The sequence below is a fragment of the Neobacillus niacini genome, from assembly GCF_023715785.1.
In the GTDB taxonomy this organism is placed as follows: domain Bacteria; phylum Bacillota; class Bacilli; order Bacillales; family Cytobacillaceae; genus Neobacillus; species Neobacillus niacini_E.
Genome location: NZ_JAMBOX010000021.1, coordinates 1 through 56,758, shown reverse-complemented (window position 1 = coordinate 56,758; position 56,758 = coordinate 1). Strand labels below are relative to the sequence as shown.

The window sequence follows — 56,758 nt, the reverse complement described above, 5'->3', positions numbered from 1 at the left end:
CACAAGGTTAAATGTACCATAACCAAGCATTGCAATAGCTAGGAGAGCAGTGAATTGCGTTGCACTTAAGTTCGGCAGCAGATATAAAGCTACATACACAAGACCTGCCACTAAAATACTTACAGATACCAATTCTTTTTTACCAAATTTTTTCACTAATTTATGAATGAATGGTGCCATTACAAATACAGCTGCAGATTGTATTAGACCGACAAAACTTAAAGCTTTAGCGGTTCCAAAGTAATCTTTAAACAAGTAAACGTTCACCGCACCAATCAACATCAGGTTTACCATGAAAATTAGCGAAGCGGCAAGGAAGAAAATTAATGGTTTGTTTTTGACAAGACCTTTGAGTGTTGCGCCTTTTTTAACTTTAGACTTAGCTTTTTCATTCACAATAATGCGCTCAGTAGTCATTCTATAACAAGCAATGTAACATGCAATGGCTAATAGTCCAAAAATAAGTGCTGCCATGAAAAAGCGACTTGGAACTGCTTTGTTGTCTACAAACAGAATGATAGGTCCGACAACATTAATGACTAATCCTGCCAACTGTGACCCGACTGTTCTCCAAGAAGATAAGGCAGTACGCTCTACAGGATCAGCTGACATAACAGACGCCATTGATCCGTAAGGGATGTTAACCGTACTATATAATGTTCCCCAAACAATATAGGTTACGTAAGCATAAGCTAAATAAAACCCATGTGACATTCCTGGAATATAGGCAAACATTAAAACACCAGTTATGACAAGTGGAAAGGACATTCTCAAAATCCACGGTCTGAATTTCCCGTTTTTCCCAGTCTTCCTAGTATCAATAAAACGGCCCCATGCCATATCAGCAAACGCATCCCATAAACGTGCAACCACAAACAGCAGGCCAACAGCTTTAGGATCCAAATGCAGAACATCTGTATAAAATACCATTAAGAATGCTAATACAAGCATAAAGAAGAAATCGTTACCAAAATCACCAAACAAATAACCAAACTTGTCTCTCGTACCAAACGGACGTTTGTTTTCCATTTTTTTCACCCCAAAAGTTAGAATCATGATGTGTTAAAGCGATTTCATTTTGCTGAATAAATTTACTAAACAAAGAAAATAGGGCATCTCAATCTGTACTTATACCCAAATCCTACCCTGCTTGTTCGATCTCTCTTTGTTAAAATTCCCAACAAGAAAATAAATAAAAGTAATCATTTCAAATTCAGATCGACCAGGCTCTCTATAACAAGATGGATATAAGATTTGTTCCCCCCTTTTCTTCGATATACTAGTATACTAGCATGCAAAAAACGAGTTTGCAACAGGAAATTGTAACCGTTAACAAATTCGACGTTTTTTTTTCTAAAATAACTTCCAAGTGTATTTTCCACTTGATTTTTTAATAAAATCTTTTTATAATTGTTTGTTTTTTAAAAAAGTAACCCCCAACCACATAGGCTGAGGGCTAATTGATTAGATACGAGTGTCAATAAAGCCACAGAATGCATCGACAGGGCTATCGCCTTTAAACTCGGAATGTCCCATTAATTTGTCGACAAGCAGCTCTAGCGTTTGCTTCTTGCTGTCATACGTATTGATGTACGTTTTTACCTGCGGTACGTCTGCAAGATGGTACGGGTATTGAACGGATACAAAAATAGTCGGCACTTCATGGATGTAGAATGGAATATCCGGCGTCCCTTTACTTGCGGGCCAAACGATTCTTTGTACGGTTCCCGGATTCACATTAGCAATATTAATGATTAGATCATAATGATCGGTCAAATCCGTAATTGGCCGCTTTTGTGCATATACATTGGCAATCGCTGCGAATCTTTCTTCCTCTGGAAGTTTCATGATTCTCTCTTCCGTCGATTCCCAAACGGTTACTTCGAACCCTTTGGCTTCCAACAGTTCTTTCATCATATCAACAGCTTTTTCTTTACTGCCAATCAATGCGCCGAATCCGCCTTGTACACCTTTAACATCAACCAATAACACACGTTTGAATTTTTCAGGGGTGACCGGCCAGATGTCTTGTTTGTCCTTTACTAAAGTAATCGCGTGATCAGCCACTTCTTTGAACAATGCTTTGTTTTCCGGAAGGCCAATTTTTGCCAGAGCTGCTTCTTTTGGCGGCAGGATTTCTGTTTTTTCCTTTTTATGAAGACCCAGCATCGCTTTTAGGCCTAAGATACGCTCCAGCGCTTCTTCCAGGCGGTCATCCGAAATGATTCCTTTTTTATAGCCTTCCATCATATAACCGAAGTCCTCATCGGGATCATTGAAGAATAAGAATAGATCACATCCCGCAGCAATGGATGTTGGCAGGAGTTCGCTTCTCTTCATGGCACCTGTCAGCCCCAGCATGTGGCTGGCATCTGTTACAACTACTCCATTAAAACCTAATTTTCCGCGTAATAAATCGGTTGTGATTTCTTTAGAAAGTGTTGCTGGCAATAGCTCTTCGTCTTTAACGCCTGGGTTAAAGTGACGTTGATAGGAAGGCAAATGAATATGACCTGCCATGATCGATGGCAGTCCTGCATCAATTAAGCCTTGATATACTTTGCCGAATGTCTTGTCCCATTCTTCGGTTGATAGGCTGTTTACGCTGAAGGATAGATGCTGGTCGCGCTCATCAACACCATCCCCAGGCCAGTGTTTTGCAGCCGGAGCAATCCCGCTTTCTTGGATTCCTTTCATGTATGCGAGACTCATTTCAAGAACCAAATCTGGGTCAGAGCCAAATGAACGACTAGAAATGATTGGGTTGCGCCAATTGTAGTTAATGTCAACAATTGGGGCAAAGCTCCAGTTACAGCCAATGGCCGATGCTTCCACACCGGAAACACGTCCCATTTCATACGCCCATTTTGCGTCCTTTGTTGCACCAATTTTTACTTCTACTCCAACCTCAGTACCATCCGTACAAGCACCGTTTCCGCCCGCTTCGGTATTGGCAGCGATCAGCAATGGAATTTTGCTGTTTTCTTGAAGGATTTTGTTTTGGTCATATACTTCTTCGGCTTTTCCCGGATTATAGCGAACAGCACCAATATGATAGTTGTTTACCATATCTGTTAAGTATTCTTCTGTACGGCTTGAGCCCATATTAACGAACAATTGGCCAATCTTCTCTTCGGTTGACATGGATTCAATTGTATCCTGAACCCATTTAATGTCCTCATCGGTAAGGTTATATGGTTTTGCTTTTAAATCTACCTTTTTTGACATATGTATCCTCCTTAGTAAGGTAATTCATCTATAAAAGGATTTCATCTTCTTAAAAAATACTCAGCATTACTATATAGTCTCGAAAATGAAAGCCCTTTATTACAATCTTACACAAATATTTCTTTGTTGTATACTAGTATGCAATCATTATTCTTTACAATTTTGAAACGAATTCAATTGAATAGTGCTAGGTTACCATCATTGCTATGATTGTATTCCGTATCGTGGGTCACTCTACAGATTTAATTTGTACATTCGCGGGCAAAAGGTTGAAAGGTAATTTTGAACATAAAAAAGACCCCCAAGCATAATGCTTGAGAGCCTTTGAAACGTTGATAATTAACGTTTTGAGAACTGAGGTGCACGACGAGCGCCTTTAAGACCGTATTTCTTACGTTCTTTCATACGTGGGTCACGAGTTAACAGACCTGCGCGCTTTAATGTTGGACGATATTCAGGGTCCACTTGAAGTAATGCGCGGGCAACACCGTGACGGATTGCGCCTGCTTGACCAGTGTAGCCACCGCCGCTTACGTTTACAAGAACATCATAGCTGCCAACTGTTTCAGTAGCTACTAATGGTTGTCTTACAACAACACGTAAAGCTTCGAATGGGATATACTCATTAATGTCACGATCGTTAATAGTGATTTTACCTGTACCTGGAACTAAGCGCACACGTGCGACAGAGCTCTTACGACGACCAGTACCAATATATTGAACTTGTGCCAAGTTAATTCCCTCCCTTTAATTAACCGCGAAGTTCGTAAACTTCAGGTTGTTGTGCTTGGTGCGGATGTTCTGCGCCAGCGTATACGTGTAATTTTTTGAAGATTTGACGGCCAAGAGAATTCTTTGGAAGCATGCCTTTAACAGCAAGCTCGATCATTTTCTCAGCATAGTTAGTACGCATTTCAAGAGCCGTTCTTTGTTTTAAACCGCCTGGGTGCATAGTGTGACGGTAGTAGATTTTGTCGTTTAATTTGTTACCAGTTAAAGTAACTTTAGAAGCATTGACGATGATTACGTGATCACCAGTGTCAACATGTGGTGTAAATGTTGGTTTGTTTTTACCACGTAGGATTGATGCAACTTCAGAAGCAAGACGTCCAAGAGTTTTGCCTTCTGCATCAACTACGTACCACTTACGCTCGATATTGTTGGCATTTGCCATAAACGTTGTACGCATGAGGTTCCCTCCTAATTAATTCCATTCAGATTATTGTTTTCTCGCACTATCAAAGCTTTCAAGCAATCGATTCTGTTCCGGGAACCGATGTTTCAGCATAACGTGCGCTTCAAGTTCGAAAATCATATATTTTCAATCACGATGAAGACTTTCCGGGGCTTTATCGTGGGATTAAAAACACACACATATAATATAATAAATAGTTGAGGTGCAATTGTCAAGAAAATGTTACACCAGGATGGGTTGTTTATATAAAATTGTTCTGAATCGTATGAATGGCACCAGTATTTCTATAAATTAGGTGATGGTTCTACAAGATCAGGAAAAAATTCTACAAAATTTAAATAGAATTCTACAAATTTACAATCAATATTCCTGGTTAAATTAAAAATTGGTAATTTCAAGGTTCTTTTTATTAAATATAGATTGTCAAAATAACCGATTTCTAATATATCCGCGCAGAATCATGATATATCTGCGATGATTCTCCATATATCTGCGATAAATCGAATATATCTGCGATAATCGGGGATATATCTGCGGTTAACTAAATATATCTGCGTTGCCCTAATTATTGCCAATAATCGAGAGTTTCAATAGCCCTGATATCCCTCTCAAAACCAAATCATAAGGTTACCATTTAGTAAAATACTTCCCAAAGATACAGCCCATGGGCCGGGGCGGTTTTTCCGGCAACGCGTCGGTCCTTTGCCTCGAGGATTCCCTGCATCTCCTCAGGGGCACGATCACCGGTGCCTACCTCAAGCAAGGTCCCGACTAGAATCCGTACCATGTTGTATAGGAAGCCGTTGCCGACAAAACGGATTGTCAGCAAGTCGCCATCCTGCAGAAACTCGATTTCCTTAATGGTCCGCACCTTATCAACTACCTCAGTCTTAGCGGCACAAAAGCTGGTGAAATCATAAGTTCCCAGCAGGTGGCCACTAGCCTCCCGCATCGCCCCCAGATTTAATGGAAACGGAAAACGATACGCATAGTTACGCAAAAACGGATCACGTACCCCCGATAACAAAAGCTGATACCGATATTCCTTCCCAACCGCGTTAAACCGCGCATGAAAGGAGTGGTCCACTTTTTCAACCGAAAGCACCGAAATATCCTGCGACAACAATGAATTGAGCGCCACCGGCCACCTCTCTGCGGGGATCGCCAGTGGTGAATCAAAATGAATCACCTGACCTCGGGCATGGACACCGGCATCCGTCCGGCCAGAACCAACGACCTTAACCGGCGTACCTTTATGAATTTTTTCCAACACGGCCTCTAGCTCTGCTTGGACGGTCCTTCCGTTTGGCTGAACCTGATAACCAGAAAAGCCGCTACCATCATAGGCGATAATGCCTTTGTATCTTTGCATCGCCAACAATCTCCATTATGCACGTAATAAAATCAGCAGCACCGTTAACAGTGCCAGAGCCACAAGCTGCAGCGTATCAACCATTCTCCAGCTTAACTGGCGATATTTTGTTCTGCCTTCGCCGCCGCGGTATCCTCTTGCTTCCATCGCCACCGCAAGCTCTTCAGCACGCTTAAACGAACTTACAAACAAAGGAATCAGCAACGGGATGACCGCCTTGATTCGTTCTTTAACTGGTCCACTCGCAAATTCCACGCCACGAGCAATTTGCGCCTTCATGATCTTATCCGTTTCCTGCATCAACGTTGGAATAAACCGCAAGGAAATCGACATCATCAGCGCCATTTCATGAACCGGGAACTTCACCTTTTTTAAAGGATTCAGCAACGTTTCCAATCCATCAGTTATCTCAATCGGAGTGGTTGTGAGCGTCAGCAGTGAGGTCATAAGGATCAGGAAGAAGAATCGCAAAGAAATAAACAGCCCCATCCGGATGCCTTCCTCATAGATCTTCACCGGTCCCCATGACCATACGAGTGCTCCCTCTTTAGTAAAGAACAACTGCAATAAAAACGTAAACAGCACAAGCCACAATATCGGCTTTAGGCCGCCAAATAAAAACTTGAAAGGCACCCGAGACATTCCAAGCATGATAAAAGTATAAATACCGATAAGTGCATAGGTAAACCAATTATTGGCCAGAAAAATAATACAAACAAATAAGAAAATAATAATCAGCTTGGCGCGTGGGTCCATCCGGTGCATCACCGATTCTGCCGGTACATAACGGCCGAAAATCATTTTTTCCATCATGTGCGGACACCTCCGCCTAGCCGCTTTGTTACCGCTGCTGTTAGTTCATCAATTGATAAATAGATTTTACCCAAGTTAAGGCCGGTCTTTTCCTCCAGCTTTAATTGGAATCGAACAACCTCTGGAACATCGAGACCCATTTGCACCAAATCCTCCGGTGCCGAGAAGATCTCTTCCGGTGTACCTCGTTTGGCAACACGCCCCTGTTGCATTATCACGATTTGATCAGCATATCTTGCGGCATCCTCCATACTATGGGTAACGAGGATGGTCGAAAGATTTCTTTCCTTATGAAGATTATAGAACATGTCCATGATTTCTTTCCGGCCGCGCGGGTCCAGTCCGGCAGTCGGTTCATCCAACACGATCACATCCGGGTTCATCGCCAAAACACCGGCTATGGCGATACGGCGCATTTGCCCGCCTGACAGGTCAAACGGCGATTTCTCCAAGATTTCTTCACCCAAGCCAACTTGCTTTAACGCAACCCGGGCCCGCTCTTTTGCGGCATTCTCGGAAACACCAAAGTTCATCGGTCCGAAAATGATATCCTTTTCGACTGTTTCCTCAAATAACTGATGCTCCGGGAATTGAAATACAATACCCACCCGCTGCCGGATGGCCCGAAGGTTTTTATTTTTCTCATTCGCCTTTACTTCGCGGTCGCCAATTTTGACACTTCCTAGTGTCGGCTGCAGGAGAGCGTTCAAATGCTGCAGCACAGTCGATTTACCCGAACCGGTATGACCAATCAAAGCCAGGTAAGTACCGGATGGAATATCAATCGTGACGTCCTGAATCGCCAGCCGTTCAAATGGCGTACCCGCCTGGTAACGGTATTCTACATTCGAGAGTGAGATGTCCATAGCTCTGTCACCAACTCTTCTTCGGTTAAAAAATGCTTAGATAATTGAAATCCTTGCTGCCGGAACGCTTTGCTCATTTTGACCGAGAACGGGATATCGAGCCCCAGCTTCACAAGCTCTTCATCCATTGAAAAGATCTCCTCTGGTGTTCCTTCCCGGTAAACCTCTCCTCTGTTCATCACGATGATTCGGTCCGCCTTGGCAGCCTCGTCCAAATCATGGGTAATCGAGATGACGGTTAATGATTTTTCATTTTTCAGGGTTCGGACTGTTTCTAAAACTTCCTCTCTGCCACGGGGGTCAAGCATCGATGTTGCTTCATCGAGGATAATAATGGATGGCCGCAGCGCCAATACGCCGGCAATCGCAACCCGCTGCTTTTGTCCTCCAGACAGATGGTGGGGCTCTTGATATAGAAATTGATCCATCTTCACCTTTTTCAAGGCATCCTGGACCCGTTCAACCATTTCTTCGCGCGGAATCCCCATATTTTCTAAACCAAAAGCCACATCATCCTGCACGGTGGTTCCGACAAATTGATTATCGGGATTTTGAAACACCATACCGAGCCTTTTGCGCACGTCCCAAACTGTTTCTTCATTTAACTGGAGCCCGCAAACGGAGATTTCTCCTTCACTTGGAAACTGCAAGCCATTTAACAGCTTGGCCGTCGTTGATTTCCCGGAGCCATTATGCCCGACAATCGCCAGCCATTCTCCTTCGTAAACATCAAACGTAACAGATTTGAGCGCATACTGCTCCTCACTGTCATATTGAAACGAAACGTCTTTAAGCGACACAACCGACTTCTTCATCCTGCTTCCCCCTCGCCTCAACTCTTCTCTTCTATACTCTATAATATAAAACCGCTATATACAAAAAAAGCCTGCACCTCATCCCCGGGCAGGAACGATTTCGACTGCCGCAAGCGGAATGGGAGGAGGTGCATGAGCTAGACGAGTCGTAATAAGAAAAGGAATTAACCATTTTCTTTCCGGGAAAGCTATGTTCACTTTCAAAAATAGGCTCCTAAGAAAGGAGTTACGCTCATCGTAACACTCGTTTTGGCTTGGTTCGTATCTATTCGAATGTATATAAACAAAAAGGGCAGAGAACTAGTTTGTTCTAAACCTGTCCAGTACCCTTATTGTCTGTGAAAAATATTAAACTAACTCGATGATTACCATTGGTGCACCATCGCCGCGGCGTGGTCCAAGCTTCATAATACGAGTATATCCGCCTTGACGCTCTGCATAGCGTGGAGCGATATCAGCGAAAAGTTTTTGAAGTGCATCTTGGCCAGTTTCAGCATTAGCTACTTCATTACGAACGAAAGAAGCTGCTTGACGGCGAGCGTGTAAGTCACCGCGCTTTCCAAGAGTGATCATCTTCTCAACAGTAGAGCGAAGTTCTTTCGCACGAGTTTCTGTTGTTTCGATGCGCTCGTTGATGATTAAATCTGTTGTTAAATCGCGAAGCATAGCTTTACGCTGTGCACTTGTACGTCCTAACTTTCTGTATGCCATGAAGGGTTCCCTCCTTTTTGAAGTCATTCAACGGAATGGTGTCAATTGTAAGGGCTAGTCGTCCTTACGTAAGCCCAATCCAAGCTCTTCTAGTTTAGCCTTCACTTCTTCAAGTGATTTACGGCCCAAATTGCGCACTTTCATCATATCTTCTTCAGTTTTGTTAGCCAATTCCTGAACAGTATTGATACCGGCACGCTTTAAGCAGTTATAAGAACGAACAGAAAGATCCAGTTCTTCAATTGTCATTTCTAGAACTTTTTCTTTTTGATCCTCTTCTTTTTCAATCATGATCTCAGCATTCTGTGCTTCATCGGTCAACCCAACGAAAATATTCAGATGCTCAGTTAAAATTTTTGAACCAAGAGCGATTGCTTCTTTTGGCCCAGTGCTTCCATCTGTCCAAACATCAAGCGTTAGCTTGTCATAGTTTGTCATCTGACCAACACGAGTATTTTCTACTTGATAAGATACACGTAAAACCGGAGTGTAAATGGAATCAATCGGAATCACACCAATTGGCTGATCTTCACGTTTATTTTGGTCAGCCGGAGTGTAGCCGCGTCCGCGACGAGCCGTCAACCGCATGTGAAGATGTCCATTTGCCGCCAATGTTGCAATGTGAAGGTCTGGGTTTAAAATCTCGACATCACTGTCATGCGTGATATTCCCAGCTTTGATGGGCCCTTCGCCTTGAACATCAATTTCAAGTGTTTTCTCTTCATCAGAGTAGATTTTTAAAGCTAATTTTTTAATGTTTAAAATGATGGATGTTACATCCTCTACGACGCCTTCAATTGTTGAGAACTCATGTAGTACCCCATCAATTTGAATCGAAGTAACAGCGGCACCTGGGAGTGAAGATAAAAGGATACGACGTAAGGAGTTACCCAAAGTGGTACCATATCCACGCTCTAGTGGCTCTACGACGAACTTCCCGTATTTGGCATCATCGTTGATCTCAATCGTTTCGATTTTTGGTTTTTCTATTTCGATCATCAAATAACCCTCCTTCAAAACGTCGAAACCTCGATTAGTGTTTGGCTAATCGAAATTCCCCCATGTTTACGTTCCCGTTTTGTGCACAACAACTGGAATAAATCTTCTGTAAAAGGCAATAAATTCATATCATATCCCATTATGGACATCTGATACAAATTTTATACAGAAAAATTAAACGCGACGACGTTTTGGCGGACGGCACCCGTTATGTGGAACAGGAGTAACGTCTTTGATAGCAGTAACTTCAAGACCAGCAGCTTGAAGCGCACGGATAGCAGCTTCACGACCTGCACCAGGTCCTTTAACAGTTACTTCCAAAGTTTTCATGCCATGTTCCATTGATGTCTTTGCAGCAGTTTCGGCAGCCATTTGAGCCGCGAATGGAGTAGATTTACGAGAACCTTTGAATCCAAGCGCACCGGCACTAGACCAAGAAACCGCGTTTCCATGAACATCAGTGATCGTTACAATCGTATTGTTAAAAGTGGAACGGATATGAGCGATACCTGCTTCAATATTCTTTTTAACACGACGTTTACGTGTATTAGTTTTACGAGCCATTTATATGAACCTCCTTTGCCGATTACTTCTTCTTGTTCGCAACTGTCTTACGAGGACCTTTGCGGGTACGAGCGTTGTTTTTCGTATTTTGTCCACGAACAGGTAAACCACGACGATGACGTAAACCGCGGTAGCAGCCGATTTCCATCAAACGTTTAATGTTTAGGGAAACCTCACGACGAAGGTCACCTTCAACCTTTAATCTGTCGATGATATCACGGATTTTGTTTAATTCGTCTTCAGTCAAGTCGCGTACACGAGTATCTTCAGAAACGCCAGCTTCTGCCAATACTTTTTGTGCAGTCTTTTTACCAATACCAAAAATGTAAGTTAAAGAGATAACTACACGCTTTTCACGTGGAATATCTACACCAGCAATACGTGCCATTTAAAATGTGCACCTCCCTTATTATTAGCCTTGTTTTTGTTTATGTTTAGGGTTTTCACAGATAACCATAACTTTACCGCGTCTACGGATGACTTTGCACTTTTCGCAGATCGGTTTAACAGATGGTCTTACTTTCATGATCCTAACCTCCTTGGTAATACGGAGTGCTTCAGTTATTTAAAGCGGTAGGTAATTCTTCCGCGTGTCAAGTCATATGGAGAAAGCTCTACAGTTACTTTGTCTCCAGGAAGAATCCGGATGAAATGCATGCGGATTTTACCGGAAACATGAGCCAGCACCGTATGACCATTTTCCAATTCTACCTTAAACATCGCATTCGGCAAAGTTTCAATGACTTTACCTTCAATTTCAATAACATCATCTTTGGCCACGGGTCTCGTCTCCCTTCTCTTTTTAAAAATTGCGTTCGTCAAAACCAGTAATGTAAAGCGGCTTTTGTAATTACACAGTGTCAACCTTACAATTCTAACATAAAGACCAACCGCTGTCCTCTAGTAATGTTTACTAAACCAATCGGCAGCAGAAAAAGTACTTTATCTCATGTAAGTCTTGCCCCAAACCGTGTACTGCATACTTGTGTATGCTAGAAAAACCATTGTGCTTACATACTTTTCAATCTTATTGGAGATATTCGAGAGTCGCTTGCCCGGTAAGTCCTAAGGGCTTCGCAGAGATGATCATTCAGCTTAAACCCCCAAGCAGTTCTTGAATATCAGTAAACACCTTGTGAATATCCTGCTGACCATCGATCGTGCGCAAATAACCCTTTGTTTCATAAAAAGTCAATAATGGCTCTTGTTGTTTGATGTTGACGTCCAAACGATTTTGCACCGTTTCGGCATTATCATCCGCACGCTGATATAACTCCCCGCCGCAACGGTCGCATACGCCTTCTTTTGCCGGCGGATTAAACACGAGATGATAAGTTGAACCGCAATCTTTGCAGATCCGGCGTCCTGTCAAACGCTCCATTAAGATACTTTTGTCCACGTTTATATTAATCACATAGTCAATTTTCTTGTTTAACTCAACTAATAGATTTTCTAACGCTTCCGCTTGAGGTACGGTTCTTGGAAAGCCATCCAGCAAGAAGCCTTTTTGGCAATCATCTTTGCCAAGACGTTCACGGACAATTCCGATTGTAACCTCATCGGGTACAAGCTCGCCTTTATCCATGAAGGACTTTGCCTTCAAACCCAGTTCAGTACCTTCCTTCATCGCTGCACGGAACATATCTCCAGTAGAAATATGAGGGATGCCGTATTGCTCGACAATTTTTTCAGCCTGGGTGCCCTTGCCGGCTCCCGGTAGCCCCATTAATACTAAGTTCACACGTATTCCCCCTCGTGCTATGTGTAGGTTTTGGGGCCCGATGAGGGTCCCGCTAAACCTATTATTTTATAAATCCTTTATAATGACGTTTAACTAATTGGGCTTCAAGCTGCTTATACGTTTCTAGCGCAACACCGACAACAATGAGCAAGCTTGTTCCGCCAATTTGCGCCGATTGCGGCAGGTTCGCAATTTTAATAAATAAAACTGGAAGTACAGCAATCACAGAAAGGAAAATAGCACCGACAAATGTTAAACGATATAAGACGCGTGTTAAATATTCTTGCGTGCTCTTACCAGGACGAATTCCCGGAATATAGCCGCTTTGCTTTTGTAAGTTTTCCGCTGCTTGTTCAGGGTTAACTTGAATAAAGGCATAAAAATATGTGAACGCGATTATCAATGCTGCATAAAGAATCATCCCAATTGGATGAGAATAGTCAAATACTCTCATAATCCAAGCCGTAACATCATTCGTTGGGAAGAATGAAGCGACCGTTCTTGGTGTAACTATAAATGAAACAGCAAAGATAACAGGGATAACGCCGGCTGCGTTAACCTTTAACGGCATGTGTGTCGACTGTCCGCCGACAGGGTTACGACCGACTGCCATTCGCTTTGCATATTGAATTGGAATCTTACGTGTTGCTTGCTGGATGAAGATAACCCCAACAATAATTGCGAGAATCGCTAGTGCAATTAAGATGACTGTAACGATGTTTAGGAATAGCTTATCGCCTGCATTTTCAAACTGTTGAACAAACATTTGATTCATTACAGTTGGAATGCCGGCAACGATACCAGCAAAGATGATGATGGAAATACCATTTCCCACACCTTTAGCTGTAATCTGCTCACCTAACCACATCAAAAACGCAGTACCTCCTGTTAACACCACCGCAATTAACAAATAAGTGCCGATTCCTGGATTTAAAATTAACTGTCCATTAGACATGTTGTTAAATCCATAAGACATACCCAATGCTTGGATAAAGCCTAGCACAATCGTAAAATATCGGGTAAACTGAGCCAGCTTGCGACGGCCTGATTCCCCTTGCTTCGACCATTCAGTGAATTTCGGGACAACGTCCATTTGCAGCAACTGAATGATAATAGAAGCCGTGATGTAAGGCATGATCCCCATGGCAAAGATGGAGAATTGCTTTAACGCTCCACCGCCGAATGTATTTAGGACTCCAAACACACTCAGCTTATCTTGCGCCGCAAGAGCCTCTGCATTTACACTTGGAACCGGTATAAAGGTACCGATCCGAAAAACTACTAACATTAAAAGGGTGAATATGATCTTTCGACGTATATCACCCACGCGCATAAAATTGGAGATTGTCTGGAACATTAGATCACCTCAGTGGTTCCACCAGCAGCTTCGATCGCTTCCTTAGCAGCAGAGGAGAATTTGTGAGCTTTAACAGTCAGCTTTTTCTCTACGTTCCCTTTAGCAAGAATTTTGATTCCTGCTTTTTCGTTACTTACTACGCCTGTTTCGATAAGAAGTTCTGGAGTAACTTCTGTACCTTCCTCAAAGCGGTTTAAAGCATCAAGATTTACAACTGCATATTCCTTGCGGTTAATGTTTGTAAATCCACGCTTTGGCAAACGACGGAATAAAGGCGTTTGACCACCTTCAAAACCTACGCGTACACCGCCGCCTGAACGGGCTTTTTGACCTTTATGACCTTTACCCGCAGTTTTACCTTGGCCGGATCCGATACCGCGGCCTAAGCGCTTGCGCTCATGACGAGACCCTTCAGCAGGTTTTAACTCATGAAGTTTCATATTGGCACCTCCTTATGAAAGAAAACAATCGATTATTGTTCTTTTACTGTTACAAGGTGAGCAACTTTATTAATCATACCGCGAATAGCAGCGTTGTCTTGATGCTCAACTGTTTGATTCATTTTTCGTAAACCTAGCGCTTTAACTGTTTCGCGTTGGTCCTCTGGACGACCGATCACGCTACGGCTGAGGGTAACTAAAAGTTTATTCGCCATTTGATTTCCCTCCTTATCCTAACAGTTCTTCTACTGATTTCCCACGTAATTTCGCTACGTCTTCAGCACGTTTTAATTGTTTTAGACCTTCTACAGTGGCGCGTACCATGTTAATTGGAGTGTTTGTTCCCAAGGATTTAGAAAGGATATCCTGAACGCCAGCCAATTCAAGTACGGCACGAACTGGACCACCAGCGATAACTCCAGTACCTTCAGAAGCAGGCTTTAACAGAATTTCGCCAGCGCCAAAGCGGCCAATTACCTCGTGAGGAACGGTTGTTCCAACCATCGGTACTTCGACCAAGTTTTTCTTTGCATCTTCGACAGCTTTGCGGATTGCATCAGGTACTTCTTGTGCTTTACCGGTTCCAAAGCCAACATGACCGTTTTTATCTCCGACTACAACAAGAGCAGAGAAACGGAAACGACGTCCGCCTTTAACTACCTTCGCAACACGGTTAACCGTAACTACGCGTTCTTCTAGTTCAAGTTTGTTTGGATCAATGCGACGCATTATTTTATGTCCCTCCTTTGTCTATTAAAATTGTAAGCCGTTTTCGCGGGCTGCATCCGCTAATGCTTGAATACGGCCATGGTATAAGTAACCTCCACGGTCAAAAACAACATTAGTGATACCTTTTTCTACCGCACGTTTAGCGACTAATTCGCCAACCTTTTGAGCAGCTTCAACATTGCTGGTTGACTCAAGGTTTAGTTCTTTATCTAATGTAGAAGCACTTGCTATAGTAACTCCTAATACGTCATCGATTACCTGAGCATAAATATGCTGGTTAGAACGAAACACGTTTAGACGTGGACGAGCAGAGGTACCGCTAAGCTTCGCACGAACACGACCATGTCTTTTCTTGCGAGTAGCGTTTTTGTCTTGCTTCGTAATCATTTACGTCACTCCTTTCGTTTACTTATGCGGCATTACTTACCTGTTTTACCTTCTTTACGACGAACAAATTCGCCTTCGTAACGAATCCCTTTGCCTTTATACGGCTCCGGAGGACGAACTTGGCGGATGTTGGCAGCTAATTCACCAACGCGTTCTTTGTCAATACCTCTAACAGTAATTTTTGTGTTAGCAGGCACTTCAATTTCAAGTCCGGTTTCAGGTTCAAATTCTACTGGGTGAGAGTATCCAACGTTTAATACAAGTTTGCTACCTTGCTTTTGAGCACGGTATCCAACCCCGATTAACTCTAATCTCTTTTCGAATCCTTGAGCAACACCTTCAATCATATTCGCAAGTACCGCACGTGTTGTACCGTGCAATGCGCGGTGCTCTTTCACGTCAGATGGACGAGTGATCGTTACAGTGTTCTCTTCGATGTTGATTGCAATTTCAGGATTAAAAGAACGAGTAAGTTCGCCTTTTGGTCCTTTTACAGTAACAGTGTTGTTGTTATTTGTAATTGTTACTCCTGCTGGAATTTCAATAGGCTTTTTTCCTATACGAGACATTTAGTGCACCTCCATTCATTCAAAAAATCGATTACCAAACGTAAGCTAAAACTTCTCCGCCGATTTGCTTGGCACGAGCTTCTTTATCAGTGACCACACCTTGTGAAGTTGAAACAAGTGCGATTCCAAGACCGTTAAGTACGCGAGGTACTTCAGTTGATTTAGCATAAACGCGAAGACCAGGCTTGCTGATGCGCTTAAGACCTGTAATAACACGTTCGTTATTTGCACCGTATTTTAGGAAGATACGGATGATACCTTGTTTGTTATCTTCGATATATTCAACGTCACGGACGAAACCTTCACGCTTCAGGATTTCAGCGATTTCTTTTTTAATATTAGAAGCAGGCACTTCTAATTTTTCGTGACGTACCATGTTCGCATTACGAATGCGAGTGAGCATATCTGCAATTGGATCTGTCATGACCATTAATTTTTACCTCCTTCCACAAGCTCTAGTTTTACCAGCTAGCTTTTTTAACACCAGGAATTTGTCCTTTATATGCTAATTCACGGAAACAAATACGGCAAAGCTTAAATTTGCGATATACAGAGTGTGGACGGCCGCAACGTTCGCAGCGTGTGTACTCTTGTACTTTGAATTTAGGCGTGCGTTTTTGTTTCGCAATCATTGACTTTTTAGCCACGTTTTCGCCTCCTTATTTAGCGATTACTTTTGGAATGGCATTCCGATTAGAGTTAAAAGTTCACGGGACTCTTCATCAGTTTTTGCCGTTGTTACGATAACAATATCCATTCCACGAACTTTGCTTACTTTATCGTAATCAATTTCAGGGAAAATTAATTGTTCTTTAATCCCTAATGTGTAGTTTCCACGGCCATCGAATGCTTTTTTGGAAATACCGCGGAAGTCACGTACACGTGGTAAAGAAACAGAAACTAATTTGTCCAGGAATTGATACATGCGCTCACCACGAAGGGTTACCTTTGCGCCGATAGGCATGCCCTCACGAAGACGGAAACCTGCAATAGATTTCTTCGCGCGAGTTACAAGCGGCTTTTGACCAGTGATCGTAGCCAATTCATCGACTGCATTATCAAGAGCTTTGGCGTTTTGAACAGCGTCACCTACACCCATGTTAACAACGATCTTTTCAATCTTTGGTACTTCCATTACTGATTTATAATTGAACTTGCTCATAAGAGCTGGAGTAATTTCCTTAAGATACTTTTCTTTTAGGCGGTTCATCTATTGTACCTCCCTTCTTAATTTAAACTATTTATCTAAAACTTCACCGGATTTTGCTACGCGTACTTTTTTGCCATCAACCACTTTGTGTCCAACACGTGTTGGGTTACCAGTCTTAGGATCGATAGGCATTACATTTGACACATGAATAGGAGCCTCGAAGCTGATGATTCCGCCCTGTGGGTTAGCTTGAGAAGGTTTTGAATGTTTTTTAACAATGTTCACACCTTCAACAAGTACACGGTTCTCTTTAGGATAAGCAGCCAGGATTACGCCTGTTTTGCCTTTATCCTTACCAGTCATGACTCTGACCTTATCACCTTTTTTTACATGCATCCGTAAGCACCTCCTTAAAGGCATTTGGATTATTATTATAGAACTTCTGGAGCTAAAGATACGATTTTCATAAAGTTGTTGTCGCGAAGTTCGCGGGCAACTGGTCCAAAGATACGAGTGCCACGAGGGCTCTTATCTTCTTTGACAATTACACATGCGTTTTCATCGAAACGGATGTATGAACCGTCAGGACGGCGGACACCGCTCTTTGTACGCACTACTACTGCTTTAACTACGTCACCTTTTTTAACAACGCCACCTGGTGTTGCTTGTTTTACGGTGCAGACAATGATATCGCCGATGTTAGCTGTTTTGCGGCCGGAACCACCAAGAACTTTAATCGTCAGTACTTCACGAGCACCAGAGTTGTCAGCAACTTTTAAACGTGATTCTTGTTGAATCATGTGTGTAACCTCCCTTCGGAATCAAAGAATATCCGAACAATTAAATAATAACTGCTTTTTCTACTACTTCAACTAAACGGAAGCGCTTTGTAGCTGAAAGCGGGCGAGTTTCCATGATACGTACGATATCGCCGACTTTTGCCTGATTTTGCTCATCATGAGCTTTGTACTTTTTAGAGTACTTAACGCGTTTACCGTAAAGTGGATGCTTTTTGTATGTTTCAACAAGAACGGTAACAGTTTTGTCCATTTTGTCAGAAACAACGCGTCCAGTGTAAACCTTGCGTTGGTTACGTTCACTCATTCTTCGTGAACCCCCTCTCCTAGTTTCTACTTGTTAACGCTGATTTCTCTCTCATGAATCACAGTTTTCATGCGAGCGATCGACTTGCGTACTTCACGGATACGAGCTGTATTTTCAAGTTGTCCCGTCGCCAATTGAAAGCGAAGATTGAAAAGCTCTTCCTTTAAAGATTTCACTTTTTGTTCAATTTCAGCAGTGGTAAGGTCACGAATTTCATTAGCTTTCATTTGATTCACCACCAATTTCTTCACGTTTTACAAACTTGCATTTTACTGGAAGTTTGTGAGCTGCAAGACGAAGAGCTTCGCGTGCGATTTCTTCAGATACGCCAGCAAGTTCAAACATGACTTTGCCAGGTTTTACAACCGCTACCCAGCCTTCAGGTGAACCTTTACCGGAACCCATCCGCACTTCAAGAGGCTTTGCAGTGTATGGTTTGTGAGGGAAAATTTTAATCCAAACTTTACCGCCACGTTTCATATAACGAGTCATTGCACGACGTGCAGCTTCAATTTGACGGTTTGTAATCCATGAAGCTTCCACTGCTTGCAAACCGAATTCACCAAATGTTACTTCAGTGCCGCCTTTAGCGTTACCACGCATTTTTCCACGGTGTTGACGGCGAAATTTTACGCGTTTTGGCAATAACATATTATTTGCCTCCTTCCTCGGATTTCTTCTTAGTAGGAAGGACCTCTCCACGATAGATCCATACTTTAACACCAAGTTTTCCATAAGTAGTGTCTGCTTCTGCTGTAGCATAATCGATATCAGCGCGAAGAGTATGAAGTGGAACAGTTCCCTCGCTGTAGTGTTCAGAACGAGCGATATCGGCACCACCTAAACGACCAGATACCATTGTTTTGATACCTTTCGCACCTGCACGCATTGCACGTTGGATCGCTTGCTTTTGAGCACGGCGGAAAGATACACGGTTTTCTAATTGACGAGCAATATTTTCTGCAACAAGCTTCGCATCAACATCAGCTCTCTTAATTTCAAGAATATTGATGTGTACACGCTTGCCAGTTAATTGATTTAACGCTTTACGAAGTGCTTCAACTTCAGTGCCGCCTTTACCGATTACCATACCAGGCTTTGCAGTATGAACAGTTACGTTAACACGGTTTGCAGCACGTTCGATTTCAACTTTAGAAACGGAAGCATCTTTTAAACGTTTCGTGATATATTCACGAACTTTAATGTCTTCGTGTAAAAGATCAGCAAAGTCTTTGCCTGCATACCATTTAGATTCCCAATCACGGATGATCCCGATACGCAAACCGACTGGATTTACCTTTTGACCCACTGATTATCCCTCCTTCTTTTCTGATAGAACGATTGTAATATGGCTAGTGCGTTTGTTGATTTGGCTTGCACGGCCTTGTGCGCGAGGACGGAAACGTTTTAAAGTTGGTCCTTCGTCTACGAATGCCTGCTCAACAACTAGGTTATTTACGTCCATTTCATAATTGTGTTCCGCGTTTGCCATAGCGGATTTCAATACTTTTTCAACGACTGGAGAAGCAGCCTTCGGAGTCAGATTTAAAATCGCCACCGCTTCACCAACTTGCTTACCTCGAATTAAATCAACGACTAAACGTACTTTACGAGGAGCAATACGGACTGTTCTTGCAACAGCTTTAGCTTGCATTAGGATGCCCTCCTCTCTTAACGTCTTGTTTTCTTATCATCGTTACCGTGACCTTTGTAAGCGCGCGTTGGAGCGAATTCTCCAAGCTTGTGTCCTACCATGTCTTCGGTAACATACACAGGCACATGTTTACGGCCATCATAAACTGCGATCGTATGACCGATAAATTGTGGGAAAATCGTAGAACGACGAGACCAAGTTTTGATAACTTGTTTCTTATCAGTTTCATTTAACTTTTCAACCTTAACCATTAAATGATCATCAACGAATGGTCCTTTTTTTAAGCTGCGACCCATGAATGAACCTCCCTTCGTGATTGTTCTACGGTTCTATCCTTGAACCGTAGGTCAAACACGTTATTTTTTACGACGACGAATAATAAGTTTGTCGGATTTGTTTTTCTTCTTACGAGTCTTGTAACCAAGAGTCGGTTTGCCCCAAGGAGTCATTGGAGACTTACGTCCGATTGGTGAACGTCCTTCACCACCACCGTGTGGGTGATCGTTAGGGTTCATAACAGATCCACGTACAGTTGGGCGTTTGCCTAACCAGCGGGAACGACCTGCTTTACCGATGTTGATTAGTTCGTGCTGTTCGTTACCTACCTGACCGATAGATGCACGGCACTCAGATAGAATCATACGAACTTCGCCGGAAGTTAAACGTACAAGTACGTATTTTCCTTCTTTACCAAGAACTTGTGCAGAAGTACCTGCTGAACGAACTAATTGTCCGCCTTTTCCTGGTTTTAATTCGATGTTGTGTACAACAGTACCAACCGGAATGTTAGCTAGTGGAAGAGCATTACCTACTTTAATGTCAGCTTCAGGACCTGACATAATTTCCATACCAACTTCCAAGTTTTTAGGAGCTAAGATATAACGCTTTTCTCCATCCGCATAATTAATTAATGCGATATTTGCAGAACGATTTGGATCGTACTCGATTGTGGCAACGCGTCCTGGAATGCCATCTTTGTTACGTTTAAAGTCGATTAAACGATATTGACGCTTATGGCCGCCACCTTGATGACGAACAGTTAACTTACCTTGGTTGTTACGGCCGCCTTTGCTCTTTAACGGAGCTAATAAGGATTTTTCTGGAGTGCTCGTTGTAATTTCAGCGAAATCAGAAACTGTCATGCCGCGACGACCGTTAGAGGTAGGTTTGTACTTTTTAATCGCCATTTTATTTCCCTCCTCTTCTTAGTGAATTTTAGCTTTCAAAGAATTCGATTTCTTTGCTGTCAGCTGTTAATTTTACAATTGCTTTACGACGTTTGTTTGTATAGCCGCCGAATTTGCCCATACGCTTGAATTTGCCTTTATAGTTCATGATGTTTACTCTTTCAACTTGAACACCAAAGATTTCTTGTACAGCATCTTTGACTTGTGTTTTGTTGGCTTTTACATCAACTTCGAACGTATATTTCTTTTCAGCAATTAGGTCAGTAGAACGTTCAGTGATAACGGGGCGCTTAATGATATCGCGTGCATCCATTATGCAAGCACCTCCTCTACTTTTTCAACCGCTGCTTTAGTCATGATCAATTTATCATGGTTTACAACGTCTAAAACGTTGATTCCATCAGCAGTTACAACTGTTACACCAGGAATGTTACGAGCAGATAATGCTACGTTTTCATCAAGGTCAGCAGTAACGATTAACGCTTTTTTCTCAACAGAAAGACCATTTAAAACAGCTTTGAAGTCTTTTGTTTTTGGCGCTTCAAATGCTAAGCTTTCCAATACTAAGATGTTTTCTTCTAACACTTTAGATGATAAAGCTGATTTGATCGCTAAACGACGAACTTTTTTAGGCATTTTATAGCTGTAGCTGCGTGGTGTTGGACCAAATACAGTACCGCCTCCGCGCCATTGTGGTGAACGAATGGAACCTTGACGAGCACGTCCTGTTCCTTTTTGACGCCATGGTTTACGGCCACCGCCTGCTACCTCAGAACGAGTTTTTACTTTATGAGTTCCTTGACGTAGAGAAGCTCTTTGCATAACAATTGCTTCGAATAATACGTGTTGGTTAGGCTCAATACCAAATACTGATTCATTAAGTTCGATTTCACCAACTTGTGAACCGCCTTGGTTTAATAATGCTACTTTAGGCATTCCTTTGTTCCTCCTTTCTCAGAAAGTGACTATGCTTTTACCGCACCTTTAATTTTTAGTAATGCTTTTTTAGCTCCTGGAACGTTACCTTTAATCAAAAGTAAGTTGCGCTCAGCATCAACTTTTACGATTTCAAGGTTTTGTACAGTTACTTGCTCTCCGCCCATGCGACCAGGTAATAATTTACCTTTGAAAACGCGGTTTGGAGCAACAGGTCCCATTGAACCAGGGCGACGATGATAACGAGAACCGTGAGCCATTGGGCCGCGTGATTGTCCATGGCGTTTGATTGAGCCTTGAAAACCTTTACCCTTTGAGATTCCTGTAACATCTACTAAATCGCCAGCAGCGAAAATATCAACTTTGACTTCTTGACCAACTTCAAAGCTTGCTAAGTCGTTTCCGCGGAATTCGCGAATGAAGCGCTTAGGAGCAGTATTTGCTTTTGCTACGTGGCCTTTTTCAGGTTTGTTTGATAGTTTATCACGTTTGTCTTCGAAGCCTAATTGAACAGATTCATAACCGTCTGTGTCAACAGATTTCTTTTGAAGAACAACGTTTGGAGCTACCTCAACAACAGTTACCGGAATTAAGTTGCCGTTCTCTGCAAATACTTGAGTCATACCAATCTTTCTTCCTAAGATTCCTTTGGTCATGTAAGTCACACCTCCTAAATTTTTGTGTGTTTATTGTGATTAAAGCTTAATTTCGATATCAACACCAGATGGTAAATCCAATCTCATTAACGCATCCACTGTTTGCGGAGTTGGGTTAACGATGTCGATTAGACGCTTATGTGTCCGCATTTCAAATTGTTCACGAGAATCTTTGTACTTATGAACCGCACGAAGAATGGTGTAAACAGACTTTTCAGTTGGAAGCGGAATCGGACCGGACACTGCTGCACCTGAACGTTTTGCTGTTTCAACGATTTTTTCTGCAGATTGATCAAGGATTCTGTGATCATATGCTTTTAAGCGGATACGAATTTTTTGTTTTGCCATTATTTTCCCTCCTTTATTCGCCTATTTTTGAAAATAGACATACTCTGTGGAAATTTCCCACACACTCGCCATGGCAAAGCGGCCGGGTGTGTCAGCAACCTCCCACATCATCGCAGTCAAAGACCAACATTGTCTATTATACATAAATCCAATGTCAAACGCAACATTTATCACGATTTTTTTTACTGTCTTTGACCTGAACACCTTTACTATTATATAGACTCAGATTGTTGATTTCAACAGCTTATTAAAATCTCCAGAAATCTCCTAATTGAAAGGGATTACAGCTTGAAATCTATATATATAGAAGAAACATGCATTTTTTAAAATATACATAAAAGAGCAGCCGGATCGTCACCCGGCTGCTCTTTATCTGTTAATTACTCAGCGATAGTTGTGATTGAACCTGATCCTACTGTACGGCCACCTTCACGAATTGAGAACTTAGTTCCTTCTTCGATCGCAACTGGAGCGATTAGCTCAACAGTCATTTCGATGTGGTCGCCAGGCATTACCATTTCAGTACCTTCTGGAAGTGTAATGATTCCAGTGATATCAGAAGTACGGAAATAGAATTGTGGACGGTAGTTTGAGAAGAATGGAGTATGACGTCCACCTTCTTCTTTTGATAATACGTAAACTTGTGCTTTAAACTTTGTGTGTGGAGTGATGGACTTTGGCTTAGCCAAAACTTGTCCACGCTCGATTTCTTCACGAGCTACACCACGAAGAAGAGCACCAATGTTGTCCCCAGCTTCAGCAAAATCAAGAAGCTTACGGAACATTTCTACTCCTGTTACAGTAGTAGATTTTGGCTCTTCAGTGAAACCTACGATTTCAACTACGTCACCAACTTTAACTTGGCCACGCTCTACACGGCCTGTAGCAACTGTACCACGGCCAGTGATTGAGAATACGTCCTCAACCGGCATCATGAATGGCTTGTCAGTGTCACGTGTTGGGTTTGGAATATAGCTGTCAACAGCTTCCATAAGTTCAACGATTTTTTCTTCCCACTCTGGTTCTCCTTCAAGAGCTTTAAGAGCAGAACCTTTGATTACAGGAATGTCATCTCCTGGGAAGTCATATTCAGATAGAAGGTCGCGAACTTCCATTTCAACTAGTTCTAATAATTCTTCGTCGTCAACCATATCACACTTGTTCATGAATACAACAAGGTAAGGTACGCCTACCTGACGAGAAAGAAGGATGTGCTCACGTGTTTGTGGCATTGGGCCGTCAGCAGCAGATACAACAAGGATACCGCCGTCCATTTGAGCAGCACCAGTAATCATGTTCTTAACGTAGTCAGCGTGTCCTGGGCAGTCAACGTGTGCGTAGTGACGGTTTGCTGTTTCGTACTCAACGTGAGAAGTTGAGATTGTGATTCCACGCTCTTTTTCTTCTGGAGCGTTGTCGATTTGATCATAACCGCGAGCTTCTGCACCGCCAATTTTAGCGAGAACAGTAGTGATTGCAGCTGTTAATGTAGTTTTACCGTGGTCAACGTGACCAATTGTACCAACGTTAACGTGTGGCTTGGAACGGTCGAATTTAGCTTTACCCATTAGGAAAATCCTCCTTTAATAAATAAAAGTTAAGTATATTTTAAGTGGAACTGCTAGTCAGGCTTCCGCCTAGATAACAGTTCCAAATATTACATAAGTAGTTATACTTTATATAAAGGCGAAAATCAATTATTCGCCTTTATTTTTTTTGATAATTTCTTCAGAGATTGATTTTGGCACTTCTTCGTAATGGTCAAAGTGCATGGAGAATACTCCACGGCCTTGAGTGCTTGAACGAAGTGATGTCGCATAACCAAACATTTCTGAAAGTGGAACCATCGCACGAACCACTTGGGCATTACCACGAGCGTCCATACCTTCAACGCGACCGCGGCGTGCAGTGATTTGTCCCATGATATCTCCTAAATATTCTTCAGGGATAACAACTTCGACTCTCATGATTGGTTCAAGGATGACTGGTGAACACTTGGATGCAGCATTCTTAAGCGCTAGAGAAGCAGCGATCTTAAACGCCATTTCCGAGGAGTCAACATCATGGTATGAACCATCGAAAAGTCTTGCTTTGATATCAACCAACGGATAGCCGGCAAGTACGCCTCTTTCAAGGGCATCCTTTAAACCTGCTTCAACAGCTGGGACATATTCACGAGGTACTACCCCACCGACAATACCGTTTTCGAATTCGAACCCTTTACCAGCTTCGTTTGGTGAGAATTCGATCCAAACATGTCCGTATTGTCCGCGACCACCGGACTGACGCGCAAATTTACCTTCTACTTGCGCAGAAGAAGTAAATGTTTCACGATAAGCAACTTGTGGTGCACCTACGTTCGCTTCAACCTTGAATTCGCGACGCATACGGTCAACGATGATATCAAGGTGCAGCTCACCCATACCGGCAATGATAACTTGTCCAGTTTCCTGGTTCGTATGTGCACGGAATGTTGGGTCTTCTTCTTGAAGCTTTTGCAGCGCAGTTGTCATTTTATCCTGGTCAGCTTTTGACTTCGGTTCAACCGAAAGTTCAATAACTGGCTCTGGGAATTGCATGGACTCAAGGATAACAGGGTTTTTGTCATCACATAGAGTGTCACCAGTAGTTGTATCTTTTAACCCAACAGCTGCAGCAATGTCACCGGAGTAAACTGTTGTGATTTCCTGACGGTGGTTGGCGTGCATTTGCAGGATCCGTCCGATACGCTCACGCTTTCCTTTAGTAGAGTTCTGGACATAAGAACCAGAATCTAATGTACCGGAGTAAACGCGGAAGAACGTTAATTTACCAACATAAGGGTCAGTCATTACTTTGAATGCAAGTGCTGAGAATGGCTCTTCATCGCTTGAGTGACGCTCAACGATCTGATCTTCATCATCAACAGCATGACCTTTAATTGATGGTACATCTAGTGGAGATGGAAGGTAATCAATTACCGCATCCAACATTGGCTGAACACCTTTGTTTTTAAATGCAGACCCACAAACTACCGGATAGAATTCAACGTTGACAGTACCTTTACGAATGCCGGCTTTCAGCTCTTCGATGGTGATTTCTTCACCGCCAAGGTACTTTTCCATCAATTCTTCATCAAGTTCAGCAACTGCTTCAACTAATTTCTCACGCCATTCCTCAGCTAGAGCTCTATACTCCTCTGGGATTTCCACTTCTTGTACATCTGTTCCCAGGTCGTTACCGTACATTCTTGCAGTCATTTCTACAAGGTCGATAATGCCTCTGAACTGATCTTCTGCACCGATTGGCAGTTGAATTGGATGAGCGTTTGCCTGAAGGCGGTCATGGATTGTCTTAACAGAATATAAGAAATCCGCGCCGATTTTGTCCATCTTGTTTACGAATACCACACGTGGTACACCGTAAGTTGTTGCTTGGCGCCAAACTGTTTCAGTTTGAGGCTCAACACCTGATTGTGCATCAAGTACTGCAACCGCACCATCAAGTACACGGAGGGAACGTTCAACTTCCACTGTGAAGTCCACGTGTCCCGGAGTGTCGATGATGTTTACGCGGTGGTTTTTCCACTGGGCAGTTGTAGCGGCGGAAGTAATAGTGATTCCGCGCTCTTGTTCCTGCTCCATCCAGTCCATCTGAGACGCACCTTCGTGAGTTTCACCGATTTTGTGAATCTTACCGGTGTAATAAAGGATACGCTCAGTAGTCGTGGTTTTACCAGCATCAATGTGAGCCATGATACCGATATTACGAGTCTTTTCTAAGGAGAACTCTCTTGGCATTGGGTCTTTCTCCTTCCTAGTATGAGTGTGTTTTTATTTTTGAAGGTAAAATTACCAACGATAGTGAGCAAACGCTTTGTTTGCTTCTGCCATTTTATGTGTATCTTCACGCTTCTTGACAGATGCACCAGTGTTGTTGGCAGCATCCATGATTTCGTTAGCTAAACGCTCTTCCATCGTTTTTTCACCGCGAAGGCGTGAATAGTTAACTAACCAGCGAAGACCAAGAGTTGTACGGCGGTCAGGACGCACCTCAACTGGAACTTGGTAGTTGGCACCGCCGACACGGCGTGCTCTAACTTCTAGAACTGGCATGATATTTTTCATCGCTGCTTCAAATACTTCCATTGGATCTTTACCAGAACGCTCACGGATTGTATTGAATGCAGAGTAAAGAATTTCTTGAGATTTACCTCTTTTACCGTCGATCATCATCTTGTTGATAAGACGAGTAACTAATTTTGAATTGTAAAGTGGATCTGGTAACACGTCTCTCTTTGCTACAGGACCTTTACGTGGCATGCTTTTTCCTCCTTTCAAAGAAGCTTTCTATTTTAATGAGATTATTTTTTTGCTGCTTTCGGACGCTTAGTACCGTATTTAGAACGGCCTTGCATACGATTGTTAACGCCAGCTGTATCAAGTGCTCCACGTACGATATGATAACGTACCCCTGGTAAGTCTTTTACACGTCCGCCACGGATAAGAACAACGCTGTGCTCTTGCAGGTTGTGGCCGATACCAGGAATGTATGCAGTCACCTCAATACCGTTTGTCAAGCGTACACGAGCATATTTACGTAACGCTGAGTTCGGTTTCTTCGGAGTCATTGTACCAACACGAGTACATACCCCGCGTTTTTGTGGTGATGATACGTTAGTTTGTGATTTTTTAAAGCTGTTGTAACCTTTATTAAGTGCTGGAGAATTTGACTTCTCTGCCGTTGATTGACGCGGCTTGCGCACTAATTGGTTAATAGTAGGCATTTGTTTTTCCTCCCTTCACTATTTGTAAGCCCACACATCCAGGTGGTTCATTTTTTTGCAAAAACAAAGTTTTTGCAGACTGCTCGATCTACAAAAACAGTTTTTAACGGATAATAGCTACAGCTGCAGCACCTACTTCAATCCTGCATGCCTTTCCGAGTTTTTTCATCGAATCGACATATTGGACCGGAACGCCTAGCCTTTCTGCTTCATTCACTGCGGGACTCGTTACTTTCGCTTCCGCATCTGCCGCAATGATCAGCTCTTGTACTATGCCTTCTCTTAGTGCCTTAACTGTTTGTTTTGTTCCTATAATGACCTTGCTCGCCTGTAATACTTTTTCATAAGACATTTTGATATCCTCCAAAGTATCAGGTGTATAGGAGCACCTTTGATATATTAACATCTTGCCAATTATATGTCAACCATACTTTTAATATTTTTCTTAAAATACGGTACCTGCCATCAGGCAAGTACCGTTAATATTGTTATTCAACCGTAATCGGTTCTTCGGATGTTGTATCGCGAAGTACAGGCTCTGCTTTGCGGTAACGCTGCATTCCTGTTCCCGCTGGTACAAGCTTACCGATGATTACATTCTCTTTCAAGCCAAGCAGTTCATCGCGCTTGCCTTTGATGGCCGCATCGGTAAGAACTCTTGTTGTTTCTTGGAAGGATGCTGCCGATAAGAACGAATCTGTTTCAAGAGACGCTTTGGTAATACCGAGCAGCACCGGACGGCCTGTTGCTGGCAGTTTGCCATTTAACAATGCCTGTTCGTTAGCATCGGTAAATTGGTGAATATCAAGAAGCGTTCCTGGAAGCACGTCTGTATCGCCAGCATCGCTAACACGAATCTTGCGGAGCATTTGACGGACCATTACCTCTACGTGTTTGTCACCAATTTCAACCCCTTGCATCCGGTAAACTCTTTGAACCTCACGGAGCAAGTATTCTTGAACAGAAATAACATCTTTCACTTTAAGAAGCTCTTTCGGATCAATTGATCCTTCTGTTAACTCATCTCCACGCTCAATATGGTCGCCTACAGCTACCTTTAAGCGGGCTGTATATGGTGCATTATAGGTTCGTGATTCCACTTCGCCTTGAACGACGATTTCATGCTGGCGGTCACGGCCTTCGTTAATGCCTACAACCACACCATCAATTTCGGAAATAACGGCCTGGCCTTTAGGATTACGCGCCTCAAAGATTTCCTGGATACGCGGCAGACCTTGAGTGATATCGTTACCAGCAACACCGCCCGTATGGAATGTACGCATGGTCAACTGTGTACCAGGCTCACCGATGGACTGCGCTGCGATAATACCAACCGCTTCGCCCACTTCCACCTCTTGGCCAGTAGCCAAGTTGCGTCCGTAACACTTCTTACATACCCCATGACGGGTATTACATGTAAATGCTGAACGGATTTTCACTTCTTCAATACCCAAATTCGTGATTAGTTCGGCAAGGTCTTCGGTAATCAATTCATTTTCCTTCACGATGACTTCGTTCGTTTCTGGATGCTTAATTGGATTACGCGCATACCGGCCAATTAAACGCTCTTCAAGCGTCTCAATGATTTCTGTGCCATCCTTAATGGCACCTATCGTAAAGCCGCGGTCAGTACCGCAATCGTCTTCACGGACAATGACATCCTGGGCAACGTCAACAAGACGGCGTGTCAAGTAACCAGAGTCAGCTGTCTTAAGTGCTGTATCAGCAAGTCCTTTACGGGCACCGTGCGTCGAGATAAAGTACTCTAATACGGTTAATCCTTCACGGAAACTTGATTTAATTGGCAATTCGATGATACGTCCTGCCGGGTTGGCCATCAAACCACGCATACCAGCAAGCTGGGTAAAGTTCGAGGCGTTACCACGGGCACCGGAATCACTCATCATGAAGATAGGGTTCGTTTTATTCAAGGACTTCATCAACTTGCCCTGAATGACATCTTTCGCCTGGCTCCAGATGGAGATAACACGGTCATAGCGCTCATCTTCCGTAATCAAACCACGTCTGAACTGCTTTGTAACATTATCCACTTTAGCTTGGGCATCATGAAGGATCTGCTCCTTCTCGCCAAGAACGACGATGTCGGCAACACCTACAGTTATACCAGCTTTTGTGGAGTATTTAAAACCAAGGTCTTTCATGCGGTCAAGCATTTTTGACGTTTCAGTGATTTTGAACCGCTTGAATACTTCCGCAATGATGTTTCCAAGGATTTTCTTTTTAAACGGATCAATCAGTGGCATTGATTGAATCTTCGCCAAGATATCTTCGCCTTTTTCAACGAAATATTTCTCAGGTGTTTTAACCTCTAAATTATCCCTTGTAGGCTCGTTGATATAAGGGAATGATTTCGGAAGAATTTCGTTAAATACAAGCTTACCTACAGTTGTAATTAGCAGTTTGTTATTTTGCTCTTCCGTAAACGTTTCATTATTTAACGAACCTGCATGGACGGCAACCCGGGTATGAAGGTGTACATAGCCGTTTTGATATGCCAGCAAGGCTTCATTTGTATCTTTAAAAATCATACCTTCGCCGACGGCGCCTTCCCGCTCTAGGGTTAAGTAATAGTTACCCAATACCATGTCCTGAGACGGTGTAACAACCGGCTTACCATCTTTAGGGTTCAAGATGTTTTGTGCCGCAAGCATTAATAGACGGGCTTCTGCCTGCGCTTCAGCTGAAAGCGGAACGTGAACGGCCATCTGGTCACCGTCGAAGTCGGCGTTGTAAGCCGTACAAACGAGCGGGTGCAAGCGAATCGCGCGCCCTTCAACCAATGTCGGTTCAAAGGCCTGAATTCCCAGTCTGTGAAGCGTAGGGGCACGGTTTAACAGAACCGGATGTTCTTTAATGACATCTTCAAGGACATCCCAAACATCAGGTGATACCCGTTCGATTTTGCGTTTTGCCGATTTAATGTTGTGAGCAAGTCCTTTTTCGACAAGCTCCTTCATAACGAATGGCTTGAATAGTTCCAGCGCCATTTCCTTTGGAAGTCCGCACTGGTACATTTTCAGGTTAGGGCCGACGACGATAACGGAACGGCCGGAATAGTCAACCCGTTTTCCAAGCAAGTTCTGACGGAAACGTCCCTGTTTTCCTTTTAACATATGAGAAAGCGACTTTAACGGACGGTTACCTGGTCCTGTAACCGGACGACCGCGGCGGCCGTTGTCGATTAGCGCATCGACAGCTTCCTGCAGCATCCGCTTTTCGTTTTGCACGATGATGCTTGGCGCACCCAAATCCAATAAACGCTTTAAACGGTTGTTTCGGTTGATCACCCGGCGATAAAGGTCATTAAGGTCAGATGTGGCAAATCTGCCCCCATCCAATTGGACCATCGGACGCAGTTCCGGCGGAATGACCGGTAGAACATCAAGAACCATCCAGGATGGCTCGTTGCCAGAGTTACGGAACGCTTCCAGGACCTCAAGGCGCTTAATCGCCCGCGTACGACGCTGGCCTTGTGCTGTTTTAAGCTCTTCTTTTAACGCATCTACTTCTTTGTCCAAATTAATATCGGAAAGAAGCTTTTTGATCGCTTCGGCACCCATCGACGCCTGGAACTTATTGCCGTACTTTTCACGATAGGCTCGGTATTCCTTTTCAGATAGCAATTGTTTCTTTTCAAGTGCGGTATCACCGGATTCGGTTACCACATAGGAAGCAAAATAAATGACTTCCTCCAAAGCGCGAGGTGACATATCCAAAACAAGCCCCATCCGGCTTGGTATTCCTTTAAAGTACCAAATATGGGATACAGGAGCTGCCAGTTCAATATGACCCATACGTTCACGGCGAACTTTTGCGCGGGTTACCTCAACACCGCAGCGGTCACAGACAACACCTTTATAACGGACACGTTTGTACTTGCCGCAGTGACACTCCCAGTCCTTTGTCGGACCGAAAATTCTTTCACAGAATAAACCGTCTTTTTCCGGCTTTAACGTACGATAGTTGATTGTTTCAGGTTTTTTCACTTCACCAAATGACCACGAACGGATCTTATCAGGCGATGCAAGACCAATTTTCATATACTCAAAATTATTGACGTCAAGCATAGGGGGCCTACCTCCCTTTTTATGTCCAGGTTTTACCCTTCAATACAGCTAAAAAATAAAAAGCGCACTTAAGAACAGCCATAGCTTGTTCTTGGAAAAGCTATTCTCTTTAAGTGCGCTTTTACTTGATTTACTCTTTTGAACCGACTTTTTCAGATTCAAAGCTTGGTGCATCAGGAACAATGTTTAAGGTGTCGACCTGTTGTAAGTCGTCCTCATCTTCCATATCACGCATTTCAATTTCTTCTTCATCGCCGGATAGGATTTTAACATCCATACCTAAGCTTTGAAGTTCTTTGATTAATACTTTAAATGATTCAGGAACGCCTGGTTCCGGCACATTTTCGCCTTTGACAATGGCTTCGTAGGTTTTCACACGGCCAACCACATCGTCGGATTTAACTGTAAGAATTTCCTGAAGCGTGTATGCAGCACCATATGCCTCAAGTGCCCATACCTCCATCTCTCCAAAACGCTGTCCGCCGAATTGTGCTTTACCACCAAGCGGCTGCTGCGTAACAAGGGAGTATGGTCCTGTTGAACGGGCATGCAATTTATCATCAACCATGTGTGCCAGTTTAATCATATACATAACACCAACAGAGACACGGTTATCGAACGCCTCGCCAGTACGGCCATCATAAAGAACCGTTTTGGCATCACGTGCCATACCAGCTTCTTCAATCGTTGACCAAACATCTTCTTCCGTAGCACCGTCAAATACCGGTGAAGCGACATGAATGCCGAGTGCTCTAGCGGCCATACCAAGATGAAGTTCAAGCACCTGTCCGATGTTCATCCGCGATGGTACCCCGAGTGGGTTTAACATGATATCAACCGGTGTTCCGTCAGGAAGGAATGGCATATCCTCTTCCGGTAAAATTCTCGAGATAACCCCTTTGTTACCGTGGCGTCCCGCCATTTTATCCCCTGCGGAGATTTTCCGTTTTTGTACAATATAGACACGAACAAGTTGATTCACGCCTGGAGGCAGTTCATCGCCATCCTCGCGGTTAAATACTTTCACATCGAGGACAATACCGCCGCCGCCGTGCGGAACACGAAGCGACGTATCACGGACCTCGCGGGCTTTTTCACCGAAAATGGCATGAAGCAAACGCTCTTCAGCGGTAAGTTCTGTTACCCCTTTTGGTGTCACCTTACCAACTAGCAAGTCGCCGTCTTTCACTTCGGCACCAATACGGATAATTCCGCGCTCATCCAAGTTGCGGAGTGCATCTTCGCCGACGTTTGGAATATCGCGGGTAATCTCTTCAGGCCCAAGCTTTGTATCACGTGATTCTGATTCATATTCCTCAATATGAATCGAAGTATATACATCGTCTTTCACAAGACGTTCACTCATAATAATCGCATCTTCATAGTTATAACCATCCCATGTCATAAAGGCAACGAGAACATTACGGCCTAATGCCAATTCACCTTTTTCCATGGAAGGGCCGTCAGCAAGGATTTCACCCTTGACAACGCGGTCGCCCACAGAAACGATTGGACGCTGATTATAGCATGTTCCTTGGTTCGAACGGACAAACTTTAACATCCGGTACTTGTCAAGATCGCCTTTGACCTCTTGGCCATCGACTTCTTTAATACGGCGGACCCATACTTGACGGGCTTCAACGCGCTCAACAATTCCTTCATGCTTACAGATAACAGCGGCACCAGAGTCTTTACCCGATACATATTCCATACCTGTACCGACAATCGGCGCTTCCGGCTGCATCAATGGTACAGCCTGCCGCTGCATGTTCGCACCCATCAAGGCACGGTTCGAGTCATCGTTTTCAAGGAACGGAATACATGCTGTTGCTGCTGAAACTACCTGCTTCGGAGATACATCCATGTAGTCGACACGATCCCGCTTTACAACGGTGTTTTCACCACGGAAACGGGCAATGACTTCCTCATCCAAGAAGGAACCGTCATCTCCTAGACGTGAGTTCGCCTGTGCGGTTACATAATTATCCTCTTCGTCAGCAGTCAGGTAATCAATTCTTGATGTTACCTTACCGGTATCAGGATCGACTCGGCGATAAGGTGTTTCGATAAAGCCAAAACGGTTTACCTTCGCATAAGATGATAACGAGTTGATCAAACCGATATTCGGACCTTCCGGTGTTTCAATTGGACACATCCGCCCATAGTGAGAATAGTGAACGTCACGAACTTCCATTCCGGCGCGTTCACGAGTCAGACCCCCTGGTCCTAATGCCGATAAACGGCGCTTATGCGTTAATTCTGCCAGCGGGTTAGTTTGGTCCATAAACTGCGAAAGCTGGGAGCTTCCAAAGAATTCCTTAATTGACGCAATAACAGGACGAATATTGATCAATTGCTGCGGCGTAATCGTTGCTGTGTCCTGAATCGACATTCTTTCACGAACAACGCGCTCCATCCGTGATAAACCAATACGGAATTGGTTTTGCAGCAATTCGCCTACAGAACGAAGACGTCTGTTGCCCAAATGGTCGATATCGTCTGTATCGCCAACACCATGAAGCAAATCGAAGAAATAGCTGATCGACGCAATAATGTCAGCTGGTGTGATATTTTTAATTGGTTCAGCCACATAAGCATTGCCCAATACATTAATCACTTTTTCATTTTCATCGCCAGGTGCATAGATTTTAATTCCTTGAAGAACAATTTCATCATCCACAACGCCGCCAACTGGGTTATAGCTGCGGAAATTAATATTTTTCTCAAGTGCAGGCAAAATCCTATCAAGGTTTCTTCGGTCAAGAAGCGTTCCTTTTTCAGCGATAATTTCACCTGTTTCCGGGTCTGCTAGTGTTTCGGCCAGACGCTGATTGAATAGGCGATTTTTAATATGAAGCTTTTTATTTATTTTATAACGACCTACATTAGCAAGGTCATAGCGCTTAGGATCAAAGAACCGTGAAATCAATAGATTCTTCGCATTTTCAACGGTTGGAGGTTCACCAGGACGGAGTCGTTCATAAATTTCAAGCAACGCTTTATCGATACCTTCCGTGTTGTCCTTTTCAAGCGTATTGCGAAGATACTCATTATCACCAATCAACTCGATGATTTCTTGGTCTGAGCCAAATCCAAGTGCACGCAAAAGAACCGTTACAGGCAATTTCCTTGTGCGATCAATTCTGACATATACCACATCTTTGGCATCTGTTTCATATTCAAGCCAAGCGCCGCGGTTCGGAATGACAGTAGCCGTAAAGCCTCTCTTTCCGTTTTTATCCACTTTACCGTTGAAGTAAACGCTTGGGGAACGCACTAGCTGTGAAACGATAACGCGTTCTGCACCGTTGATGACAAAGGTGCCTGTTTCCGTCATTAACGGAAAATCGCCCATGAATACATCTTGATCCTTCACTTCGCCTGTTTCTTTGTTTACAAGACGTACCTTCACACGCAATGGAGCAGAATAAGTAACGTCCCGCTCTTTCGATTCTTCAACCGAATACTTTGGATCGCCAAGACTGTAATCAATAAATTCTAGTGATAGATTGCCGGTGAAGTCCTCAATTGGCGAGATATCCTGGAACATCTCACGCAATCCCTCATCAAGAAACCACTGATATGAAGAGGTTTGGATTTCAATAAGATTTGGCAATTCTAAAACTTCACTGATTCGTGCATAACTTCTCCGCTTACGGTGTCGTCCATACTGAACTAGTTGACCTGTCAACTGATTCACCCCTCAAATCAAGCGTTATTTAAAAATCTATTTACGTCTTTTAGAAGAATTTGTTGCCTTGCTAAAAGACAAAAAGAAAAAGGGTTTTTTCCCAAAAACCACATTTTCACATTTTGACTATTATTTTGTCATCATTTCCTTGTTATTCCGTTTTTATACTCGATTTTATGTATTTAAAGGAATAATTCGGTAAATATTATGATGGCATTTTATAATGCTATCACAGGGACAATTCGTAGTCAACTATTTTGTGGCTCTAATAATAAAATAACCTTTGGATTTGTCAACTGTTTCTACATCAGAAAATAATTGCGTTAATTTCTCCAAGGCCGATGGTGCACCTTGCTTTTTTTGAATGACTACCCAGAGCTCTCCACCGCTAAGCAGATGTTGGTGACTTTGTTCAAAAATATCATGAACCGTTTTTTTGCCGGCACGGATCGGCGGATTTGTCAGGATGGCGACAAAATCTGTTTCCGTTACATTCAGCAGCCTGTCACTTTCATAGATTTTTACATTATCAATCTGGTTAAGGGCAGCATTTTCCTTTGCCAACTCAATGGCCCGTTGGTTCACATCCACCATATGTATCGTACGATTAGGATGTTCCTTGCCAATCGACAACCCTATCGGACCGTAGCCGCAGCCGACATCAAGAACCTTCCCTTCCGCTTCAGGCATGACAAATGTCTCAATCAAAAGACGCGAGCCATAATCCACTTCCCGTTTTGAAAAAACGCCATTATCAGTTTTAAAGCGAAACGAATGGCCTCTTAATTTATAATCCCAAGACTTTGGGTCACTTTCAACATTTTGGGTTCGAGAATAGTAGTGTTCGGTCATTTTTTGACTTCACCTCCTGGGGAGCTTTATATAGAAGAAAAAAGAGGATTATAACAACCTTTAATAACTTAGCCAAAAAAAGCCCGCTTATGCAGCGAGCTTTTTCATGGAATTAAAATTACTTAACTTCAACGTTTGCTCCAACTTCATCAAGCTTAGCTTTGATTGCTTCAGCATCTTCTTTAGAAACGCCTTCTTTAATAGCTTTTGGAGTGTTGTCAACAAGGTCTTTTGCTTCTTTAAGACCAAGACCAGTGATTTCACGTACAACTTTGATAACTTTGATTTTTTGATCGCCAGCAGAAGCTAGGATTACATCAAATTCAGTTTGCTCTTCAACAGCAGCAGCACCAGCGCCGCCAACCATTGCTACAGGAGCAGCAGCAGTTACGCCGAATTCTTCTTCGATTGCTTTTACAAGATCGTTAAGTTCTAAAACAGTCATAGATTTAACTGCTTCAATGATTTGTTCTTTAGTCATTTTAATTTTCCTCCTTAGTTTTCATTCCGTATTAGTTAAGCGATAAGTACTAACTTACGCGCCTTGTTCTTCTTTTTGGTCTGCCACAGCTTTTGCAGCAAGGGCAAGGTTGCGGATTGGAGCTTGTAGTACGCTGAGTAGCATAGACAGCAAGCCTTCGCGAGATGGAAGTTCAGCAAGAGCTTGAACTTCTTCAACAGTTGCGATTGTACCTTCAATCACACCCGCTTTAAGTTCAAGAGCTTCATTCTTTTTCGCGAAATCGTTAAGGATTTTAGCAGGAGCGACAACATCTTCAGTACTGAACGCGATTGCGTTCGGGCCTGTTAATGCATCGTTTAACCCTGAAAGTCCAGCAACTTCAGCCGCACGGCGAGTCATAGAGTTTTTGTAAACCTTGAATTCAACGCCAGCTTCACGAAGTTGTTTACGGAGTTCAGTTAACTGCGCAACTGAAAGACCGCGATAATCTACAACAATTGTTGATACACTTGCTTTTAATTTATCAGCAATCTCTTCAACAACCACTTTTTTTGCTTCGATTGCACTGCTCATTTTTACACCTCCTGTAGAATGTGTACATTTATACCAGGCAGTAAAAGAGCCTCCAAATCTTTCATAGACATGGAGGCTCATAAATAGCTTAGGAAAAAGCTAAATCTTCGGCTAACCTCGGCAGGATATTAAGCGATAAGCCCCTGCTGTCTACGGTACAAATGTTATATTTATTAAAACAACAAAATTGATTATATATAATCTGACTTTGTTTGTCAATTACCAATTATTCCTAATCTTACTTAGCAGCTACAGATGAAGGATCCACTTTCACGCCAGGTCCCATAGTTGAAGAAACAGTAACGTTCTTCATGTAAGTTCCTTTTGCTGCAGATGGCTTCACTTTTAGCATAGTTTCAAAAACAGTTGTAAAGTTTTCAACAAGCTTTTCGTTTTCGAAAGAAGCTTTACCAATTGGAACATGAATGTTACCAGACTTGTCAACACGGTATTCAACTTTACCTGCTTTGATTTCGTTGATTGCTCTTGTTACGTCGAAAGTAACAGTACCTGTTTTAGGGTTTGGCATTAAGCCTTTAGGTCCCAATACGCGGCCAAGCTTACCAACTTCACCCATCATGTCAGGAGTTGCTACGATTACATCAAATTCAAACCAACCTTGTTGAATTTTGTTGATGTATTCTGCATCGCCCACATAATCTGCGCCAGCAGCTTCTGCTTCTTTCACTTTTTCACCCTTCGCGAATACTAATACGCGTTGAGTTTTACCAGTTCCGTTTGGAAGCACTACTGCACCACGGATTTGCTGGTCAGCTTTCTTAGGGTCTACGCCTAAGCGAAAAGCAACTTCAAGAGTCGCATCAAATTTTGCATAGTTTGTTTTCTTTGCAAGTTCAATTGCTTCTGCAATTGGGTAAGCATGTGTACGATCTACAAGCTTCGCAGCTTCTAAATACTTCTTACCTTTTTTAGCCATTGTTTTTTCCTCCTTGATTTGTGGTTTTAGCGAATTAATCTCCCACGAAAAAGGTTGCGAGTGAAAAACTGCGCAACCCCCTCATTACAACATAACAGTTTGCATAGATTAGTCTTCGATAACGATACCCATGCTGCGTGCAGTACCTTCAACCATGCGCATTGCTGCTTCAACGCTAGCTGCGTTAAGGTCAGGCATTTTTTGTTCCGCAATCTCGCGTACTTTATCACGCTTTACTGTTGCTACTTTATTACGGTTAGGCTGGCCTGAACCAGACTGAATTCCAGCTGCTACTTTCAAAAGAACGGCAGCAGGAGGAGTTTTCGTAATAAATGTAAATGAACGGTCTTCAAACACCGTAATTTCAACAGGAATAATCAATCCAGCTTGATCTGCTGTACGAGCGTTAAATTCTTTACAGAATCCCATGATGTTAACACCGGCTTGACCTAAAGCAGGACCAACTGGCGGCGCAGGGTTTGCTTTACCTGCAGGAATTTGCAATTTAACAACTTTAATTACTTTTTTAGCCACGAGACACACCTCCTTAAAGTCCGTGATGTGGTTAACAGGGTTTCCTTATATAGGGAGCCCCCTCCCACTCATCTTGAAGTCTTTATATGAAAACAAAGAACTTGACAAAGTCTTGTCCGAGCATCTAGCTCGAGACATACTGACCTAAAAAATAGTAACATTTTTTAAAACTGATTTCAAGTTTTTTTACAATAAACCCGATTATATTTTCTCAATCTGCGAAAATTCAAGCTCAACCGGGGTATCGCGACCGAACATATTAACGAGAACTTTAAGTTTTTGTTTATCCTTGTCCATTTCTTCAACATTGCCGGTGAAGTTAGCAAATGGACCTTCCTTTACGCGGACCGTTTCGCCAATTTCATAATTGATATCGACACGCTTCTCTTCAACGCCCATGCGTTTAAGAATAAACGCTACCTCATCCGGAAGCAGCGGAGTTGGCTTCGAGCCTGATCCTGCAGAACCGACAAACCCGGTCACACCTGGGGTATTCCGGACGACATACCATGAATCATCCGTCATGATCAGCTCCACTAATACATAGCCAGGGAACACCTTGCGTTTTACCACTTTTTTCTTGCCATTTTTCAATTCTGTTTCTTCTTCCTCAGGGACAACGACACGGAAGATCTTATCTTGCATGCCCATCGATTCAACCCGTTTTTCGAGGTTGGTTTTTACTTTATTTTCGTAGCCGGAGTAAGTATGAACAACATACCAATTCTTTTCCATTTATGAGGACTTGCGTCCGTCCCTCCCTATAATTGAGTGCATTTTTTTGGCAAATTAAAAAACCCGCAACTGACGGGTTTTTAGCTGAAATTTCCTTTGTTAATTTCCATTATACCATGAACCAATGGCTATTATTCAAGAATTAAGCGAATCAATTCTGAAATACCCAAATCCAGGACCGCGAAGAAAATCGCAAAGAACGCAACAGTGCTGACAACCGTAATAGTCGAACGAGTCAGTTCGCTGCGCTTTGGCCAGCTTACCTTTCTCATTTCACGAGCTATATCACTAAAGAAATTCTTTATGCGAGACATTTAAGTAACCCCCAAGGATTGCGCGGTCTTTTATCATTTTGTCTCTTTATGAATGGTATGAGACCCGCAAGTTTTGCAGTATTTTTTTATTTCCAACCTTTCCTGTTTCGTGTCGCTGCCGGCTGTCGAATAATTCCTTGAGCCGCAGGTTTCACAGGCAAGTACAACTTTTTTACCCATATTTTTCACCTAATATATCCTTAAAAATGTAACATGATGTCTAATTAATGTCAATAATATTTGGAATGACATTCATATAACCGCCATCGTCTATAAAGCGGATACATTTTACAACGAAAATTCCCGAATTTCCAAGTACCGCTCCAATTTTCGCTTTACACGCTGAAGGGCATTATCAATCGATTTGACGTGGCGGTTGAGTTCCTCAGAAATCTCCTGGTACGACTGGCCATCCAAATAAAGCGCCAATACCTTCCGTTCCAAATCGCTTAACAGTTCAGTCATTTTAACCTCGATATGGTCAAATTCTTCCTGATTGATGATTAATTCCTCCGGGTCCAGCACCTTTGCTCCGGACAAAACATCCATCAGCGTCCGGTCTGACTCCTCATCAAAAATTGGCTTGTCCAATGATACGTAGGAATTTAGCGGTATATGCTTCTGCCGTGTCGCCGTCTTTATCGCTGTAATAATTTGGCGGGTTATGCACAGTTCGGCAAATGCTTTAAAGGAGGTGAGCTTGTCCTCGCGAAAGTCGCGGATCGCCTTATATAAGCCAATCATGCCCTCTTGAACAATATCTTCTTTATCCGCTCCAATCAGAAAATAGGATCTAGCTTTGGCACGCACAAAATTTCGATACTTATGAATTAAAAAATCCAATGCTTCACCGTCACCCTGATGAACCAAATCAACAATTTCTTCATCCTCCATGGCGGAGAATTGTTCATGCGTTTTTGTCCTGAAGTCCGTACTCAAATTAGATCCCCTCCACCGAACAAGCATAGATACCACTATTATACATTAGAAAATTTTTGAAGTACAGGCTTACTTCTGCCCTCTGCGCCACTTTTCAAAAATTTCTGCCATTTCGTCGCTAATCGGTATTTTGGAAACGGGCTTTTTATCTTGGATTTTTTTTACTTTCCTCTCGATATTCTTTTCTATTGAAGACATTTCAATTTCCAGTTCACGAGCAGATTTCCGGAGCGCCCCTTGTCCAAAAATCTGCCATTGTTCGGTAAAGTCGGAGGTGGCCACATGGATTTGCGTTTTCCGGTTGCTAAGGCTGATAGCCATTTTTTCAATCCGTTCGTCCGCCGATTCATTTTCCTTTGTAAAAATAACCTCTACCTGATGATTTTTATACTTTTTTTCTGTCCCTTTTACAAAATGGGCATCGAACACCACGATCACACGGAAGCCGGAAATGGCTTGGTACTCGGCCATTTTTTCGACCAAACGGTCACGCGCTGCCGGCAGGTCCCGGTCTTTTAATGCTTTAAGCTCCGGCCATGCCCCTATAATGTTATATCCGTCCACAAGCAGGATATCCATACACTATCCCTCTAAGCTATGCCGTTTCCGGTATACCTCATACATTAATAGCGCAGCTGCCACAGAAGCGTTTAATGACGTTACTTTGCCGGCCATCGGCAAATGGATCAAAAAGTCGCATTTATCACGAATCAGCCGTCCCATCCCTTTTCCTTCACTGCCAATGACAAGCCCTAGCGGCAAAGTTCCATCCAGCCTGCGGTAATCATCCTTGCCTTTTGCATCAGTGCCAGCAATCCAGACACCCCGCTCCTTCAATTCATCGATTGTCCTTGCCATATTGGTAACCCGGACAACCGGGATATATTCTATCGCCCCAGTAGAAGCTTTGGCAACGGTCGCCGTCAAACCTACTGCCCGGCGTTTCGGAATGATGATGCCGTGCGCCCCAACCGCATCCGCCGTCCTCATGATGGAGCCAAGATTATGGGGGTCTTCAATTTCATCCAATAATAAAAAGAAAGGAGGTTCGTTTTTCCTTTCGGCGGCTGCAAAGAGATCATCCAGTTCCGCGTACTGATAAGCGGCGACATAGGCCAGAACGCCCTGGTGATTTTCCTCGGTGATTTGGTCTATTTTTTTCTTCGGGACAAACTGGACCAGCACATTCGTTTCTTTTGCCAGCCGGGTAATTTGCTGCATCTGCCCATGCTGCGACCCTTCGGCAATCAGGATCTTATTGATGTCCCGCCCCGATTTTAAAGCCTCAATGACCGGATTTTTGCCCACAATGTATTCCTGGTTCATTCTAACGGCCACCTTTCTGTTCATCTACATAGTTTAACGCCTGTGAAATGAGCTCTTCGAGGCGCTCATTCTCTCCCGTTAAAAATAAATATCCCATCAATGCCTCAAACGCCGTGCTGTACCGGTATGTCTGCACATCGGTGTTTTTCGGGACGGTCCCGGATTTGGCATTGCGGCCGCGCATAACCACACTCGTTTCCGTTTCCGTTAACAGCCCGTTATCCATCATCCAAAACAGGATTTGGCACTGGGCTTTTGCCGACACATATTTGGTTCCTTCCCGGTGCAGCTGGTGCGGCCGGACTTGCCCGCTGTAAAGCAGGTGACGCCGGACATACGTTTCAAATACCGCATCACCCATGTAGGCAAGCGCCAGGCTGTTTAATTGTTGAGCATCAACTGTGTTTTCATAATCTAGCATGGTATTAGCCTCTTTTCCACCTTGTACCCTGTGGAGTATCCTCCAAAATGATATTCATATCCTTTAATTGGTCACGGATTTGATCGGCCAATTGGAAGTTGCGATTCTTGCGTGCCTGAATCCGCTGTTCAATCAAGGCATCAATTTCTTCATCGAGCAGTTCTTCCTGCTGTTCGAGGGTCAGGCCGAGCACGGCGAATAATTCCTCAAAATGGGCTGTGAAGGCATCGATGACTTCGACTGCCGTATTTTTTTCGATCAGGTAATAGTTGGCCAGCTTCGATAATTCAAACAGCACAGAAATTGCCTTTGCCGTGTTAAAATCATCGTCCATTGCCTCGATGAACTCATCGCGGTGAGCCTTGATTTTTTCAAGCCATTCCTGATTATTTTGCGTCAGGTTCGCACTCGCTTCTCGGCGGTGTTTTAAATTCTGGTAAGAGGTCTTTAGACGCTCCAATGCCGCTGTTGTGCTTTCCAATAGCTCCTGGCTGTAGTTGATCGGATTGCGGTAATGCACCGACAGCATAAAGAACCTTAATACCTGCGGATTGATCTCCTTAATAATGTCATGAACCAACACAAAGTTGCCGAGCGACTTCGACATTTTTTCGTTATCGATATTAATATAGCCATTGTGCATCCAATAGCGAGCAAATGTTTTTCCACTTAAAGCCTCGGATTGGGCAATTTCATTTTCATGGTGCGGGAAGGTCAGATCCTGGCCGCCGGCATGAATATCAATGGTTTCCCCAAGATATTTTTTCGCCATTGCCGAGCATTCGATGTGCCAGCCCGGACGTCCCGGACCCCATGGGCTATCCCAGAATATTTCCCCTTCTTTTGCCGCTTTCCATAGGGCAAAATCAAGATCATCTTCTTTTTTCTCACCGACTTCGATTCTGGCGCCGACTTGCAGATCATCAATCGATTGGTGGGAAAGCTTGCCATACTCTTCAAAACGGCGGGTTCGGAAATAGACATCCCCTTCCGATTCATAGGCATAGCCCTTTTCAACCAGTTGGCTGATAAAATCGATAATGATGTCCATGTTTTCCATTACGCGCGGGTGAACATCCGCCTTTTTGCAGCCAAGCGCCGAAACATCTTCAAAATATGCCTCGATAAATCGGTTGGCAATGGTCGGCACATCCGAATGCAGTTCATTGGCAGCCCGGATCAATTTATCATCTACATCAGTAAAGTTCGATACGTAGTTTACGTCATAACCCCGATATTCGAGGTAGCGGCGGACGGTGTCAAACACAATTGCCGGCCTGGCATTTCCGATATGAATATAATTATAGACAGTCGGACCGCAAACATACATTTTTACTTTTCCTTCTTCGAGCGGTACGAAAGTTTCCTTTTTGCGTGTTAAAGTATTATAAAGTTGAATGGCCATTGACTCATACCCTTTCCTCTTTTAAGTTTGCCAGTTCTGCTCGCATCTGGTCGAGCTCTGTTTGTATTTCTTTGATGCGGTCTGCCACCGGGTCCGGCATGTCGCCATGATTTAAGTCGCGAGTGATCCGTTTGCCGTCCTGAATGACAACCCTTCCCGGAATTCCTACCACCGTGGAGTTTGGCGGCACTTCCTTAAGGACAACCGAGCCGCCGCCGATTTTTGAATTCTCGCCAATGGTAATCGACCCAAGTACCTTGGCACCGGTGGAAATCAGTACATTGTCCTTGATTGTCGGGTGCCGCTTGCCTTTCTCTTTGCCAGTTCCACCTAAGGTCACTCCTTGGAACACGGTAACATTATCGCCAATTTCGCACGTTTCTCCGATGACAACGCCCATCCCGTGGTCGATAAAAAATCTCCTGCCTATTTTTGCCCCCGGATGAATTTCAATTCCGGTGAAAAAGCGGCTTGCCTGTGAAATCACCCTTGCCAGGAAGAAAAACTTGCGTTTATATAGCGCATGTGCCAGCCGGTGCGCCCAGATGGCATGCAAACCGGAATAGGTCAAAATGACCTCCAGATATGTCCTGGCCGCCGGGTCCTGCTCAAATACCACTTCCACGTCTTCCTTTAACCGTTTGAACATCTCCAATCCCCCTTTATTATTTCTAATTTCCCCCAAATAAAAAACGCCCCTGTCGGATCGACAGAGACGCTTGGATGCGTGGTTCCACTCTGATTAGGCCTAAGCCGCTTGCAAAACAAAAATGCAAAGGACTTTAATAAGCCTCACTCTTCCCTGTTAACGGATGGTTCCGCCCAAATCTACTGGAATCTTTCGAAATGGGACTCAGAGGGGCACTTCAAAAAATGAGCGGCCTGAACCACTTTCAGCCGGTGATGGTTCTCTCTTTCAAGCATCATTTTTCTACTTTTCCTCATCGACACTTTAGCCTTATAAAATAGTTATAATTAATATATACCATTTTCCCTTAGTTGTTAACTAATAATTTGCTAATTCTTTTTTGAACTTTCTCTCGGCCAAGCAGTTCAATCGCTTGCGGCAGGTCAGGGCCGTGGGTTTGACCTGTTACCGCAGCACGGATCGGCATAAATAAATTTTTGCCCTTTTGCCCGGTAGATTTTTGCACTGCCTTCATCGCTGCTTTGATTCCGTCTGCTTCAAAGGCCTCCAGTTTGTCTAGTTCCTCGGAAAATGCTTTTAGCACCTGTAGAACGGTTTCACCCGCAAGCACTTCCTTGGCATCCGCTTCATAGTCTGCATCTTCTTTAAAGAACATATCCGAAAGCTCGACAATCTCGGCACCAAAGCTCATTTTTTCCTGAAGCAACGCGACCAGGCTATAAACCCATTGCCGTTCTGCTTCAGACGGATTCTCGCTTAGGCGGCCTGCCTTAACTAAATGCGGCATTGCAAGCTCGACAACCCGGTCAACCTCTACCTTTTTCATGTATTGGTTGTTCATCCAAGTAAGCTTTTGCTTATCAAATAAGGCCGGTGACTTGGACAGGCGGCTAGCATCAAAAATCTCGATAAATTCATCCTTGCTGTAAAGCTCTTCTTCCCCTGCTGGTGACCAGCCAAGCAAGGTAATAAAGTTAAATAATGCTTCAGGCAGGTATCCCAATTCTTCGTATTGCTCGATAAACTGGATAATCGATTCATCCCGCTTACTCAATTTTTTCCGGCTTTCATTCACAATCAAGGTCATATGGCCAAAAATCGGCGGCTCCCAGCCCAATGCCTCATAAACCATTAGCTGCTTCGGTGTATTAGAGATATGGTCATCACCGCGAAGGACATGGGAGATTTCCATTAGATGGTCGTCAACGGCCACAGCAAAGTTATAGGTCGGAGTACCGTCTTTTTTTGCAATGACCCAATCCCCCATTCCCTCTGACTCAAAGGAAACTTCACCTTTTACCATATCATCAAAGGTATACGTTTTTCCTTCTGGGACAGCGATGCGCAAGCTTGGCTGGCGGCCTTCTGCTTCCAGGCGGGCACGCTCTTCCGCAGTCAGATGGCGGCATCTCCCGGAATAATGCGGAGTTTCGCCTCTTTCGGTTTGCGCGTCTCTCTCTGCCTCAAGTTCTTCCTCGGTACAATAGCACTTGTAAACATGCCCGGACTCCAGCAATTGCTTGTAATAGCCCTCATAGATTTCATTTCGTTCGGATTGGCGGTATGGGCCGTATGGGCCGCCGACATCGACACTTTCATCCCAGTCGATGCCGAGCCATTTCAAATATTTTAATTGGCTTTGTTCGCCGCCCTCAATATTACGCTTTTTGTCGGTATCTTCAATGCGGATAATAAATTTACCGCCTTGATTGCGCGCAAACAGGTAATTGAACAGCGCAGTTCTGGCGTTTCCAATATGTAAATGCCCGGTCGGACTTGGGGCATACCTTACACGTACTTCGTTTGACATGACGATAATGTCACCACTTTCAATTCATTTTCTCATACTGAATTATTTTACCATGCTGATTTTAAGCATTAAAGTTTTTTTAGCAATACTACCACTTGGGAAGCAATGCCTTCCCCGCGGCCGGTAAAGCCCAGTTTTTCAGTGGTTGTTGCTTTGACATTGATTTGTTCCACATCCGCTTCGAGCAATTCGGCAATCCGGGCCCGCATTTGCTCAATATACGGCGCCATTTTTGGTTTTTGCGCAATGATAGTGCAATCGGCATTTACCAGCTCGTAGCCTTTTGTTTTTACCAACTGCCAGACCTGCTCCATCAGCTTGGCTGAATCGGCATCCTTATAATTCGGGTCAGTATCGGGGAAATGTTTGCCGATATCCCCTTCGCCGATTGCCCCAAGGCAGGCATCGGAAATGGTATGTAATAATACATCTGCATCGGAATGGCCAAGCAAACCCTTTTCATAGGGAATCGTAATCCCGCCAATGATCAGCGGACGTCCTTCCGTCAATTGATGGACATCAAAGCCCTGTCCAATACGAAACATCACGAAAACTCCTTTGTCTAGCTGCAGCGCCTAGCTAGTTTTCATCCCGAATAAGCTTCTTCGGGTATCTTGTAACAATCATGGCTTGTTAAAGCGATGATTGTTACAGCTCGAGGTCAGGGCGCTGCCGCTTTTTCTAGTTTTGTCTTTTTTTTAAAATCGCTTCTGCGAAAAATAAATCTTCCGGGGTGGTCAATTTGATATTATCATAGTCGCCTTCGACAATAGCCACGGGATGGCCGAGCCTTTCGACTAGACTGGCATCATCCGTCCCGAGATAATGATCCCTTTCCGCCTGTTCATAAGCGTAACGCAACAGGGAAATACGAAAAGCTTGCGGGGTTTGTACCGCCCACAAGCTTGAACGTTCGACAGTTTCCACTACTGTACCAGCATCAACCTTTTTCATCGTATCCTTTGCAGGCACCCCGACGATTGCCGCCCCGGTTTCCATCGCTGTTTCAAAAAGTCTGTGAATCTGTGCTTTTTTGATAAACGGCCTTGCCGCATCATGAACAAGAATAATCCCGTCAGACCCGATTGTTTTTAACGCATTAAAAATGCTGTGCTGCCGTTCCTTGCCGCCTGCTGCAAAACCAATAACCTTACTGATTTTATATTCCTTTAGCAAGGCTTTAAATTCGGACTCATCCTGGGGATGTACCGCTAGAATCATCCCCTGGCACGCCTCATCATCTTCAAAAACCTTTAAGGTATGGATCAGCACTGGCACTCCATTAAGTTCAAGAAAAAGCTTATTTCTCCCTGCTCCCATTCGTTTTCCCTGGCCAGCGGCCGGGAGAATGACCTGGTAAGTCATAGTAAAACCCCACTCTATCTATATCTCTCTAACTATAATGCCTTCTCTAACAATTTAGGCTTGGCAAAAATCATTCTGCCTGCAGAGGTCTGAAGAACGCTGGTTACGAGCACATCAATGCGTTTTCCGATATACTCTCGGCCTTCTTCGACGACAATCATCGTACCGTCATCCAAATAGGCAACGCCCTGGTGATACTCTTTTCCATCCTTGATGACCTGCACTGTCAATTCCTCACCAGGCAAGACAACAGGCTTCACTGCATTGGCCAAATCATTGATATTTAGAACAGAAACATTCTGCAATTCACAAACCTTATTTAAGTTAAAATCATTCGTAACCAGGACACCGTTCGTCAGTTTCGCCAGCTTGACAAGCTTGGAATCAACTTCGGCAATTTCTTCAAAATCACCCTCGTAAATTTCCACCTTAATAGCCAGCTCCTTTTGAATCCGGTTCAGGATATCCAAGCCCCGGCGGCCGCGATTTCGCTTTAGCACATCGGAAGAATCGGCGATATGCTGCAGTTCCTCAAGGACAAACTGCGGAATTACAATCGTTCCTTCCAAAAATCCGGTTTGGCATATATCCGCAACCCGTCCGTCAATAATGACACTGGTATCCAATATTTTCATGCTTTTATCTTCCGGCTTCTCTGCTTCCTCTTCAGCGGACTTTTTCTTGCTGCCTTTACCGAACAGTCCAATTAGTTCATCACGCTTTTTGAAGCCGACCTGGAAGCCAAGATAACCGAATAATAGGGTTAATAGAATTGGCGCTACCTCGGTTACAATTGGCACTTGCCACGCGTTCAGCGCAAAGCCGATTAAAAAAGCCACCAATAAACCGAAAATTAAGCCAACGCTTCCAAACAATACATCCCCAACAGGAACTTTCACAAGAGAATCTTCGACCCATTTAATAAAATTAAACACATAATCTACTGCCCAAAAGGTAATAAGATAAAAAATAATAGCACCTAAAATAGCAGCGACATAAGAGTTATTGAGTGCCTGTATATCATCCACATGAAGGACGGCGAATAGCTGAGGCAATAACCAAATCCCAAGCGAACCACCCAAAATGAGGAAGCATGCCTGCACAATTCGTTTTAACATTACTTCACCTCCTCTATTAATTATAAACATATTCGTGAAATACAAACGTTGATTTTCTGATTATTTTTCCAAAATGTAACCATCTTGAAACATGGTTGTTATGTTACTTCCAATAGGGTAGCATTGAAAAATATCGGTGTCAATTTATTAAAATTGTTAATTTTAACATAGCATTTGGATTCTTTCAATCTTTTTTATAGATGACGATCCGTGTACAGCCGCTCTTTTATCAGTTTAAAGCCCTCTTTGATTTTCTTCGCCCGGACCTCGCCGATCCCCTCGACCTCGTCCAGTTCTTCCACTGTTGCCGCGATAATAGGAGGCAGATTGGCAAAGGCATTTATTAGGTTTTCGATTATAACACCAGGAAGCCGCGGTATTTTATTCAAGATTCGGTAGCCGCGTGGTTGTTTATTTTCTTCAAGATGAACATAGCCGAGATAGCCCATTAATTTCAAAAGGCCCGCGTCATCAAAGCTGCCATTTTGGGTTAATGCCTGCATCCGCCTCAATACCTCTGCTGGTTTGATTTCGCGGTTGAAGGCATAGTCCTTGATCATCAGCATGATTTCTTCCTCAAGCTCAATCAAAATTTCATTCATTTGCAGGCGGATCAGCCGGCCTTCTGTCCCAAGTTCGTAGAGGAACCCCAGAAGTTCATTTTTGATTTTCAATACCATTTCAAACCGGTGCAGCACAAGGAGGAAATCATTATACGTCACCGACTCTTCAAATTCGAGAATGCTTAAATTGGTAATGCTTTGCTCGAGAACCACCTTGTATTTTTCCAATGTTTGAATCGCCTGGTTCGCTTTCGTCAAAATCATCGCGATATCCTTCAGGGCATAGCGAAAATTGCCTTGGTACAAGGTGATGACATTCCTCCGCTGAGAGATGGCAAAGACAAGCATCTTTGTCTGCTTGGCCACCCGCTCGGCCGTGCGGTGGCGCATGCCTGTTTCCGAGGATGGGATTTCCGAGTCTGGGGCAAGCGACGCATTGGCAATCAAAATTTTATTGGCAGTCTCGTTCAAGATAATCGCACCGTCCATTTTCGCCAATTCATATAAAAAACTCGGCGAAAACGGGCAATTAATCTCAAAGCCGCCGTCGACAATACTTTTCATCCTATCGTTATAGCCAATAACAATCAAACCGCCAGTATTGGCCCTTAGAACATTATCCAAACCCTCACGTAGAGGTGTCCCCGGCGCGACAAGCTGCAAAACGTCGCTGACGGATTGCCCCTCTACCCTTTTATAATCCATATGCTTCACCCCAATGCTGCCTGTAATGCCTCGCTGACCGAGGAAACACCAATTAATTGGACTCCAGTTGGCGAGCTCCAGCCTCCCAAATTATTGGCTGGCAGAATCACCCGCTCAAATCCCAGCTTGGCAGCTTCCTGAACACGCTGCTCAATTCTTGAAACCCTTCGTACCTCACCTGTGAGTCCGACTTCACCGATTATACAGTCCGTGGGCCTCGTCGGTTTGTCGCGGAAGCTCGACGCAATGCTGACTGCAACCGCCAAGTCTATCGCCGGTTCATCCAATTTCACCCCGCCGGCCACTTTTAAGTAAGCATCCTGATTGGCGAGGAGCATCCCGACCCGTTTTTCCAAAACGGCCATTAACAACGGCACGCGGTTGTGGTCAATCCCTGTGGCCATCCTTCTCGGATTCCCAAAGCTGGTCGGCGAGATCAGCGCCTGAATTTCGACTAATACTGGACGGGTGCCTTCCATTGAAGCAACAACCGTAGAGCCTGCCGCACCGCGTGACCGTTCTTCCAGAAAAATCTCAGAAGGGTTATCGACTTCTTCCAGTCCAAATTCCTTCATTTCAAAAATGCCCATTTCATTGGTCGAACCGAATCGATTTTTCACGGCGCGCAAAATTCGATAGGTGTGGTGCCGCTCCCCCTCAAAATAAAGAACCGTGTCGACCATATGCTCAAGCAGTCTCGGGCCGGCAATCGATCCCTCTTTTGTGACGTGCCCGACAATAAAAATGGCGATGCCTTTTGTTTTTCCGATTCTCATTAATTCAGACGTACATTCGCGGACTTGGGATACACTTCCCGGTGCGGATGTCACCTCAGGATGATAAACGGTTTGGATGGAGTCTATAATGACAAAGCTTGGATTGGTGCTTTCAATCGTTCGATTGATTTCTTCGAGGTTGGTTTCTGCATAGACGAACAGATTTTCTGAGGTGATGTTTAGCCGTTCTGCCCGGAGCTTTGTCTGTCGAAGCGACTCTTCACCGGATATGTATAGAACCTGATGCCCTTTTACGGCCAGCTGCGATGACACCTGCAGCAGCAACGTGGATTTTCCAATCCCCGGGTCACCCCCAATTAGCACCAATGAGCCCTTTACGACCCCGCCGCCCAACACCCGGTTCAATTCATTTAAATCGGTATGAATTCTTGGTTCGGTTACCATTTCAATCGAGGTGATGGGCGTCGGCTTAGACAGAATCGCCGAACCCCCTTGCGAATGAGCGAAGGCCCCGCGCCGATTGCCGCCCGTTACCTCTACCTCTTCCACCATCTTGTTCCACTGGCCGCAGCCTGGGCATTTTCCCATCCATTTAGGGGATTCATAGCCGCATTCCTGGCACATGAATTTTGTTTTCCGTTTAACCATGGCAGTTCTTCCTCTCTCGGGTGATAGCAATATAAAAAGAGGTACACGATATATCAATATTTACGTGTACCTCCTGCAATTGTTTCAAAGTTTTTCCAAAAAAATATCTATTTGGTCAAGCTCGTTTTCTCGGCTGTTCTGACGACAAACTCGCCATTATCGACATCGATGGTTGCCTTCTGTCCTGTCAGCAATGTTCCTTTAAGCAGTTCTTCAGATAACCGGTCCTCAATATGCTTTTGGATCGCACGGCGCAGCGGTCTTGCCCCGTATTCAGGGTCATAGCCTTCCTCGGAAATTTTTGCTTTAGCCGCCGGCGTAAGGTCTACATCGATATGTTGCTCCCTCAACCGCTTGATAAGCTGGTCGGACAGTAAGGTAACAATTTCATCAAGATGCTTTTTCTCGAGGGCGTGGAAGACAATGATTTCATCAATCCGGTTTAGGAACTCCGGACGGAAGGCCCGTTTCAGTTCTTCCATTACCTTGCCCTTCATGTCTTTATAATCCTGGGTTGAATCCTGAATATTAAAGCCGACATATTTATTGCGTCGTAACGCTTCGGCACCAACGTTGGATGTCATAATCAGAACGGTATTGCGGAAATCAACGGTTCTGCCCTTGGAATCAGTCAAACGTCCATCCTCAAGTACCTGGAGTAAAATATTGAACACATCCGGATGCGCTTTTTCGATTTCATCGAGCAAGATGACGGAATATGGCTTTCTGCGTACCTTTTCGGTTAATTGTCCGCCTTCCTCATAGCCGACGTAGCCAGGAGGCGATCCGACAAGACGTGAAGTCGAATGCTTCTCCATATATTCGGACATGTCAATGCGAATCATTGCATCCTCATCGCCAAACATCGCTTCAGCTAAAGCACGGGCAAGTTCGGTTTTCCCGACACCTGTAGGGCCAAGGAACACAAATGAACCAATCGGACGTTTTGGATCCTTCAAGCCGGCTCTTGCCCGGCGCACCGCTTTGGCTACGGCTTTGACTGCTTCTTCCTGGCCGATTACCCGTGAATGTAAAATTTCCTCAAGGTTAAGCAGTTTTGCCGTTTCGGTTTCGGCAAGCTTGGAGACCGGGATTCCCGTCCAGCTTGAAACAACGCTGGCGATGTCTTCCACGGTGACCTCATTATTTTCTTTGCCCTGCTTTTCCTTCCAGCTCTTCTTCGTTTCCTCAAGCTGTTCGCGCAGGCGCTGCTCGGAATCCCTTAGCGATGCCGCCTTTTCAAATTCCTGGCTCTGGACAGCGGCATCCTTTTCTTTGCGGACCTCCTCAAGCTTTACTTCAAGCTCTTTTAAATTTGGCGGAGTTGTATAAGAACGCAGCCTTACCTTTGACCCGGCTTCATCAATTAAATCAATCGCTTTATCCGGCAGGAAGCGGTCGGATATATAACGGTCTGATAGCTTGACTGCCGCCTCAATCGCTTCATCGGTAATCGATACACGATGATGCGCTTCGTAGCGGTCACGCAATCCTTCCAAAATTTGAATCGATTCTTCTGCCGTTGGTTCGTCAACACGGATCGGCTGGAAGCGGCGCTCGAGCGCTGCATCTTTTTCAATATATTTACGGTATTCATCGAGTGTTGTTGCCCCAATACATTGCAGTTCGCCGCGGGCAAGCGACGGTTTCAGGATATTGGATGCGTCAATTGCTCCTTCCGCTCCGCCGGCGCCAATTAACGTATGCAGCTCATCAATAAACAGAATAATATTTCCGGCCTGTCGAATTTCGTCCATGACCTTTTTCAAGCGGTCTTCAAATTCCCCGCGGTATTTGGTTCCGGCGACAACAGTGCCCATATCAAGCGTCATTACGCGCTTGTCGCGGAGGATTTCCGGCACTTCGTTATTGACAATTTGCTGAGCCAAGCCCTCGGCAATCGCTGTTTTCCCTACCCCAGGCTCGCCGATTAAGACCGGATTGTTTTTAGTACGGCGGCTAAGCACCTCAATAACCCGCTGAATTTCCTTGCTGCGGCCAATCACCGGATCAAGGCTGCCTTCGCGGGCAATCGCTGTCAAATCGCGGGCCAGGCTATCAAGCGTCGGCGTATTGGCACTAACGGCCCCTCCGCCCTGATGTCCGCCGGATTCGTTTGAGCCCAATAATTGTAGCACCTGCTGCCGCGCTTTGTTCAAGCTAACCCCGAGATTATTCAGAACGCGGGCAGCGACACCTTCGCCTTCACGAATCAACCCAAGAAGGATGTGCTCAGTTCCCACATAGGAATGGCCGAGTTTGCGTGCTTCATCCATGGAAAGCTCAATGACCTTTTTAGCTCGTGGAGTGTAGTGAATGATTTGTGAGGCCTCTTGCCCTTTGCCAATTAAATTTTCTACTTCCTTTTGGATTTTTTCAGATCCAAGCCCAAGACCATAAAGGGCCTTTGCGGCAATTCCTTCGCCTTCGCGAACCAATCCAAGCAAAATATGCTCGGTTCCAATATTGTTATGCCCAAGGCGAATTGCCTCTTCCTGTGCCAAAGCCAATACCTTTTGTGCTCTTTCTGTAAAACGGCCGAACATCATACTATCACTCCTCACCAAATTTTTTAAATTCCATTTGGAATCGTTCTCGAATTAATGCGGCTCTTCTTATATCTCTTTCATGAGGTCTTAACGGACCGCCAGCATACTGTTGGAGAAAACCCGGCTGGGTTAAAATCATTAATTCATTCAAAATCGTTTTAGATATATTTTCGATGTAGCCCATATCAATTCCAAGACGAACGTCTGATAAGCATCTGGCTGCTTCCTTCGATTCAATAATCCGGCTGTTGGTCAATACCCCTAAGGACCGGAACACTCTGTCTTCTAATTGTATGTTGGAAGTTTTTCGTAATGCTTCACGCGCGGACCTTTCTTGAGAAATGATCTGGCTGACAACCCCCATCAAATCACGGCAAATATCCTCTTCCGCTTTTCCGAGAGTGATCTGGTTCGATATTTGAAAAATATTCCCCAGCGCTTCACTTCCTTCTCCATAAATTCCCCTGACGACAAACCCCAATTGATTGATCGCAGGAATAATCCGGCCCATTTGGTGCGTTAGTATTAACCCTGGCAAATGCATCATCACCGATGCCCGGAGGCCGGTTCCAACATTAGTGGGACAGCTTGTCAGATAACCCAGTTTTTCATCAAAGGCATATTGAAGATGCTGTTCAAGCCAATCATCCATTTCATTGGCAGCTTCCAACGCTTCAGCCAATTGCAAGCCCGGGAATAAGCATTGGATGCGAATATGGTCTTCTTCATTAACCATTATACTAACTTCTTCATTTTCCGATAATAAAACCGCCCCATATGGCGACTCCTCTGCCAGATTTGGGCTAATCAGATGCTTCTCGACTAAAACCCGTTTTTGCAGCGGCTGCATTTCATCGATTTTCAATAATTCCATTGGGCCGAATTTCGGCATTGTTTCTTGTCTCAGCAGATTTTCCATATCTGAGATGATCCGTTTTGCTTCCTCATGGGAAAAAACTGTCGGGAATTTATAAGCTTCCAGGTTGCGTGCCAGGCGAATCCGCGAGCTTAGGACAATGTCGGAATCTGGTCCATCCTTACTCATCCAGGAGCTGACCGCCTGATTTAAGAAACGTTCGAGCGACATGTTACTCCCCTCCCTCGTGGCTTGCGGATAACCTTTTTTCCAGCTGGCGAATTTCATCACGGATGCTTGCCGCCTGTTCAAACTCTTCACGGCTGATTGATTCTCTCAGGTTATGTTTCAGTTCTTCAATCTGCTTGCGCAGATGAATACTGCCGCCAATCCGTTTCGGTATTTTTCCATTATGCGCCCAGTTGCCGCCGTGCAGCCGCCTTATTACCGGCTTTAGCTGGTCCTGGAAGGTTTCATAGCAACGGGCACAGCCAAACCGGCCCACTTTTAAAAATTGCGGAAAGGTCATCGAACAGTGCTGACACTGCAGGATTTCTTCCTGGTGAAACGGGCTTTGACTCGGCTGTTTAAAAGAGGGGTCAATATTTAATAAGCCGGCTAATAGGTTATTAAAGGATAAGCCCGCTTCTCCGTTAAACATAAACATTTCGCCTTTTTCCTGGGCACATTTTTCACACAGGTGCACTTCCGTTTTTTCGCCATTGACTATTTTTGTAAAATGAAGTGCCGCAGGCCTTTGATTGCATTCTTGGCAAATCATACTTCTCACCTCTATAGGCATTTGATTTAATAAGTGTCCTCGATACTATTTTCTTGGTTTTTCATAGAACCTCGATACTATTTATATTTCAAAGTTGTTAACATGGCTCTTAGCATTCTTGCCCGCAATTCGTCCCGGTATGGGAGGTCAATATAGAGCACGGAACGATCAATGACTGATAGCATGATTTTGGCTTCCCGCTTTGTAATAATCTCTTCCTGAACAAGACGGGTGATAACATCCTCGGCACTTGCCTGGGCAACCCTGCCTTGAATAAGCGACAATAAATGGTCAATTAAATCGGCCGAATCATGCGATTCCACCTTCATGATCCGGATATAGCCGCCTCCGCCCCGTTTGCTTTCAACGAGATATCCTCTTTCGATTGTAAAGCGGGTGTTGATTACATAATTGATCTGTGAAGGAACACATTGAAATTTATCGGCAACTTCGCTGCGTTTAATTTCAACTATATCCTGTTCACTCATTTCCAAAACCTGTTTCAAGTATTTCTCGATAATATCGGAGATGTTACTCATCTACCCACCCCCTGTCATCATCTGACTTTGACTATATTTGACATTCATTATACTCAAATTTTTGGTGAGATGCAACGATTCGCTACTTTATGATTTTCTCCAAATATCGCGGTTGCGAAACGTGAGGTCGTTGGGAAAAAACTACTATTTTGGGGGGATTGGCGTGTTGGAAACGTGAATTTTGGGGTGTGACTGCTCCTTTAGGCTGGATTGGCGCAGTCGGAAGGCGGATTTTCGGGAGTTACTGCTCCTATAAGGTCTATTGGCGCAGTCGAAGGGGGAAATTTCGGGATTTACTGCTCCTATAAGGGCTATTGGCGCAGTCGGAGGGGGAAATTTCGGGATTTACTGCTCCTATAAGGGCTATTGGCGCAGTCGAAGGGCGGATTTTCGGGAGTTACTGCTCCTATAAGGGCTATTGGCGCAGTCGGAGGGGGAAATTTCGGGATTTACTGCTCAAATGGATCCCATTGGCGTAGTTTTATGGTGAATTTTCGGCATTCTGTTCACCAATTTGGCCCTAAGAAAATTATATCTGCGGTGTTTCACTATATATCTGCGATAATCCGGATAT

68 protein-coding genes and 2 other annotated features (1 of these 70 cut by a window edge) are annotated in these 56,758 nt (G+C 44.0%); all 68 genes read right to left on the bottom strand.

All coding sequences use genetic code 11. The annotated features are described in order from the left end of the window. Positions 1-1,029, bottom strand: the 5' portion of a protein-coding gene (locus M3234_RS25470) for an MFS transporter (RefSeq protein WP_262307365.1). It extends 354 nt beyond the left edge of the window; 1,029 of the gene's 1,383 nt are visible here — the first part of the coding sequence; its start codon is at positions 1,027-1,029; the stop codon falls past the left edge of the window. Between the two features lie 435 nt (positions 1,030-1,464). Then, entirely contained in the window at positions 1,465-3,228 is a 1,764-nt protein-coding gene (locus M3234_RS25465) for a glycoside hydrolase family 3 protein (RefSeq protein WP_262307364.1), read from the bottom strand. A gap of 339 nt (positions 3,229-3,567) precedes the next feature. Continuing rightward, entirely contained in the window at positions 3,568-3,960 is a 393-nt protein-coding gene (gene rpsI / locus M3234_RS25460) for a 30S ribosomal protein S9 (RefSeq protein WP_066321349.1), read from the bottom strand. Between the two features lie 19 nt (positions 3,961-3,979). Next, positions 3,980-4,417, bottom strand: coding sequence for a 50S ribosomal protein L13 (rplM, locus tag M3234_RS25455; RefSeq protein WP_066321346.1), 438 nt, complete (start codon positions 4,415-4,417; stop codon positions 3,980-3,982). A 640-nt stretch (positions 4,418-5,057) separates the two neighbouring features. Beyond that, entirely contained in the window at positions 5,058-5,795 is a 738-nt protein-coding gene (truA, locus tag M3234_RS25450) for a tRNA pseudouridine(38-40) synthase TruA (RefSeq protein WP_262307363.1), read from the bottom strand. Positions 5,796-5,810: 15 nt separating this feature from the next. Beyond that, positions 5,811-6,608: an energy-coupling factor transporter transmembrane component T family protein gene (locus M3234_RS25445; protein ID WP_262307362.1), complete on the bottom strand. Its 798-nt coding sequence runs from the start codon at positions 6,606-6,608 to the stop codon at positions 5,811-5,813. After that, the gene (locus tag M3234_RS25440; RefSeq protein WP_262307361.1) at positions 6,605-7,474 is read right to left on the bottom strand and encodes an energy-coupling factor ABC transporter ATP-binding protein; all 870 of its coding nucleotides are present in this window, start codon (positions 7,472-7,474) and stop codon (positions 6,605-6,607) included. Before M3234_RS25440 ends, M3234_RS25445 begins: the two co-directional genes overlap by 4 nt. Then, positions 7,450-8,289 (bottom strand): energy-coupling factor ABC transporter ATP-binding protein, encoded by an 840-nt coding sequence (locus M3234_RS25435; protein ID WP_262307360.1) that lies wholly within the window; start codon positions 8,287-8,289, stop codon positions 7,450-7,452. The genes M3234_RS25440 and M3234_RS25435 overlap by 25 nt, the downstream gene beginning before the upstream one ends. A gap of 348 nt (positions 8,290-8,637) precedes the next feature. Beyond that, on the bottom strand, positions 8,638-9,000 hold the full coding sequence (rplQ, locus tag M3234_RS25430; RefSeq protein ID WP_066321335.1) for a 50S ribosomal protein L17: 363 nt from the start codon (positions 8,998-9,000) through the stop codon (positions 8,638-8,640). Between the two features lie 54 nt (positions 9,001-9,054). Further along, positions 9,055-9,999: a DNA-directed RNA polymerase subunit alpha gene (locus tag M3234_RS25425; RefSeq protein ID WP_262307359.1), complete on the bottom strand. Its 945-nt coding sequence runs from the start codon at positions 9,997-9,999 to the stop codon at positions 9,055-9,057. 174 nt (positions 10,000-10,173) lie between these two features. Beyond that, positions 10,174-10,563, bottom strand: a complete 390-nt coding sequence (gene rpsK / locus M3234_RS25420) for a 30S ribosomal protein S11 (RefSeq protein WP_262307358.1) — start codon at positions 10,561-10,563, stop codon at positions 10,174-10,176. 22 nt (positions 10,564-10,585) lie between these two features. After that, complete coding sequence (gene rpsM / locus M3234_RS25415) at positions 10,586-10,951, bottom strand: 30S ribosomal protein S13 (RefSeq protein WP_066321326.1); 366 nt, start codon at positions 10,949-10,951, stop codon at positions 10,586-10,588. 24 nt (positions 10,952-10,975) lie between these two features. Next, positions 10,976-11,089, bottom strand: coding sequence for a 50S ribosomal protein L36 (gene rpmJ, locus M3234_RS25410; RefSeq protein ID WP_000868344.1), 114 nt, complete (start codon positions 11,087-11,089; stop codon positions 10,976-10,978). Between the two features lie 35 nt (positions 11,090-11,124). Next, positions 11,125-11,343, bottom strand: coding sequence for a translation initiation factor IF-1 (infA, locus tag M3234_RS25405; RefSeq protein WP_007085268.1), 219 nt, complete (start codon positions 11,341-11,343; stop codon positions 11,125-11,127). Positions 11,344-11,653: 310 nt separating this feature from the next. Next, positions 11,654-12,304: an adenylate kinase gene (locus M3234_RS25400; RefSeq protein WP_262307357.1), complete on the bottom strand. Its 651-nt coding sequence runs from the start codon at positions 12,302-12,304 to the stop codon at positions 11,654-11,656. A 61-nt stretch (positions 12,305-12,365) separates the two neighbouring features. After that, positions 12,366-13,661 (bottom strand): preprotein translocase subunit SecY, encoded by a 1,296-nt coding sequence (secY, locus tag M3234_RS25395; protein ID WP_066321322.1) that lies wholly within the window; start codon positions 13,659-13,661, stop codon positions 12,366-12,368. After that, positions 13,661-14,101 carry a 50S ribosomal protein L15 gene (rplO, locus tag M3234_RS25390; RefSeq protein ID WP_066321320.1) on the bottom strand — a complete coding sequence of 147 codons (441 nt, stop codon included), beginning with the start codon at positions 14,099-14,101 and terminating at the stop codon, positions 13,661-13,663. Before rplO ends, secY begins: the two co-directional genes overlap by 1 nt. A 32-nt stretch (positions 14,102-14,133) precedes the next feature. After that, positions 14,134-14,316 carry a 50S ribosomal protein L30 gene (gene rpmD / locus M3234_RS25385; protein WP_066321317.1) on the bottom strand — a complete coding sequence of 61 codons (183 nt, stop codon included), beginning with the start codon at positions 14,314-14,316 and terminating at the stop codon, positions 14,134-14,136. A 13-nt stretch (positions 14,317-14,329) separates the two neighbouring features. Further along, entirely contained in the window at positions 14,330-14,830 is a 501-nt protein-coding gene (rpsE, locus tag M3234_RS25380) for a 30S ribosomal protein S5 (protein ID WP_066321315.1), read from the bottom strand. Between the two features lie 24 nt (positions 14,831-14,854). Continuing rightward, the gene (gene rplR, locus M3234_RS25375) at positions 14,855-15,217 is read right to left on the bottom strand and encodes a 50S ribosomal protein L18 (protein ID WP_262307356.1); all 363 of its coding nucleotides are present in this window, start codon (positions 15,215-15,217) and stop codon (positions 14,855-14,857) included. 32 nt (positions 15,218-15,249) lie between these two features. Then, the gene (gene rplF / locus M3234_RS25370) at positions 15,250-15,786 is read right to left on the bottom strand and encodes a 50S ribosomal protein L6 (RefSeq protein WP_262307355.1); all 537 of its coding nucleotides are present in this window, start codon (positions 15,784-15,786) and stop codon (positions 15,250-15,252) included. Positions 15,787-15,817: 31 nt separating this feature from the next. Beyond that, positions 15,818-16,216 carry a 30S ribosomal protein S8 gene (rpsH, locus tag M3234_RS25365; RefSeq protein ID WP_262307354.1) on the bottom strand — a complete coding sequence of 133 codons (399 nt, stop codon included), beginning with the start codon at positions 16,214-16,216 and terminating at the stop codon, positions 15,818-15,820. A gap of 31 nt (positions 16,217-16,247) precedes the next feature. Beyond that, on the bottom strand, positions 16,248-16,433 hold the full coding sequence (gene rpsN, locus M3234_RS25360; RefSeq protein ID WP_001085700.1) for a 30S ribosomal protein S14: 186 nt from the start codon (positions 16,431-16,433) through the stop codon (positions 16,248-16,250). A gap of 23 nt (positions 16,434-16,456) precedes the next feature. Beyond that, positions 16,457-16,996, bottom strand: coding sequence for a 50S ribosomal protein L5 (gene rplE, locus M3234_RS25355; protein WP_262307353.1), 540 nt, complete (start codon positions 16,994-16,996; stop codon positions 16,457-16,459). A 27-nt stretch (positions 16,997-17,023) separates the two neighbouring features. Next, positions 17,024-17,332 carry a 50S ribosomal protein L24 gene (gene rplX / locus M3234_RS25350; RefSeq protein ID WP_066321301.1) on the bottom strand — a complete coding sequence of 103 codons (309 nt, stop codon included), beginning with the start codon at positions 17,330-17,332 and terminating at the stop codon, positions 17,024-17,026. A 35-nt stretch (positions 17,333-17,367) separates the two neighbouring features. Beyond that, positions 17,368-17,736, bottom strand: coding sequence for a 50S ribosomal protein L14 (rplN, locus tag M3234_RS25345; RefSeq protein WP_038538479.1), 369 nt, complete (start codon positions 17,734-17,736; stop codon positions 17,368-17,370). Positions 17,737-17,776: 40 nt separating this feature from the next. Continuing rightward, a complete protein-coding gene (gene rpsQ, locus M3234_RS25340; RefSeq protein WP_066321295.1) occupies positions 17,777-18,040 on the bottom strand; it encodes a 30S ribosomal protein S17 in 264 nt (87 codons plus the stop codon). A gap of 26 nt (positions 18,041-18,066) precedes the next feature. Continuing rightward, positions 18,067-18,267 (bottom strand): 50S ribosomal protein L29, encoded by a 201-nt coding sequence (rpmC, locus tag M3234_RS25335; protein WP_262307352.1) that lies wholly within the window; start codon positions 18,265-18,267, stop codon positions 18,067-18,069. Further along, complete coding sequence (gene rplP / locus M3234_RS25330; protein ID WP_066321290.1) at positions 18,257-18,691, bottom strand: 50S ribosomal protein L16; 435 nt, start codon at positions 18,689-18,691, stop codon at positions 18,257-18,259. The genes rpmC and rplP overlap by 11 nt, the downstream gene beginning before the upstream one ends. A 1-nt stretch (position 18,692) precedes the next feature. Continuing rightward, the gene (gene rpsC / locus M3234_RS25325) at positions 18,693-19,349 is read right to left on the bottom strand and encodes a 30S ribosomal protein S3 (RefSeq protein ID WP_066321288.1); all 657 of its coding nucleotides are present in this window, start codon (positions 19,347-19,349) and stop codon (positions 18,693-18,695) included. A gap of 3 nt (positions 19,350-19,352) precedes the next feature. Next, positions 19,353-19,694: a 50S ribosomal protein L22 gene (gene rplV, locus M3234_RS25320; protein ID WP_066321287.1), complete on the bottom strand. Its 342-nt coding sequence runs from the start codon at positions 19,692-19,694 to the stop codon at positions 19,353-19,355. A gap of 17 nt (positions 19,695-19,711) precedes the next feature. Further along, entirely contained in the window at positions 19,712-19,990 is a 279-nt protein-coding gene (rpsS, locus tag M3234_RS25315; protein WP_066321286.1) for a 30S ribosomal protein S19, read from the bottom strand. A 60-nt stretch (positions 19,991-20,050) separates the two neighbouring features. Continuing rightward, positions 20,051-20,881 (bottom strand): 50S ribosomal protein L2, encoded by an 831-nt coding sequence (gene rplB, locus M3234_RS25310; RefSeq protein WP_066321284.1) that lies wholly within the window; start codon positions 20,879-20,881, stop codon positions 20,051-20,053. 28 nt (positions 20,882-20,909) lie between these two features. Continuing rightward, on the bottom strand, positions 20,910-21,194 hold the full coding sequence (gene rplW / locus M3234_RS25305) for a 50S ribosomal protein L23 (RefSeq protein WP_066321281.1): 285 nt from the start codon (positions 21,192-21,194) through the stop codon (positions 20,910-20,912). Beyond that, the gene (gene rplD, locus M3234_RS25300; protein WP_066321274.1) at positions 21,194-21,817 is read right to left on the bottom strand and encodes a 50S ribosomal protein L4; all 624 of its coding nucleotides are present in this window, start codon (positions 21,815-21,817) and stop codon (positions 21,194-21,196) included. Before rplD ends, rplW begins: the two co-directional genes overlap by 1 nt. Positions 21,818-21,846: 29 nt before the next feature. Continuing rightward, positions 21,847-22,473 carry a 50S ribosomal protein L3 gene (rplC, locus tag M3234_RS25295; protein ID WP_262307351.1) on the bottom strand — a complete coding sequence of 209 codons (627 nt, stop codon included), beginning with the start codon at positions 22,471-22,473 and terminating at the stop codon, positions 21,847-21,849. Between the two features lie 39 nt (positions 22,474-22,512). After that, positions 22,513-22,821 carry a 30S ribosomal protein S10 gene (rpsJ, locus tag M3234_RS25290; protein WP_007085291.1) on the bottom strand — a complete coding sequence of 103 codons (309 nt, stop codon included), beginning with the start codon at positions 22,819-22,821 and terminating at the stop codon, positions 22,513-22,515. A 380-nt stretch (positions 22,822-23,201) separates the two neighbouring features. After that, positions 23,202-24,389 (bottom strand): elongation factor Tu, encoded by a 1,188-nt coding sequence (tuf, locus tag M3234_RS25285; RefSeq protein ID WP_066321270.1) that lies wholly within the window; start codon positions 24,387-24,389, stop codon positions 23,202-23,204. Positions 24,390-24,518: 129 nt separating this feature from the next. Then, positions 24,519-26,600 (bottom strand): elongation factor G, encoded by a 2,082-nt coding sequence (gene fusA, locus M3234_RS25280; protein ID WP_262307350.1) that lies wholly within the window; start codon positions 26,598-26,600, stop codon positions 24,519-24,521. Between the two features lie 51 nt (positions 26,601-26,651). Continuing rightward, positions 26,652-27,122, bottom strand: a complete 471-nt coding sequence (gene rpsG / locus M3234_RS25275) for a 30S ribosomal protein S7 (protein WP_066321259.1) — start codon at positions 27,120-27,122, stop codon at positions 26,652-26,654. Between the two features lie 41 nt (positions 27,123-27,163). Next, positions 27,164-27,586 (bottom strand): 30S ribosomal protein S12, encoded by a 423-nt coding sequence (gene rpsL, locus M3234_RS25270; protein ID WP_262307349.1) that lies wholly within the window; start codon positions 27,584-27,586, stop codon positions 27,164-27,166. A 103-nt stretch (positions 27,587-27,689) separates the two neighbouring features. Then, positions 27,690-27,938 carry a 50S ribosomal protein L7ae-like protein gene (locus M3234_RS25265; protein WP_262307348.1) on the bottom strand — a complete coding sequence of 83 codons (249 nt, stop codon included), beginning with the start codon at positions 27,936-27,938 and terminating at the stop codon, positions 27,690-27,692. Between the two features lie 136 nt (positions 27,939-28,074). Further along, positions 28,075-31,674 carry a DNA-directed RNA polymerase subunit beta' gene (gene rpoC / locus M3234_RS25260; protein WP_262307347.1) on the bottom strand — a complete coding sequence of 1,200 codons (3,600 nt, stop codon included), beginning with the start codon at positions 31,672-31,674 and terminating at the stop codon, positions 28,075-28,077. 130 nt (positions 31,675-31,804) lie between these two features. Then, positions 31,805-35,365, bottom strand: coding sequence for a DNA-directed RNA polymerase subunit beta (gene rpoB, locus M3234_RS25255; protein WP_262307346.1), 3,561 nt, complete (start codon positions 35,363-35,365; stop codon positions 31,805-31,807). A gap of 252 nt (positions 35,366-35,617) precedes the next feature. Then, positions 35,618-36,217 (bottom strand): class I SAM-dependent methyltransferase, encoded by a 600-nt coding sequence (locus tag M3234_RS25250; protein WP_262307345.1) that lies wholly within the window; start codon positions 36,215-36,217, stop codon positions 35,618-35,620. Positions 36,218-36,335: 118 nt separating this feature from the next. Beyond that, entirely contained in the window at positions 36,336-36,698 is a 363-nt protein-coding gene (rplL, locus tag M3234_RS25245) for a 50S ribosomal protein L7/L12 (RefSeq protein WP_066321249.1), read from the bottom strand. A gap of 54 nt (positions 36,699-36,752) precedes the next feature. Continuing rightward, on the bottom strand, positions 36,753-37,253 hold the full coding sequence (rplJ, locus tag M3234_RS25240) for a 50S ribosomal protein L10 (RefSeq protein ID WP_262307344.1): 501 nt from the start codon (positions 37,251-37,253) through the stop codon (positions 36,753-36,755). 33 nt (positions 37,254-37,286) lie between these two features. Continuing rightward, positions 37,287-37,427 (bottom strand) — a sequence feature (ribosomal protein L10 leader region). A gap of 64 nt (positions 37,428-37,491) precedes the next feature. Then, positions 37,492-38,190, bottom strand: a complete 699-nt coding sequence (rplA, locus tag M3234_RS25235) for a 50S ribosomal protein L1 (RefSeq protein WP_262307343.1) — start codon at positions 38,188-38,190, stop codon at positions 37,492-37,494. A gap of 108 nt (positions 38,191-38,298) precedes the next feature. After that, positions 38,299-38,724, bottom strand: a complete 426-nt coding sequence (gene rplK, locus M3234_RS25230) for a 50S ribosomal protein L11 (protein WP_042453928.1) — start codon at positions 38,722-38,724, stop codon at positions 38,299-38,301. A 201-nt stretch (positions 38,725-38,925) separates the two neighbouring features. Then, positions 38,926-39,459, bottom strand: coding sequence for a transcription termination/antitermination protein NusG (gene nusG, locus M3234_RS25225; RefSeq protein WP_262307342.1), 534 nt, complete (start codon positions 39,457-39,459; stop codon positions 38,926-38,928). 131 nt (positions 39,460-39,590) lie between these two features. After that, a complete protein-coding gene (gene secE, locus M3234_RS25220; protein ID WP_066321239.1) occupies positions 39,591-39,773 on the bottom strand; it encodes a preprotein translocase subunit SecE in 183 nt (60 codons plus the stop codon). Between the two features lie 33 nt (positions 39,774-39,806). After that, positions 39,807-39,953 (bottom strand): 50S ribosomal protein L33, encoded by a 147-nt coding sequence (gene rpmG / locus M3234_RS25215; protein WP_262307341.1) that lies wholly within the window; start codon positions 39,951-39,953, stop codon positions 39,807-39,809. A gap of 108 nt (positions 39,954-40,061) precedes the next feature. After that, positions 40,062-40,712, bottom strand: a complete 651-nt coding sequence (gene sigH, locus M3234_RS25210; protein WP_262307340.1) for an RNA polymerase sporulation sigma factor SigH — start codon at positions 40,710-40,712, stop codon at positions 40,062-40,064. A 69-nt stretch (positions 40,713-40,781) separates the two neighbouring features. Continuing rightward, positions 40,782-41,291, bottom strand: a complete 510-nt coding sequence (locus M3234_RS25205) for an NYN domain-containing protein (RefSeq protein ID WP_262307339.1) — start codon at positions 41,289-41,291, stop codon at positions 40,782-40,784. Positions 41,292-41,294: 3 nt separating this feature from the next. Then, positions 41,295-42,038: a 23S rRNA (guanosine(2251)-2'-O)-methyltransferase RlmB gene (gene rlmB / locus M3234_RS25200; protein WP_066321232.1), complete on the bottom strand. Its 744-nt coding sequence runs from the start codon at positions 42,036-42,038 to the stop codon at positions 41,295-41,297. Between the two features lies 1 nt (position 42,039). Beyond that, positions 42,040-42,459 (bottom strand): Mini-ribonuclease 3, encoded by a 420-nt coding sequence (locus M3234_RS25195; protein ID WP_262307338.1) that lies wholly within the window; start codon positions 42,457-42,459, stop codon positions 42,040-42,042. A 4-nt stretch (positions 42,460-42,463) separates the two neighbouring features. Next, positions 42,464-43,864: a cysteine--tRNA ligase gene (gene cysS, locus M3234_RS25190; RefSeq protein WP_262307337.1), complete on the bottom strand. Its 1,401-nt coding sequence runs from the start codon at positions 43,862-43,864 to the stop codon at positions 42,464-42,466. A gap of 4 nt (positions 43,865-43,868) precedes the next feature. Beyond that, on the bottom strand, positions 43,869-44,513 hold the full coding sequence (gene cysE, locus M3234_RS25185; protein ID WP_262307336.1) for a serine O-acetyltransferase: 645 nt from the start codon (positions 44,511-44,513) through the stop codon (positions 43,869-43,871). A gap of 59 nt (positions 44,514-44,572) precedes the next feature. Continuing rightward, positions 44,573-44,821, bottom strand: a binding site (T-box leader). Positions 44,822-44,859: 38 nt separating this feature from the next. Next, on the bottom strand, positions 44,860-46,323 hold the full coding sequence (gene gltX, locus M3234_RS25180; RefSeq protein WP_262307335.1) for a glutamate--tRNA ligase: 1,464 nt from the start codon (positions 46,321-46,323) through the stop codon (positions 44,860-44,862). Positions 46,324-46,391: 68 nt separating this feature from the next. After that, on the bottom strand, positions 46,392-46,868 hold the full coding sequence (ispF, locus tag M3234_RS25175; RefSeq protein ID WP_262307334.1) for a 2-C-methyl-D-erythritol 2,4-cyclodiphosphate synthase: 477 nt from the start codon (positions 46,866-46,868) through the stop codon (positions 46,392-46,394). Between the two features lie 136 nt (positions 46,869-47,004). Continuing rightward, a complete protein-coding gene (gene ispD, locus M3234_RS25170) occupies positions 47,005-47,688 on the bottom strand; it encodes a 2-C-methyl-D-erythritol 4-phosphate cytidylyltransferase (protein WP_262307333.1) in 684 nt (227 codons plus the stop codon). A 32-nt stretch (positions 47,689-47,720) separates the two neighbouring features. Then, positions 47,721-48,806, bottom strand: coding sequence for a PIN/TRAM domain-containing protein (locus M3234_RS25165; protein WP_262307332.1), 1,086 nt, complete (start codon positions 48,804-48,806; stop codon positions 47,721-47,723). 194 nt (positions 48,807-49,000) lie between these two features. Continuing rightward, positions 49,001-50,074: a DNA integrity scanning diadenylate cyclase DisA gene (gene disA / locus M3234_RS25160; RefSeq protein ID WP_262307331.1), complete on the bottom strand. Its 1,074-nt coding sequence runs from the start codon at positions 50,072-50,074 to the stop codon at positions 49,001-49,003. A 5-nt stretch (positions 50,075-50,079) separates the two neighbouring features. After that, positions 50,080-51,459 (bottom strand): DNA repair protein RadA, encoded by a 1,380-nt coding sequence (gene radA / locus M3234_RS25155; RefSeq protein WP_262307330.1) that lies wholly within the window; start codon positions 51,457-51,459, stop codon positions 50,080-50,082. 107 nt (positions 51,460-51,566) lie between these two features. After that, positions 51,567-54,008 carry an ATP-dependent protease ATP-binding subunit ClpC gene (gene clpC, locus M3234_RS25150; RefSeq protein WP_262307329.1) on the bottom strand — a complete coding sequence of 814 codons (2,442 nt, stop codon included), beginning with the start codon at positions 54,006-54,008 and terminating at the stop codon, positions 51,567-51,569. A 4-nt stretch (positions 54,009-54,012) separates the two neighbouring features. Continuing rightward, positions 54,013-55,095: a protein arginine kinase gene (locus tag M3234_RS25145; protein ID WP_262307328.1), complete on the bottom strand. Its 1,083-nt coding sequence runs from the start codon at positions 55,093-55,095 to the stop codon at positions 54,013-54,015. A gap of 1 nt (position 55,096) precedes the next feature. After that, the gene (locus M3234_RS25140; protein ID WP_262307327.1) at positions 55,097-55,645 is read right to left on the bottom strand and encodes a UvrB/UvrC motif-containing protein; all 549 of its coding nucleotides are present in this window, start codon (positions 55,643-55,645) and stop codon (positions 55,097-55,099) included. 77 nt (positions 55,646-55,722) lie between these two features. Then, positions 55,723-56,184: a CtsR family transcriptional regulator gene (locus M3234_RS25135; RefSeq protein WP_066321204.1), complete on the bottom strand. Its 462-nt coding sequence runs from the start codon at positions 56,182-56,184 to the stop codon at positions 55,723-55,725. Positions 56,185-56,758: the final 574 nt, after the last annotated feature.

Coding starts and splice junctions, on each gene's coding strand:
- M3234_RS25465 (WP_262307364.1), bottom strand. CDS start 3,228: ATGTCAAAAAAGGTAGATTTAAAAGCAAAACCATATAACCTTACCGAT.
- rplM (WP_066321346.1), bottom strand. CDS start 4,417: ATGCGTACAACGTTTATGGCAAATGCCAACAATATCGAGCGTAAGTGG.
- truA (WP_262307363.1), bottom strand. CDS start 5,795: ATGCAAAGATACAAAGGCATTATCGCCTATGATGGTAGCGGCTTTTCT.
- M3234_RS25445 (WP_262307362.1), bottom strand. CDS start 6,608: ATGATGGAAAAAATGATTTTCGGCCGTTATGTACCGGCAGAATCGGTG.
- M3234_RS25440 (WP_262307361.1), bottom strand. CDS start 7,474: ATGGACATCTCACTCTCGAATGTAGAATACCGTTACCAGGCGGGTACG.
- M3234_RS25435 (WP_262307360.1), bottom strand. CDS start 8,289: ATGAAGAAGTCGGTTGTGTCGCTTAAAGACGTTTCGTTTCAATATGAC.
- rplQ (WP_066321335.1), bottom strand. CDS start 9,000: ATGGCATACAGAAAGTTAGGACGTACAAGTGCACAGCGTAAAGCTATG.
- M3234_RS25425 (WP_262307359.1), bottom strand. CDS start 9,999: ATGATCGAAATAGAAAAACCAAAAATCGAAACGATTGAGATCAACGAT.
- rpsK (WP_262307358.1), bottom strand. CDS start 10,563: ATGGCTCGTAAAACTAATACACGTAAACGTCGTGTTAAAAAGAATATT.
- rpsM (WP_066321326.1), bottom strand. CDS start 10,951: ATGGCACGTATTGCTGGTGTAGATATTCCACGTGAAAAGCGTGTAGTT.
- rpmJ (WP_000868344.1), bottom strand. CDS start 11,089: ATGAAAGTAAGACCATCTGTTAAACCGATCTGCGAAAAGTGCAAAGTC.
- secY (WP_066321322.1), bottom strand. CDS start 13,661: ATGTTCCAGACAATCTCCAATTTTATGCGCGTGGGTGATATACGTCGA.
- rplO (WP_066321320.1), bottom strand. CDS start 14,101: ATGAAACTTCATGAGTTAAAACCTGCTGAAGGGTCTCGTCATGAGCGC.
- rpmD (WP_066321317.1), bottom strand. CDS start 14,316: ATGGCGAATAAACTTTTAGTTACCCTCAGCCGTAGCGTGATCGGTCGT.
- rpsE (WP_066321315.1), bottom strand. CDS start 14,830: ATGCGTCGCATTGATCCAAACAAACTTGAACTAGAAGAACGCGTAGTT.
- rplR (WP_262307356.1), bottom strand. CDS start 15,217: ATGATTACGAAGCAAGACAAAAACGCTACTCGCAAGAAAAGACATGGT.
- rplF (WP_262307355.1), bottom strand. CDS start 15,786: ATGTCTCGTATAGGAAAAAAGCCTATTGAAATTCCAGCAGGAGTAACA.
- rpsH (WP_262307354.1), bottom strand. CDS start 16,216: ATGGTCATGACAGATCCAATTGCAGATATGCTCACTCGCATTCGTAAT.
- rplE (WP_262307353.1), bottom strand. CDS start 16,996: ATGAACCGCCTAAAAGAAAAGTATCTTAAGGAAATTACTCCAGCTCTT.
- rplX (WP_066321301.1), bottom strand. CDS start 17,332: ATGCATGTAAAAAAAGGTGATAAGGTCAGAGTCATGACTGGTAAGGAT.
- rplN (WP_038538479.1), bottom strand. CDS start 17,736: ATGATTCAACAAGAATCACGTTTAAAAGTTGCTGACAACTCTGGTGCT.
- rpsQ (WP_066321295.1), bottom strand. CDS start 18,040: ATGAGTGAACGTAACCAACGCAAGGTTTACACTGGACGCGTTGTTTCT.
- rpmC (WP_262307352.1), bottom strand. CDS start 18,267: ATGAAAGCTAATGAAATTCGTGACCTTACCACTGCTGAAATTGAACAA.
- rplP (WP_066321290.1), bottom strand. CDS start 18,691: ATGTTATTGCCAAAACGCGTAAAATTTCGCCGTCAACACCGTGGAAAA.
- rplV (WP_066321287.1), bottom strand. CDS start 19,694: ATGCAAGCTAAAGCTGTTGCAAGAACAGTCCGTATTGCTCCTCGTAAA.
- rpsS (WP_066321286.1), bottom strand. CDS start 19,990: ATGGGTCGCAGCTTAAAAAAAGGACCATTCGTTGATGATCATTTAATG.
- rplB (WP_066321284.1), bottom strand. CDS start 20,881: ATGGCGATTAAAAAGTACAAACCTACCTCTAACGGTCGTCGCGGCATG.
- rplW (WP_066321281.1), bottom strand. CDS start 21,194: ATGGATGCACGCGATATCATTAAGCGCCCCGTTATCACTGAACGTTCT.
- rplD (WP_066321274.1), bottom strand. CDS start 21,817: ATGCCTAAAGTAGCATTATTAAACCAAGGCGGTTCACAAGTTGGTGAA.
- rplC (WP_262307351.1), bottom strand. CDS start 22,473: ATGACCAAAGGAATCTTAGGAAGAAAGATTGGTATGACTCAAGTATTT.
- rpsJ (WP_007085291.1), bottom strand. CDS start 22,821: ATGGCAAAACAAAAAATTCGTATCCGCTTAAAAGCATATGATCACAGA.
- tuf (WP_066321270.1), bottom strand. CDS start 24,389: ATGGGTAAAGCTAAATTCGACCGTTCCAAGCCACACGTTAACGTTGGT.
- fusA (WP_262307350.1), bottom strand. CDS start 26,600: ATGCCAAGAGAGTTCTCCTTAGAAAAGACTCGTAATATCGGTATCATG.
- rpsG (WP_066321259.1), bottom strand. CDS start 27,122: ATGCCACGTAAAGGTCCTGTAGCAAAGAGAGACGTGTTACCAGATCCA.
- rpsL (WP_262307349.1), bottom strand. CDS start 27,586: ATGCCTACTATTAACCAATTAGTGCGCAAGCCGCGTCAATCAACGGCA.
- M3234_RS25265 (WP_262307348.1), bottom strand. CDS start 27,938: ATGTCTTATGAAAAAGTATTACAGGCGAGCAAGGTCATTATAGGAACA.
- rpoC (WP_262307347.1), bottom strand. CDS start 31,674: ATGCTTGACGTCAATAATTTTGAGTATATGAAAATTGGTCTTGCATCG.
- M3234_RS25250 (WP_262307345.1), bottom strand. CDS start 36,217: ATGACCGAACACTACTATTCTCGAACCCAAAATGTTGAAAGTGACCCA.
- rplL (WP_066321249.1), bottom strand. CDS start 36,698: ATGACTAAAGAACAAATCATTGAAGCAGTTAAATCTATGACTGTTTTA.
- rplJ (WP_262307344.1), bottom strand. CDS start 37,253: ATGAGCAGTGCAATCGAAGCAAAAAAAGTGGTTGTTGAAGAGATTGCT.
- rplA (WP_262307343.1), bottom strand. CDS start 38,190: ATGGCTAAAAAAGGTAAGAAGTATTTAGAAGCTGCGAAGCTTGTAGAT.
- nusG (WP_262307342.1), bottom strand. CDS start 39,459: ATGGAAAAGAATTGGTATGTTGTTCATACTTACTCCGGCTACGAAAAT.
- secE (WP_066321239.1), bottom strand. CDS start 39,773: ATGTCTCGCATAAAGAATTTCTTTAGTGATATAGCTCGTGAAATGAGA.
- rpmG (WP_262307341.1), bottom strand. CDS start 39,953: ATGGGTAAAAAAGTTGTACTTGCCTGTGAAACCTGCGGCTCAAGGAAT.
- M3234_RS25205 (WP_262307339.1), bottom strand. CDS start 41,291: ATGGATATCCTGCTTGTGGACGGATATAACATTATAGGGGCATGGCCG.
- rlmB (WP_066321232.1), bottom strand. CDS start 42,038: ATGAACCAGGAATACATTGTGGGCAAAAATCCGGTCATTGAGGCTTTA.
- M3234_RS25195 (WP_262307338.1), bottom strand. CDS start 42,459: ATGCTAGATTATGAAAACACAGTTGATGCTCAACAATTAAACAGCCTG.
- cysS (WP_262307337.1), bottom strand. CDS start 43,864: ATGGCCATTCAACTTTATAATACTTTAACACGCAAAAAGGAAACTTTC.
- cysE (WP_262307336.1), bottom strand. CDS start 44,513: ATGTTCAAACGGTTAAAGGAAGACGTGGAAGTGGTATTTGAGCAGGAC.
- gltX (WP_262307335.1), bottom strand. CDS start 46,323: ATGTCAAACGAAGTACGTGTAAGGTATGCCCCAAGTCCGACCGGGCAT.
- ispF (WP_262307334.1), bottom strand. CDS start 46,868: ATGTTTCGTATTGGACAGGGCTTTGATGTCCATCAATTGACGGAAGGA.
- ispD (WP_262307333.1), bottom strand. CDS start 47,688: ATGACTTACCAGGTCATTCTCCCGGCCGCTGGCCAGGGAAAACGAATG.
- M3234_RS25165 (WP_262307332.1), bottom strand. CDS start 48,806: ATGTTAAAACGAATTGTGCAGGCATGCTTCCTCATTTTGGGTGGTTCG.
- disA (WP_262307331.1), bottom strand. CDS start 50,074: ATGGATTATAAAAGGGTAGAGGGGCAATCCGTCAGCGACGTTTTGCAG.
- radA (WP_262307330.1), bottom strand. CDS start 51,459: ATGGTTAAACGGAAAACAAAATTCATGTGCCAGGAATGCGGCTATGAA.
- clpC (WP_262307329.1), bottom strand. CDS start 54,008: ATGATGTTCGGCCGTTTTACAGAAAGAGCACAAAAGGTATTGGCTTTG.
- M3234_RS25145 (WP_262307328.1), bottom strand. CDS start 55,095: ATGTCGCTCGAACGTTTCTTAAATCAGGCGGTCAGCTCCTGGATGAGT.
- M3234_RS25140 (WP_262307327.1), bottom strand. CDS start 55,645: ATGATTTGCCAAGAATGCAATCAAAGGCCTGCGGCACTTCATTTTACA.
- M3234_RS25135 (WP_066321204.1), bottom strand. CDS start 56,184: ATGAGTAACATCTCCGATATTATCGAGAAATACTTGAAACAGGTTTTG.